Source organism: Methanogenium sp. MK-MG, assembly GCF_009914725.1.
Classification (GTDB): Archaea; Halobacteriota; Methanomicrobia; order Methanomicrobiales; family Methanomicrobiaceae; genus Methanogenium.
This window is the reverse complement of the sequence record NZ_JAAAWJ010000004.1, coordinates 1-53660: the sequence shown is the minus strand read 5'-3', so window position 1 is coordinate 53660 and position 53660 is coordinate 1. Positions and strand designations below refer to the sequence as shown.

Below are 53660 nucleotides of genomic sequence, written 5' to 3'. Positions count from 1 at the left end.
TTATATCTATGCCGGATGAAGGGAACATAAGGGCAGATAATCGCCATTAAATTCGTCATTTTTGGCTGCAAATGGCTTAAATGTTGTATTTACCACGTCATCTCATTTCAGGAGGGTATTATCACGGGATATTGTTCATACTAACTTAAATACAGGGATTTTTTGAAAAAAAACGGAATTATATGGTACAACAGGAAATAGTTCTGATATTTTGTATCTGCTGAATATGATCAGCGGTCAGGTCGCACATAATGGTAGAATTTTACGGAAAACTCCTGTGTGAGAGCACCCATGTCACTATCACTCCAGTAATACTGATAGATGACCGTTTAGAGTCCATGGAATGCCGGTGATCGTATGTGTGCCTAACGGGATGTCAGACCAGCATAACGGTGCATTGGTGTACGATGCCCATCACTGTTTTTCATGACCCTGCTCTTCGGCCAGACGGAATCTCCGGAGACAGTGGTGCAGAACCGTTCATCATCTGAGATGACGCCAGGATTTTAATATGGCCCTGTTTTCCTGACACTCCTGTGCGGGTCATCACCTGCTCAGCCGACTTCACCGGTATTTGAAAGCCGGCGGTTGCATACTCTGCCTCTTCTCAGACAGGGGTATTCAAGCCAGAGGGTTGCCTGCCGTCTTTGATATAACAATCCAGAACCCTTCATCCCCGAGGATGATCTCGTACTTCGGCACGCCTATTTCATCAAGCATGATCTGGAACCGCTCCGCATTCTCAGGTGAGATGTTCTTTCGGTTAAATTCCTTCCAGTCCGGATTCTTTTTGATCATAGTAGCTGAAATCTCATCCCGCAGTTCTTTGTTGCCAAACCCGCCACCGATGTAGGTCATGCCACCGGGTTTTAATACACGATATATCTCCCGGAAGGCAGTGTGGATGTCATTCCAGAAGAACATGGATCCCCGACTGATGATGAGGTCAGCTGAGTCGTCATCAAGGGGCATGGCATGCACATCACCACAAAGGAGACGTATCCGCTCAGAGAGACCTGCTTCTTTGATATTGCGCGATGCTGATTCATGCATATCATCCGAGTAGTCCAGCGCAATGACCGAGAGGTCTGACTGCTGTGCGACAGCAATTGCCAGTGACGCCGGGCCGCTGCCAAGGTCAATACAGGTGCCTTTAGTAATCCCGGACTTCCCGATGATCTTCTCTGCAATGACCGGGTATATCGGGGCAAAGATGGTTTTTGCGATCTCATCCATATTGCGGGCGCCTTTTTTGTCGAATTTTTTCTTTGTGTCTGACATTTGGATGGTTCTTTTTGTGTATGTCCGTTCAGTGTACGAATGGAGACATACAATTTATTTGAGTTAATATTTTGGTTGAGTAAATGATTCTTTGTTGTGTGACCCCCATAAACATGATGATACTGACAGAGAGTATCAATGATGACGAGGAGTTGAGGAAAGAATGTGCAGTGGTTTCCCGTCTCATATACACGGAAATCTCTCCCGGGGACTCTAATGGAAATGTCAGAACACCGGTGTATTATGATACAAATTGCCAGAGCATCTTCTAAAAATGAATGAATCTGACCAGATCACACTTCGTATGCAACCAGTGACATGCCCAGATCTTTTTCAAGGTCTTTGATTCTTTTCAGGTCATCTTCATTCAGGTTGGAGTAGGTTGGAACTTCATAGGCCAGAAGGGTCACGCCCATCTCTTTTTCAATTGCCTTCAGCTTTTCACTGTTTTCACTTGAAATGTTTGCATATCCCATACAGATCATGATTCTCACCGTCCCCTACTGCTGCACCAACATATAAAAAACTATCTGTCGCGGGGAACGGGGTTATATGAATTGGTCTGCTACCCATACAGAACTCGTATTTTTGTATCGCATGGGAGAGACAGGACGTCTGTTCATCTTCCTTCCATATCCCCACATTCTGGATGTGGTTTATGGAACTCTATATCCTGTGGTGCGCCTCTGAGATACCAGCCAGCCTGTCACATACTCCATCATCGGAATGGTCATATACGCGTGCAGAGATGCCAGTATTTGTGTTTCAGAACCCGGAGTCCACCATAAAAACCCGCCATAAATTGTCCTGTATGAGAATCTGTCCGGAATTCTGCCCGCATTTTTTGCCATGATCATGTTCTTTCTGAATTGTCAGGCATGCAGAAACAAGTCCGGGTGGCACAATAATGCACTGATTTGTCCGTTTGTCAGTACATAATTTCACGTGGGACAGCAGGACATAATATAACAGATGAGCGTCAAGATAATATATACTATCTGAGATACAATCCCAGATTGGAGTACTTAAATGGAAAGCAGCAAGTTATACGTTGGCAATCTTACGTATTCAGTTACGGAAGCTCAACTCAAAGAAATATTTGAAGATTTTGGCGATGTTAAGGACGTCCGTGTCATTGAGCGCAAAGGATTTGGGTTCGTTGAGATGGGCACCGTTGAAGAGGCAGAGAAGGCAATGGAAGCTCTCAATGAGACCGACTTCGAAGGCCGCACACTTAGAATCGATGAAGCACGTCCTCAGAGACCGCGCACCGAATACAGAAGATACTAATCTTCTTTTTTTGCCGCTCCGGTATCCGGGACATTAACTATCGCGGATATCATTCGGTGAACATGGCAGAGGCGTTGCAACGTCAGCCGTCTCTTTACAAAAATTGTAAAAATCCCCCCCGGTAATGAGCCGGAGGCTTGTTTTCCTAGTTCACTTTATCTACTCCGTAGGCTACCGGATATTTTGCCCGCAGAGGTCACAGCAGAATAAATCAGATCTGCTCCTTTCTTTTCATTTTATTTCCTGTTGGATTTTGTTCTCGTTCCTGTCTGCGTGTAGATGATGCTTTCAAAAAGATCTGGAAGTAATTGTCACATTGACCGTGATGCACCAGAACATTGTGCATGAAGAAATACAGTATTTAGACTTTAGGTGTATCTCATAGAGAGCTTAAAAAAGAGAATGATTAGTTCTTCTCAACGGATTCCAGTGCCGAACCCAGGTCTTCGGTAAGGTTGACCTGGTAAAAATCACCCTCTGTGGGGAGAACAATGTAAAGATCAGGGGTGATATCGACTTCAATGTCCCCACTTGTCATCCGGAAGTCCAGTACATGCCCACCTGCGGTGCGGTCACCCGTGATGAAGTGAATGTGGTATCCCGGCACATTGAGGCCTCCCACAAATTCAGGTGACCAGAATCCCACGATGGTGCCGGTGGCATTGTAGAATTCAAACTCATTCTGTTCTTTTACCACCTCTGCGAGTTTCGGGTACGGCCGGGATTGTTTTGGCACGCTCCGTGTCATTACATAGTCAAACGTGCCGTCAATGCGGATGGCGTAGACCATATTTGCAGACGGAAGCCCCGATTCCAGCTGGTCTTCAAACTGACTGATATTTGCAATTGTACCAGCAGGGATGGTGATGTCAGAATCAAAGAATGTGGCAGAGACAAACGGGGTGGTTGTGGTGTCTTCAAGCGGATATGCCACACCATCCGAACAGATGACATAATACTCACCGTCCACCCCGATCAACTCCCCGTCAAGGGCATCAATAGTCCCTATGGCAGTGTCGCCGTGTTGTCTGACCTCCCCTATGGGAACAATGCCGTCATATACGCTCTGGAGGAGTGCGTTTATGGTTGATACCTGGTAGAGTGTATCACGGTCGTCTGGTGCACTGGCCTGCGGCGTATCCGTATGCATCAATCCAGGGACATAGATAAGGCAGGCAATGATGGCGATGAGAAGAATAATTATGGCAATAGGAAGTATCTGCGTAGTGCGTGACTTCATGAATATACGTACCTGGCACGTGTTTGGGTTTAATGATATGGAACTTGTCTGACGATAAAAAAAGATGAGAGGTGATGCAGACACATTCCCTGCAAAATCTGGTTTCCCGGGAAATCGTGCTCCCCGGTTGTTTTTTGATTCCGGTTACCTGCGTCCGAATCCACGGCCAAAACCCCGGCCGCAACCCCGGCCACGGCCCATGCCGAATCCTCCTCCCATACCAAACTGGTAGGCAGGTGCAGGAGTTACAGTCTCCTGCTCGCCGGCTGCTGCTCCTTCTTCTGGTGCGACTGTTCCCGCAGGGGGGCAACGCCCCATCCCACGGCCTGTCCGTGCCCCACGTCCGCCGGGCCCGGTTCCATCAAATCCTGGCATTTTTATCACTCCTGTTTTACAGATCATTATTACTCATATGTGCATAATTACTCTTCCGGTTGCGGCAGTGTTTCAGTCTTCAGATCAAAGAGAATGCAGGCATCAGGATCGGTGTGTCCACACTCTGAGATGACAATGACCTTTCCTTCTGAGAGGGCATCGGCCACCTTCCTGCGGGCGGTATGGACGTCCCGCCAGAGTGTTCGCCGGGAGACCTGCATCCGTTCTGCAGCAGATTCCTGGTTCAGACCCTCACTGTCGACCAGCCTGAATGCCTCCAGTTCTTCGGGAAGGAGGGTGACTGTCTCCTGGGGGCGCTGGCCTCTTCCACAGCAGGGGGCATAACACCGCCACATGCCTTCGGTCTCTATCATTCTGGCACGGCGTGGGCGGCCGCGTCGTCGGTTTCCACTTCCGCCACCGCAATTCATTGCGAAATCCCCATCGCAGCAGAGAGGGCCTTCCAAGATTTCTTTAGACTCTCCGCAGCCGGTGTGTCCATGCCTGCGACAGATTCTCCACGCCGTGCGGCCTCAATGACCGCCGGGTCAAAGGGAATGGTTCCGATGATCTCTATTTTTTCATCTGCACAGTATCTCCTGACATACTCTGCGCGTTCCTCGTCAAGGTCTGCTTTATTGAGCACCAAAAACATCTGGACGCCAAACTGTCTGCAGATGGTGACAAGCCGCCTGAGGTCATGGAGGGCTGATATGCCGGGTTCAGTCACAAGGACAACGGCGTCCACACCGCTGATAGCAGAGATCACCGGGCAGCCAATTCCCGGCGGCCCGTCTATCAGAAATGCCGGGACATTTGGTTCATCGTTCAGTGCGTCCTTTTTGACCTCAAAGACCAGCCGGCCGCTGGTACCGGAGCCGGGGAAGAGTTCTGCATGGAAGAGAGGCCCATGCGGGGTGTCAGAACGACAGACCTCTCCGCTTTGCCGTTCGGAAATAACGACTGCACCCTCCCTGCATACAAGGGAGCATACACCGCAGCCCTCACATTTCAGGGGGTTGATGCAAAAGATTCCGTCATCTCCCTGACTGATCGCAGAGAACCGGCAGTAAACCTGACAGATACCACATCCGACACATTTGGTCTGGTCAATGGCTGCACACTCCAGCCCCATGAACGGGCGGCATTCTGTATTTGATGTCTCTAAAAGCAGACTGAGGTTTGCTGCATCGACATCACAGTCTGCAAGAAGCAGCTTTTCATCTGAAAAGACGGAAAATCCAGCGGCGACCATGGTCTTACCGGTGCCACCTTTACCGCTCATCACTGCGATGGTCTTCATAAGATGCCTCCTGCGATAGCAACGGTATCCTCGTACAGCTGGGTAAATGCCTCTATCCACTCTTCCTTTTCGGAGCAGAGGATGGCACCCCTGTTCTGTATGGCAGCAATTTCACGGTCAAAGGGAATGGTTAAGAGAACCGGCAGTCCTTCTTCTGCGCAGAATGCAAGTGTCGATGAGTCCTCATTGTCACTCCGGTTGATGACAACTCCTGCGGGGATGCCAAATGCCTCTGTGAGGCGTGCTGCCCGCCTGAGGTCAGCAAGGCCTGAGGGTGTTGATTCGGTAACAAGAATACAGACATCAGCGCCCTCCATCGTCTCAATAACCGGGCAGGCAGTGCCGGGCGGGCCGTCAAGGACTGATACACCGTCCCATTCTCCAGCCTCTTTTGCTGCCTTAATAACAGCCGGTGCTGCAATCTCACCTTCATCAAGAATGCCTGATATCACCGTGAGGGTGGGTGTGGGCTCGCCTCGTGTGATCATTCCAATCCTGCGGGGAACCTCGGTAATGGCATCCACCGGGCAGGACAGCATGCATCCACCACATGAGTGGCAGAGATGTGCCTGAAACATCACTGATTCTGTGAGGACAGATATTGCTCCATACCGGCAGAATTCGCCGCATGCACCGCAGAGGGTGCATTTTTCGCTGTCAACCTCAGGCACCTTTACGGTTACCGGTCCTTCATCCTTCCCGCCGGGATAGAAGAGATGGACGTTCGGTTCTTCAGCATCACAGTCTATCAGATGTGTTTCCTGTGACTGTGACACTGCCCATGCGAGGTTAACAGAGACCATGGTCTTGCCGGTGCCGCCTTTGCCGCTTGCTACGACTATCTTCATTCCGGTAGTAATGGAATCGTCACTCCTTTTAGACGATACGGGTCAGTGTTCCTGCTTTGTATGCCGCATATGCCTCTGCAACGGTCTTTGCCTCGCCGAATGCATAGGTGGGGATGCCTGCGACTTCAAGGCCCTTGTTGGCATTGCCGCCGACCTGTCCGGTGACAACCACGTTGACGCCCTTTGAGACGAGCATCTGGACAACCTTTGGCCCGACACCACTTGCGTCATTTGCGCTTGTATTATTGATGACCTCGATGATCTCTCCAGTTTCATCGTTGTAGACGACAAAGAACGGGGTCCTTCCGAAGCGGTTTTCCGGAACTGATTCTGGTGAATCACCTTTTGATGTGATACATATTTTCATAACTGATATTCTCCGTCAATGAATTTTACTCATATGGCCATATATCTGTGCATCGAAACATGTCAGGTCTGTCCTCCTGTGCTGCAGTCAACTACACACGACTAAAGTTGTGGGCTTGCCCTTCCAACTCTCCACTTTAATACCAGAGGAGCGGAGTGCAACAGGCTGGTTGACAGCAGCCCTAAAAGAGATGTTTTTTGCCGTGTTGATATCGGCGTTTTCAGAATATCCACATTCCAGACATACAAATTCTGACTGATTTTTCCAGTTCTCTTTGCCGATGAACCCACACTCAGAACACTGCTTTTGTTTGGGGGCGACCATGCATCCGCAGATGCCATGATGCAGCACGTGGTCCAGAACCGTGTCCGTACAGAAGAGATGAACCGCTTGATAGATGAGTGTGGCTGTGACCCGGAGACTGCGGCTATTCTCAGAGAACAGGTGCAGGCGATGGAACAGGAGCAGGCACGCTTTGAAGGGGTGGCAGCTGCAGAAAATGGCAGACGGGGACTCTTCGGGCATCATTCCCGTTTTTTTCAAGTCACTGCTTCCTGGCTGAATAACCTCTGGATAACATGTTTTGCCTGAATCAGTAACCAGGTGCGTAAAGGATGATGACGGGATGTGCCCCATCTCTCCACATTATGTCTGTTTTTTCACCGGGCAGCTATCGTAATGAATGAACGTTCTCCAGGACTGTCCTGAAATAATCCGGTTCAAGTGTCCCTTTTTTATACCGTATGGACCGTTCGCTGATTGTCCCTCGTTTATGGATCAGGATATAGCTGTCTTCAAAGAGGTCGAGGCCGCCTTCCCGGAAATGATGGATGGAGCATTCAAGGGCAGGGCTGTCCGACGGAGGGCGGGATGTTACCGGGCAGACCTGCATATCTCCCTCTTCTGCCACAGAGAGTATCACAAGAGGACGTGGATATGTGCTGTTTCCCAGGCGGAACGGTGCAAGAATAATATCTCCCGGTCTGCAGCCTTTCATTATATCAAATCCGTTTTATGAGATGAAAAAATTCACGCATGGAGTTGGTGATGTCGGCAATGGGGTGGTGAAAACGGGCCCTGTGCCACCCGAAGACAGGCAGCATGATTTCATAAGGCTGAAATGGCTTGTTGGTCCTTATTCTTTTCAGGTATATGGGTATTCTGTGGCTGCGAGAACTGCATGACATACCGGTATCTGATAAAGAGGGTCCGGGATACTATCCGGATAATACGACATGACCAGAAGAGACAGAACCGATGTGCAGATACGCAATGCCACAAAAGACGACGTCCCCGTATTCATTGAATGGGCACGGCGGGAGGGATGGAACCCCGGCATCCACGACGGAGAGTGCCATTATGCAGTGGACCCGGATGGCTGGTTTGTGGCAGAGCAGGCCGGAGAGATTACCGGCACACTGGTGGTGACCAATTATGACTCGTCATTCTCCTTTGGGGGTTTTTATATCATCCGTGAGAGTGCCCGTGGACACGGCGCCGGCTGGAAACTCTGGAATCATGGTATGTGCCATGCAGGAGAGAGAAATTTCGGCGGAGACGGCGTCTTTGAGATGCAGAACAAGTATGCAGAGAATGCCGGCCTCATCTATGCGTACCGGAATATCCGCTGGCAGGGTATTGCAGAAGGGCGTGCACAGCCGGATCTGGTACCTGCAACAGGACTGCCCCTGGATGCACTGTCAGCGTATGACAGGCAGCATTTTCCTGCAGCTCGCAGCAGGTTTGTGGAAAAATGGATCTCACGGGATAAAACACTGGCACTGGCGTTTATTTATCCGGATGAATCCATCGGCGGGTATGGGGTGATTCGCCGCTGTTTTGAGGGATATAAAATCGGCCCGGTCTTTGCCGATACACCCGATATTGCAGAGAGTCTTGTCGATGGTCTCACTGAATCAATTGCAGGAGACGTCTTCTTCTTTGATACACCTGAACCAAACACTGCTGCGGTGGCAATGGCCCGTGAAAGACATATGGAGGAGGTCTTCGGAACCGCAAGAATGTATTCCCGGCACGTACCGGCGCTTCCGCTGCAGGAGATCTTCGGTGTCACTTCATTTGAACTGGGGTGAGAGCAGTGTCTGGTTTTTAGTAATTTTTTGAGGCCACGGTCAAATATTCAGTCAACGGGTCTGTTGTTTCCGGGATAGTGTTTGTATCCTGCAGCTACGCCGGAGGGTGACCCGGCTATCTCACAGGCCTTCTTTCATCAGATAAGTTCATTACCTTTTCAGAAGATGATAAGACTCTGGTTGTTGTAGTATCAGATCAGGGGAGAGGTGAAGATACTGGATAAACGTAGTGTGTATGATGTGTCCGGGGCAGCAGTCAGCCTCGCGGACCTAATTAAAACCGGCAATGAGGGTGAGATCTTTTGTATCGACAGCAACCCTGGATACTGTGCCAGGATATTCCATGAAAACCACCTCACTGCGACACTCTTTCAGAAGATTACGGCAATGGTGGCAAATCCGCCGGACGCGGGTATTATTAATCACAGGGAGAAGCATGGATCTGTTGTGCTGGCATGGCCGGTCTCTGTGCTCTTTGATTCGCCCCTTGGGAGCAGGAATTTTATTGGCTATAGTATGCCTCTTGTTGATACTGGCCTCTTCCGGGAAGCGCACTGCTATTATGATCCGCAGGAGTGTAGCAGGGAGTTTGGCGGTGCCTTTTCCTGGCGGTATCTGCTCACTGCAGTCTACAATATTGCAACCATAACCGATGATATTCACCGGCACGGACACTGTGTGGGTGATTTTTCCGGCAGTAATATTCTCATTGCCCACACAGCCGCGGTCGCTGTCATCGACTGTGAATCATTTCAAATTCGTGACTCCGCCTCAGGCCGGGTATTCCCGTCCGTTGCAGGAACCGGGGAATACCTGCCGCCTGAACTTCAGGGAGTGGATTTTGCAGAGGAGCACCCTGACCGGTATTATAGCGATCGCTTCGGGCTCGCGGTGATGATCTTCAGACTTCTCATGAGAGGCGTCCATCCGTTTCAGGCGGAGGGCGAGGATGTCTCTGCCCTCCCATACATTGAACAGAAGATACAGAACGGGGTGTTTGCCTTTGCCTCACCTGACAACAGTATTCACCCGCCTTCCTTTGCACCGGATTACCATATCATACCTCCGTCTCTCCGGCGTCTCTTTTCACGGTGCTTTGTTGATGGAATAACAGAACCAAACCGTCGTCCTTCTGCCGGGGAGTGGAAGGACTGCCTCCTCTCAGAAATTCTGGCAATGAAACACTGCAGAGTGAACGCAAACCACTGGTTTGGAGGCCATCTTGCGGCATGTCCCTGGTGCAATGGGGGGCAGGAGATCGTTCCGGCCTTATCCTCCGTCTCCCCGCCGTCTCTTTCTTCCCCTCTCTGTGTCCCGGATGAGACATATGATGCAACAGCACATCGCGTGCCGGAATCTGATGTGGGAGTCACGGATACACCGGCCAACCATTCTGCCATTCTGCTTCCCGAACCCCATCTGACCATGCATGATGTGGCCCGTGGAATCACCATCCCCTGCCGTCTGCCGGTGACGGTAACTGGGGATGGTCCGCTCCTGATTCATGTGACCTCTGATGTTCCCTGGATTGAGATTGCGAACGCTGCGGTCCCGGTTGAAGGTGAGGGAGGCGTGCATGTCACCCTCAATACCGGCAATATGAGTAGCAATGGATTCCAGAAGGGACGGGTACTGCTGAGTGCAGGTGACATAAGAGAAGAGATCTTTCTGTTCGTCTCCGTCCTGCCTGAGTTTTGATTTCAGCCGAAGATGAACAGAGTGATGCCGGCGGTTATCGTTCCTGCACAGAACAGGGGTACGGTGTAGTGCATACATACGTCCCGCAGACTATCGCCTGTTGTCCGGCGTATCAGCCAGAAGAAGGGATCTGTTACAAAACTGAACATCATGCATCCTGCTGCTGTCATCAGGACGAGAGGCAGGGCGGGGACGGTGGCCATGATCTCAGTTCCTGCAAGCAGTGATGCGGTGATGACCGCTGATACGACCCTTGAGCCCTGTGCGGCCTGGAAGAGGGCTGCGATGACAAAGGGTATGAGGATTGCCGGAAGGAGGGGAGTGAGTGACGGCAGGGCAGCAGCAATTCCTCCTTCTGCTGCGACCACTGCCCCAAGGCCGCCTGCACCGCAGAGATCAAAGATGATGATGCCGGCATGTTTCGTACCTGATTCCAGTGCCGGAACGCGGGATGCTGCCGGCGAGAGGATAATGGCGCCGCAGAGACCTGCAAATAGTGCGATATTGATGTTTGCGAGAATGGAGAGGGGTGCGATGATGTGGCCGACAGCAAGACAGGCGACCGGCAGAATAACCGGAATCCATGCCTGCCTGCGACTGCCGGGCGCTGTTTCTTTACTATTCGGGCTGCTAATGCTGCATGCATGATTTCGCACGGAGAGGTATGCAACAATGATGAGTGCAATGAGTGAGAGGGGCAGTGCGACCTGCAGGTAACTGCCGGCGACAAAATCCCCCGGCTGCAGACTGTTTGTAATCGCATAAGTGACCGGAAGAGGGTAGATAAAAACAAACGATATGACTGACCCGCATGCGGCTGCATAGTAAAGTGAAGTGGTGCAGTGCAGTCTTCTGCGGATACCCGCAAGCACCGGTGTGAGGACGATAAAGGGTGTGATGCAGCACATCATCGGGACTGAGAGCAGGTAGCCGGAGAGGGCGGCGGCGGAGACCGGCCGGTGGGCAAACCGCCCGATATCCTCCACAATGCGTTCTGCACCGCCGTCTCTGCTCAGGAATTTGGCGATGACGGATCCACAGTATACCGGTATCCCGAGGAGCGCAAAGAGTGCCCCGGCACCGCCCGTAAATGCCAAAACCGCACTCTCGCCCATGCCGGTGAGCAGTGCAAAAAACAGGGCCCCTCCCGTGAGGGTGATAAACGGCGGGATGGCATGCCTGGAGGCCACGACGGCGATTATCGCAATTGTAAGAATGAGTGCGATTATAGGGGCCATCTCATGTTCCCGACATGGCGCGCCTTCGTATCCGTTCCTCTGCACAGTCACAGTATTCCGGGTCTATATCAAATCCGATGTAGTGCACACCGAGGGTGACGCATGCAAGGGCGGTATTACCGATGCCCATGAAGGGGTCACAGACGAGGGTATCAGGGGTATGTCCGTGCAGGCGGATGCACATCTCCGGAAGTTTCTCCGGGAAACTGGCGGGGTGCGGGCGGGATGAACGGATAGTTTTGTAGGGAATAAACCAGACATTGCCCCGGTCACGCAGGTCCTGTGTTGCCTGTTTCCAGCGGCCGATATTGGTCTTGTCCTGATATTTTACCCCGACTGCAAGTTTATCCAGTTTTGTTGTGCCTGCCGGGGTGAAATGGAAGATATGTTCATGGCACTGGCTCAGAAACCGGTCAGAATTTACCGGCTGATAGTGCCCGACTGATATGTCATCCCTGATGGCCCCATAGTTGCCTGCGTCTTCCTTTGCAATGGAGACAGACTTCACCCAGTGTATCACATTCTGGAGGATGTAATCCTCCCTGAATTCCTGCATGACATCATAGGGCACCCATGGTTCACGGGGTTTTCCGCCGACATTCAGAAAAAAAGAGCCGTCATTGCGAAGGATGCGGCGTGATTCATGCGCTATGCGGTGCATCCAGTCCAGATATTCGTCATAGGGCATGGTGTCATCATGGGTTGCATATGGTTTGCCTATATTGTAGGGAGGCGATGTGACAACGATATCCACAGTGCCGCTTTGCATCAGTTTCATGCCCTCAAGGCAGTCCATCCGGTAAATCCGGTCAGTCTCAATGTATGACGGCATATTCATGTACACGCCCGGTTTCTGTCTGGTATATTTTCCACTCATCAGATTTATGAGACATGATCGGTGAATGCCTGCCCACAAAGAAAGGTGGAAGTATTTTCAGAAAGAAACATGTCTCCAGGTGAGAGAATCTCAAAGGCAGTGCTTCATAGACAGCTGAGTGGACTGGAAGAGGAGCGTGAGCTTCTTGAAGAATATCCGATGGGTGAGTATGCTGAGATCGTCCGCGAGACCGGTTTTTCCTGCACATGTTGCGGCCGCTGCTGCACGAAGGCAGTCAATGACCATGTATTTTTACTTGATGAGGATCTGCACCGCATCAGAGAAGCACATCCGGATGTAGTGGTGCCTGCACCGTATTTTGAGGCATGTGACCAGAACGGCCGGTTCTTTGTGTCCGGGTATGCCCTGAAGACAAAGGACGGAAACGTCTGCACGTTTCTTAACGAATCCGGCTGGTGCCGTATCTATGCAGACCGGCCCTTAATCTGCCGGGTATATCCATATATGCTGCATCGGGAGGCGGATGCATCCGGAGACCTGCGCCTGTGCCATATCTCCGGCCTGAACACCCATGGCGAGTACCAGGTGCCCATGACCACTGAAGACGCGTCAGCAGCGGCAGAAGAGACAATACGCTACGAAAAGGAATACCTGGATCATCAGATCCTATTCTTCCGGGCACTCATTGTTCTTTTTGAAGAAGAGGGGCTCCGGTATGTCCGCCGGACATATGATCTTGCGATGCAGAACTTCTGCCACGGTGAAGCAGTGCCGGTCATGGTCTTCTGCAATGGCCGGTTTGAAGAGACGTTTGTCTCCCGTGATATGTATTAACCCGGGATAGCAGCCGGGATATGCATCCTTTTTTATCTGCCTCCCTGATTATGTAGAGATGGGTAAACGTTCACGTCAGGGGAGGATTGGCATCTTTGTAGTGCTTGTTGCGAGTTTCTTTGGCGCACCGAATTACACTGGGGACATTTGGCAGTTTGTGCCGTCCGGGACCGGCGACCAGGACGATGAATATACCAGAACCACCGGTGTATTCCGGTATGGTGAGAGGTTTGGCGTCAGATGTATAGTAGCTCCTGGCTGAAGAATACTTTCACCCTGCCCGGCGGGTGTTTTTGAACAGAACCGGTCAAGTAACAGATGGGGATGAGAACACCCCCATTCAACACCTCCGCATGCGAGGGGAATTCACCGCAAATCAATTCCTCCCGTATGATTTAAGTCTGCTCCAGGCTTCAGATTCACTTATCATTTCTTTTATTTTTTCCCTGGCATCTTTTTGGTATAGGTGCGGGATGATTCCGGATGCATGTATCCGGCAGAAACCCTGGTGTACACAGAAGTGCGCAATATCCCGTAATGGATAGAAACATCTCTGTAATGTGTAATGAACAGTGCAGAAGACGGGTTTGATTAAAAAAACGGTATGTGCAGGAGTGTCCCCTGCAAAAAAATGAGAATACGAGCCATCCCGGCCGTATTTAATTTCTGAACAAAACCTGTATACCACAGGATTCAGCTTCGAAGAAATCTTTACAGAATTCTCCCATGATCTCGGGAGGGTATTCCTTGCAGCTGAAGATATCAAGGTATGCCGCGTTTGTGTCATTGGCAAAGTGGCCTGATATCAGCGAGGTTTCAATCAGCTGGGTCATGGAATATCCGGCAACCCGCTCATTTGGACCGAAATGGACGACCTGTGTTTCACCAAATGGTTTCATGTCAATGAGTTCACACAGCTGTGCTACGAAATCACGAATCTTTTCCGCATCCCGGATTATTTCCGGGTTACATTTCTTAAGGTCGACTGCGGTCGCAAGACCCCAAGCGTCTGACTCTCTGAATTGTCTGATGATCCCCTCATCAGATGTGGATACTACTGCTACCTGTTCCATGTCTGCTCCGACATAATGTTGTATTAATACATCATTTAATTGAAGATTTAATGGTTTGGTTGATTATATTCGTGCAGAAATCTGATTGATCAGATAATTGGCATTTAAATCAGATTCTATCGCCTTAATATCTTTATTTTTTGAATTGATCCAATTAACGCATGTTTTAATTTTCAATTTACATTATGAAATTAACTCAATATATCTAATTTTGCCATAAATGAACCCGTTACGCCCCACAGTGTTTTAAATTGCCGGCGGCAGACAGGGGATATACAGGCGGGTGCCGGGATTCATATGCGCAGATCAGGGTGCATGGTGTGTGCATTCGTGGTTCTGTACGGGGTTTTCAGGAGTGGTTCCGGGAGGTGCCGCACATAAAGAACATATGAGTAATAAATGGATGGGAGGGTAAAATATCAGAAAATATGCACAGACTGTGCCATCACGGTAAGATATACCGTGTCGCCGATCTCTGCACCAAGGGAGTACCATCCCTGCCGGGTAACTGCAGCAATAAAGGGCAGGCCGGTATCTACGGCAATCCGTACCATCGAGCCGTTGTCTGCCACATCGGTGATGGTGCCTGCAAAGGAATTCCGTGCGGTGGACTCAACTCTGGTGCAGGAGACCATGATGTCTTCCGGCCGGATGGTGGCTGTGACATCGGTATTGCCCGCGCAGAGAGACGAACAGATGAGGTGAGGGCCATCTGTTCCTTTCACTGTGATCTCGGAAAGGCCGTCTGTTACCATGCAGGTGCCCCGGAAGATGTTCTGCACACCGACAAACTCTGCAATAAACTCAGAATTAGGGTGCCGGAATACCTCGTCGGATGTCCCGACCTGCATGATTTTTCCCTGGTGCATCACTGCCACCCGTGAGGCAAGGGAAAATACCTCCTCAAAGTTATGCGTGATGTGGATGATTGTTGTTTTATAAGTGGCATGCAGGCGTTTTAATTCAATCCTGAGGCGCTCACGCGTCTGGCCGTCCAGTGCACTCAGGGGTTCGTCCAGCAGCAGGATGGAGGGTTCGAGGACGATTGCCCGTGAGATTGCCGCACGCTGTTGTTCTCCGCCGGAGAGGGTGTTCGGGTAGCGGTGGAGCAGGTGTCCGATGCCAAATATTTCTGCCACATCCCTCACTTTCTGCGCAATCTCGTCCGGCGGAAGTTTCCGGTTCTTCAGGCCAAATCCTATATTCTCCTCAACCGTCAGGTGGGGGAAGAGCATGTAGTCCTGGTAAACCATCGTGATGTTTCGTTCACGGGGAGGCACAAAGGTCACATCGCGGCCATCGAGGACGACGGTGCCTGAGTCAGGGGGGTATACCCCGGCAATGGTCTCCAGAAGAATGGTCTTGCCGGCACCGGTGGGCCCGATGATGACAAAGTACTCTCCGTCTTCGACTCTGAGGGAGACATCGTCAAGGATGAACTCACCTAAATCTTTTGAAATATGTTCTATCGTTAGCATGATGTTCACCGGTTTTAGAATTTCGCCGATCCTCCGAAGTATTCAAAGACATAGAGGGATACCAATGATATCACCATAAGAATGATTGCAGCAGATATGGCCATCTCCAGCTCACCGCAGGACATGTTTAAAAAGAGCGAAATGGGCAGTGTCTCGGTCTTCATCCGCGTTGCACCGGCAATCATCAGGGCGGCACCGAATTCACCGATGCCTTTTGCCCATGTGATAACAGCGCCTGCGAGAAATCCATTGACTGCCATTGGAATGGTCACCCGCCAGATGGCCTGGAGGTTGGTGCACCCGAGTGTACAGGCCACATATTCATACCGGGGGGAGATGTCGGTGAATGTTGAACGCATAATCCGCAGCATAAACGGCATGTTCACGAAGAACTGGGCGATGATAATTCCAAGGGGGGTAAAGACAAAGACAATGCCTATTGATTCAAGGAAATCGCCGATGGGAGTTGTCCCAAAGAAGAGCAACAGTCCCACACCTGCCACAAGCGGGGGCAGGGCGAGAGGAAGATCAAGAATCGTGCTCACGAAACTTTTTCCCCAGAAATCATACCTGGCCAGTGCATAGGCTGCGGGCACTGCGATGAGTACGCACAGAAGAGTGGATATGATGGATGTGACAAGGCTGAGGTAGATTGCAAACTGAATTTCCTTACTCATCAGTGATTCAACCACTGCGGCAGGGTCAGGGTGCGTCACCACAAGGAGCAGAAGGGCGATGATAAAGCCAGTGAGCACAAGGGCCACTGAGATGCTAATGACCTTCACCCAGTTTCGCCGCAGGTCACTTTTCATGCTTAGCCCTCCCCTTGTCCCTGAGTCCTTTCGGGGTGGCATTCCATGCACCAATGTCGTCCATGTGGGTATTGTCCACCCATCCGTTTTCGACCTCCTCTCGGTGGTCAAACTGGTGCACATACGGCTTGATGTCAAGAATCGGTGTCCCATCAAGGATGTCCACCTGCTCTATCTCCAGTATGTTGTCGTGCACGTCCAGAAGTCTCACGATAGATAGTCCAATGGGGTTTGGGCGGTTGAAGTGGCGAATGGCAAAGATGCCGCGTTCTTTCTCACCGTCCAAGAATGGCTTCTGGGTCAGGTTCTTCCCGGTTGCACGGTCAAAGTGATATATTAAGATCAGGTGTGAGAAGGATTCGATGTCACGCAGACCTTCTGCGAATTCCTCAAATACTTCCACCCGGCCCCGTGACGGGTTAAATATCCCCTGAATCGGGGTGTTCTCATGTTCCGTGTGTTCGGAGTGGATAATTCCAATTGGTCTGAATACGATGTCTGTCATACTTATTTGCCTCTCATCTGATTTTTGTTTGATTCAGTTTTAAAAAATGAATATTCAGGCATCCCCGTATTTTGCAGACGGGTATGTCTCAAATCCGTGCTTTACAAAGATGGCCTTGCCTTCGTCTGATGCGATAAAGTCAGCAAATGCCTGTGCTTCTGCCGGTTTGTCGGAGAACGTCAGGGTGCCCACCGGGATGACCTTGACAAACCCTTCCTCATGGGGAATGTCTACCTGTTCGACGTCTGAGTTGCCGAGGAGGTCTTCCCATATGATGGCGGCATCTGCCTGGTCCATGTTCATGTATACAAGAAGTTCGTTAACGGTCCCTGATCGCACAACGATGTTGTCCTGCAGGTCATCCCAGAGGCCTGCCTTCTCATAGATTTTCTGGGTGGCTTTTCCGACAGCATTTCCAGTTGGTTCACCTATGGCAACCGTTACACCATCCTCGGTGAGGTCTTTGAGGCTGGTGATATTCTTCGGGTTGCCGGGTTCTACTGCTATGGCCAGCACGTGATAGACGACATCCTCACTGCTGTTGATAAATCCCTTCTCTGCTGCGGAGTCGATGTATGCCTTTGCACCGGGCATGTAACAGTCCCCTTTCTGTAGAAGTTCCATCTGTGAGAGCAGCTGTGCTGAGCCGCTGTACGTGTATTTAATCTCAGTGCCGGTCTTCTCCTGGTAGACCTGTGCAATCTCGTCCATTGGATCGCGCAGTCCTGCGCCGGAGTAGACAATCAGTGATTTGTCTTCGGTGGTAATCTGTCCTCCATCCGGAGTAAGTGATGCCTCGGATGTGCATCCGCATACCATACAGAGGCAGAAGGCTGCAATGATGGCAGCGAATGCCCAGTATTTTTTACTCATATGTTCATTAACTGGGCAGTGGGTTTTTAAAAGATGGTTGATTTGTGAGTGTGTTAATCATGTAAATTAAATGTATTTATAATGTGTTTTCTGACACCCGGGGTTCATATAATGTCCGAAAACGGACAGGTTCAGACGGATGGAACAATTTTGACCTGTACGAGGAATTGAGGATGGTATCTCTGTCTTATATCAGGGGAGAATGGTATGGTCAAAAAAAATTGAAAAAGAGTTATGCATCCCCGTATTTTGCACAGGGATAGGTTTCGAATCCGTGCTTCACAAAGATGGCCTTGCCTTCGTCAGATGAGACAAAGTCAGCAAATGCCTGTGCACCCTCTGGATTCTCTGAGAATGAGAGCGTGCCGATGGGGATCACTTTGATGAATCCTTCATCAACCGGAATGTCGACTTTGACAAGGTCTGAGTTATCGAGTAAATCTTCCCAGATGATAGCAGCATCTGTCTGATCCATGTTCATGTATACCATGAGTTCATTGACCGTGCCGGACTGTACCACGATGTTGCCCTGTATGTCTTCCCAGTAACCGGCCTTCTCTAGCATCTTCTTTGATGCCTTTCCTACGGCAGGGCCTGTCGGTTCGCCGATTGCGACACGGACGCCGTCTTTTGTCAGGTCATCAAGGGTGGTGATATCCTTCGGGTTGCCGGGTGCCACAGCGATGGCAAGCGCATGGTAGACGGTCTTCTTGCTGGAATTGATGAAACCCTTCTCTGCTGCGGAGTCGATGTATGACTTTGCACCGGGCATGTAACAGTCGCCTTCCTGGAGAAGTTCAATCTGTGAGAGCAGCTGTGCTGATCCACTGTACGTGTATTTAATCTCAGTGCCGGTCTTTTCCTGATAGACCTGTGCAACCTCATCCATTGGTTCACGTAGGCCTGCACCGCAGTAGACGATCAGGGATTCAGCTGATTCAGAGACTCCTGCAACAGGGGTGGTGTCTGCCGGTGTGGCCTCGGATGTGCATCCGCAGGCCATACAACAGGCAAGTGCTACGATTAAGAGCACTGCCGGGAGATATTTACGACTCATATGTTCATATGTTTGATTTCCTGAATAAAAAGGGGGTTGAATGGTTTCAGGGTTAAATAGATGACATTTACCTGAGTTCTCATCCGGAACGATGGTTGCAGGGTAATGATCCGCCGGTGACAGATGTATGAATATCTCTGATTAAGTTCGCATAATTCCCACATCAGTGGGTTTTTCACCCTCCAAAATAGTTGTGTCCTCTTTGTTCGTCCGGATAGTGCACCTGTTGGAAAGGATGTCATCTCCTTTCATGCATTCCCTGCGGGATTTCTATAGGGAGCATATGCAGATCAATACTCCGTGCATCCTGGATGTGAAACAGGTGAATGTATGCCATGCCTGTGGTTCACAGGATTGATTTTTACTGTTTTTTCCTGAGAATAATCATTGATCAGGCTCTGGATGATATGGATGGCCAGTTCCGCGTCGGAGACGCCATGGGTGGGGATCCCGCAGCTCCTGCTGAACTGCATGAGTTTTTCTCTTGATACAATGGCGATGCAGTCAGAGTCTATATCAACACTCTCCAGAGGCATCTGTTGTATTCCCTGGGAGATCTTTTCTTCATTTTCCATGAAATTCCAATGGAGACACTCAATATAGTTCCTGATGTCAAGAGGCGGTATAATTCCTGCATCTGACCAGATCTCATGCGTCCTGTGGTCTGAATAATGGGGAATGGTAATTGTAGTGGGTATGTCTGGTGTGGTCAAATGGACTCTCTCCTCACGGTGGCCATACATACGTTGATGATTGTTTGATATATACTACCTACAACTATGGGAGTTGCAGATGTGGATTCCATTGTCCCGACCCTTCAGTCTCTGGGATTTACCGGGTATCAGGCAAAGGCGTATGTGGCACTTGTGGGATTTGGCATTGCCACAGCACGCGAAATTCATGAGAAAAGTGGCGTCCCTCATGGAAGAATTTATTCTGTTCTGAAAGGTCTGGCAGACAAGGGATATGTGAAGGTGCAGGAAGGCACGCCTGCCTATTATCAGGCGGTTAATCCAGGAGAGGTGATCGGTTCTTTAAAGGGGACATTCAATGAACAGATTGATGCATCCATTGCAACCCTGAGTAAACTGCATTTTGAGACAAAGTTAGAGACACCATTCTGGTCTATTCACAGTGAGTGGGGAGTCAGAAACAGGGTGAAAACCCTCATACTGAATGCAAAAGATGAGATTATCATCTTCGCTGACGATCCTGAATTTCTACGCAAGACTATTCCTGAAATAAAAAAGGTGCACAAACGGGTGAATGTCACCATTCTCTCCGAAAATAAAGAATTTCACCGGAACATACGCCTTCACGTACATGAACCCGGTGAGAGACTGAACGCTTTTTTCGATGAACTTCAGTCTGTGGATTTACCGGGAGATATTTCCATACGAGAACATGAAGATCAGTTTTTCATGATTGTAGATGGGAGAGAGGCGATCTCAGTTTCAACCTCTCCCGGGAAAATCCTCGGAACGGTCATAAAAATGCCGGTTATGTCGTTCATGATGGCAACACTCTTCAAACTTCTCGACCCTGCTATCGGGACCGGGCTTCCCGATTCACTGCGCCAGGATGATCCGGGAAAAAGATGAGAGTAGTATGGATATTGTGATGCAGTATGTGGAAATATTTTGACCGGACTACCATGTGTCTTCTCTCCTGCCCCCATGAATCAAAATGCTGCGATGATCTGATCCACGAATGCATCCACATCCGGGTTCTTATCTTCACAGCCGAAGGGGTCCCTGATCACAATTCTGGATTATTTTAAATATTCCCTAATATTTATGCGACTGCAAATTCAAACTCCACCGATAGGCTCAACGATTTGTTTCATGAATGCAGCCGACCGAATAAATTGCTGAATTACGAATCCGCGCAATGAACAAACAGAGGATACGGAAAAAAAGAATTAGTCACCAATCATACGAATCGCAAATAGAATTCAATAAAGGCATAAATCATCAAAAGAACAACAAAATAGCTTCAATATGCTGATATGGGGATTCGAACCCCAGTCGTCGGCGTGAGAGGCCGACATGATTGGCCGGACTACACTATATCAGCAATGTAGTGGTGCCTACTAAGATAGGTCTGATTCTTACTTAAATATACGCATTTGACATTTGAGTTCTGGTCGATCCGGCCAAACCTGCTGAATCAACCGACCTCCCGATGACAACCCGTTCCTGTCTGTTCCTCCTGAAAAACACCCACCCACTCTCCGCAGGGGCGAAATACTTAATGACTGGCGGGGATATCAACACACAGGAGGGGTTGTGTGCCATTCCAGGAAATAGTCCATATCCAGGAGGCAGAGGCAGCGGCGCTTGCGGTAATCGAACGGGCACGCGCTGAGGCGGATGCCCGCATCAGTCAGGCTCATGCCGATGCCCGGTCGGCTGCAACAGACGCCAGAGAGCGGGCCGGGGCTGAAGTGGCGGCACAGATCACCGCTGTGGAAGAAGAGGCGGCAGCAGAGGCAGCGAGGATTCATGCGGCGGCAGCAGAGGAGATCGCAGTTATCCGGGAAGTGACCGACGCCAGGCTTGATGAGGCCATCACTTTTGTTATTGGGGAGGTGACCGGGTATGCTCAGACCCGCTGAGATGGTCAGGCTCACCGTGGGGGTGCACGCTGCCGGGCGAAATGCGATGGTCGCCGCCATGCACGAGGCAGGGGCCGTTGAACTACGACCTGTCGCTGATGAAGCACAGCTCCGCGAGCTTGTCACTCCGTGCCGGCGGTCACCGGCCATCCCTGACATTGCCGGGGCCCGGTCCCGTCTTGAACGGGCCGTTGAGATCCTTACGGCAATCACCCCGGAGAAAAACCCGGTTGTCGCACTATTTTCCCCTCCGACAGATGAAAAAATATCATTTCCTGTCACCGATGCCGCATCTGCCCTCGAAGAAGCGGTTCGTTTCTCAGAGATAACAGACACCATACTTGCCCTGCATACCCGTGATACTGCCGCAGCAGAACGCCTGACACGGCTGGAAGAGGAAGAGGGAATGCTCCGCCTGCTGCTTCCGTTTGGCATCGAACCCGGCCGGTTTGGCAAAGCGGGCCTTCTGGAGGTACGGGCCGGCATCATCCTGGCCAGTGAATGTGCAGATATTGAGGCACATCTGAGAGAAGGGATGCCCGGGCTTGCTGTGCCATTTCTCCTCTGCGGCGCAGGAGACCGACCGGCCACCGTCGTCACCATCACGCACCCGGATGCGTCAGCAGATGCAGACCGGGTGCTCCGGGCACTTGCATTCCGGGAGTTTGCCCCGGAGACGACTGAAGGCACGGCATCAGCAGGCATCACAGCCATACAAGCCGAACGAAACCGGCTCCAACAGCAACAAAAAGAGATCCACACCTCCCTTGAACATCTGGCACTGACCCATCTTATGCCGCTTGAGGCGATGGCAGAGGAGCTGAGAGTCATGCGGGAGCGTGAGGATGCCTCCCCTCTCTTTGGAAAGACCGGTTCTCTGACGGTCATGCAGGGATGGGCCAAAACACGTGACCTGCCGCGCATACGGGCACTCTGCGACCGTTCAGCAGGCGATCTTTCCTTCTGCACCGCAGCACCTGCAACAGGCACAGTGCCGTCGGCCTTTGACCACCCCCACTGGCTGGCACCGTACGGGTTTCTCACCGCCATGTTCGGGATGCCGGCGTATGGCAAAATAGATCCCACACTCTTCCTTGCGCCGGTACTCGTTCTCACCTTCGGCCTCATGCTCGGCGATGCCGGGTATGGCATCCTTCTCTTCCTCATCGCAGCCCTGCTCCTCCACGGGGCCGGGCATACACAGGGAACCACCCGCGACCTTGCAATTGTACTCTGTGCCTGTGGTGTGGCGGGCACCGTCTCTGGTCTCCTGATGGGAAGTTTCTTCGGCAACCTGCCGGCCTTCTTCGGCATCACACTGCCGTTTACGGTCATCGAACCTCTCAATGATCCTCTTTCTCTTCTCCTTCTGGCGCTTGCCATCGGCATCGCCCACCTCAACCTCGGTTTTGTGATTGCTGCATCAGAACATCTCCGGTGTGGTGAACGCCGACAAATGCTCTATTCTGAATGCACCTGGTTTCTGCTTCAGCCCTGTGCGGCAGTTCTCATTCTCTCGTTCTTTGGGTGGGCCACATTCTCATCCCTCACCACCACACTCGCCTGGGTCGGTGGTGTGGTTGCTATCATTGGTATCCTGAAAGATAACGGTCCGCTCGGTTTTTTCTCTCTCACCGGCTACCTCGGGGACTGGCTCAGCTATACTCGTATCCTTGCACTTGCCCTTGCCACGGGCGGCATTGCAATGATGATCAACATCCTCTCGGGGATGATTATGGGAATCGGCCCGGTCTTTTTTATCGTTGGCATTCTCTTTGCTGTTGCCGGGCATGCGGCAAACCTGGTCCTCCAGTGCCTTGGGGGATTCATCCATGCACTCCGCCTCCAGTATGTAGAGTTTTTCGGGCGGTTCTTTGACGCAGGCGGGAGAGCGTTTTCCCCCTTTGCAGCACAGCGGACACATACGATGCCGCAGGAGGAATGCGATGGTCGTTGATGCAGGTACCATTCTTGCCGTGACCGGAGCCGGTCTTGCCGTCGGTCTCTCCGCCATTGGCTCAGGCATCGGTGTCGGCATCGCCGGTGCCACCGGTGCTGGTGTCATCGCGGTCCGGCCGGAGAAGTTTGGGCGGGCACTGGTCTTCCAGGCCGTGCCTCAGACCCAGGGCATGTACGGTCTCCTTGTCGCGGTTCTCATTCTTCTTTCAACCGGTGTCATCGGCGGCGGGGGCGGGGCTGTGCCCCTTCCCCTCGGCCTTGCCGCAGTTGGTGCGGGCCTTGCGACCGGCATCTCCGGCTTTTCGGCGATTGGGCAGGGCATTGCGGCATCCGCAGGCATTGCCGCCACCGCCGAGCACGACTCTGCAATGGGCAGGAGCCTGATCTTTGCCGTCATCCCGGAGACGCAGGCGATATACGGCCTCCTGGTCGCCATTCTCATCATGGCCTTCAGCGGACTTTTGACCGGGGACGCGGCGGCGACCGAAGCGACCGGCCTTGCCGCCATCGGATGCGGTCTTGCGGTGGGCATCGCCGGACTCTCTGCCATCGGCCAGGGCATCGCCGCTGCGGCAGGGTCTGCTGCCTCCGCCGAGCATGAAGAAAGCTTTGGCAAGAGTCTGGTCTTCTCGGTGATACCGGAGACGCAGGCGATATACGGCCTCCTGGTTGCCATCCTTATCATGGCCTTCACCGGCATGATTGCCGGAGAACCGACCCGAAATCTTGCCCTCGGCTTTGCCGCCATTGGGTGTGGGTTTGCCGTCGGGCTTGCCGGCATATCCGCCATCGGCCAGGGTATTGCCGCTGCGGCGGGCACGGCGACAACCGCCGAGCATGAAGAGAGTTTCGGGAAGAACCTGGTCTTCTCGGTGATACCCGAGACACAGGCGATATACGGCCTTTTGGTTGCCATCCTCATCATGGTCTTCACCGGCATGATCACCCATGACATCACCGCCACTCTTGCCGCAGGGTTTGCCGCCATCGCCTGCGGATTTGCCGTGGGCTTTGCAGGCATATCCGCCATCGGCCAGGGCATTGCGGCATCAGCAGGCATTGCAGCCACCGCAGAGAAAGAGGAGATGTTCGGGAAGGCACTGGTCTTCACCGTCATACCGGAGACGCAGGCAATATACGGCCTTTTGGTTGCCATCCTTGTGATGGCCTTCACTGGCATGATCACCCGTGATGTCACGGCAACGGCTGCAGCAGGCCTTGCCGCCATCGGTGCCGGGTTCGCCGTCGGTCTTGCAGGTCTCTCTGCCATCGGTCAGGGGATGACTGCCGCCTCAGGCATCGGCGCCACTGCACAGCGGCGTGATGCGATGGGGGCAAGCCTCGTCTTTGCCGTAATGGCAGAGACCTTTGCGATATTCGGGCTCTTGATCGCTGTGTTAATCATGTTCGGCATCGGGCTCTTCGGGGGTGCGTGAATGGGTGTGGAAGAGATCATTGCACGGATGAATGCAGATGCAGCCGCAGAAGCCGCCCGGATACTGCATGCGGCAGAAGGTGAGGTGTCCCATATCCAGCGTGAGGGCGAGATCGCAGCAGAGGCGGCATACACCACCATCTCTGCTGACGGCAGACAAGAGGCGGAGAACCGGCGGAGAAAGATTCTCGCACGGGCACAGCTCGCAGCACGGGGCGGAGTGCGGAAGGCACGGGAGGAGGGCATCACCCGGTGCTTTACCGGGGCAAAAGAGCACCTGGCTCTCCTTCCCCACATGCCTGTGTATACTGATGTGCTGCGCCACCTGATCGCAGAAGGGCAGGAGGTCATCGGGCAAGGAAAGCACGAGGTGCTCTTCCGGGAGGAGGATCAGGATGCCGCAGAAGCAGCACTCGTGGCATTCCCGGACGTCACCGCTGCCCTGCTGCGTGAGGAGAGCACAGACCGCAGCGGTGGCGGAATTGTGGTCACCTGCCGGATGCACCGGTGCGACCAGCGTTTCTCTGCCAGATGCGAACGGATGCGGGGGCGCCTGACCCGTGAAACAGCGCATATACTCTTTGGCGGCCATGACTGACATCTCCCTCTCATCCATATTCTCCGGCCTGCTCTCCGGGGACGGTGCAACAGCACTCCTCGTTGCGGCCCTCGCCATATCCATCCTCATTGGCCTGATGCTCGCGGCATCGGCCGGATACTTTCGCATCATCCTGAATATTGCGGTCTTCGCCCGGCCGGATGCACGGGTGCGGGCGATTGGCAATCCGATGGTGGACCCGGTGACGGTTGCAGTCGTGCGTGAGGCACATACCCTCCACGATCTCTTTGACCGCTTCCGGGCCGCCGGCCACACCTTCCCGTCGGCAGGAGAGATGGATATTGACATCGCAGAACAGGCCATCCGCGGGTATTATTACGGGAAGGTGATGAGCCTCAGTGAGAATGTGCCGGACAGTGTGCGCCACTTCTTTGCGACATACGGGGGGATGCTTGTTGCACGGGAAGCCGCATGGATTATTATGGGCAGGGCCGGGAATGTCTCTCCCGGAGACCTTGAGCAACAGACATCTCCCGCAGGGTCGTTAACACCGGAACTGGTCCACAGGGCGGTCCATGCCGCAGGGCCTGAGGATGCGCTCAACAGGTTTGCCCAGACACCCTTCGGACCGGTGCTTACCGCCGCATACCGCACGGCATCAGGTGATCCTGCCCGTTTCTCTGCACTGGTGCAGACCGCCCTGCTGGAGAAGCTCTCTCTTGCGGCCCGGAGTGTGGACATATCCCTCTCACCTCCCGTCACAGAGACTGCCGGCCGGATGATTGATATTGCAAACATCCGGGCATTGATCCGTGCCCTCTCGTTTGATATGGGGCGGGAAGAGACCGGCAGCCATCTCATCCCGAATGGAGGATTTGAACTCACCGGTGACCGGTTTGAGCATGCGAAGCGGGCCGGTTCCCTGCCGGACCTCATACAGGCACTTGCAGGGACACAGTATGAACCTTATCTCTCCCGTCATCCCGAGACTGCCAGGGATGAGAATATACCGGTGCTTGAGGCAGCCCTTGATCAGTGCATGCTTGATTCCGTCCGTGCGGTGTCAAATCAGTATCATCTGGAGAGCGGCCCTTTACTCCGCTATATCGTCGCACTTGGATATGAGGTGCAGAATATGCAGGCGATCGCAGGAGGGGTTGCCGCCTCCCTGCCACCTGAAGAGATTGAACGGCTACTTGTGCTGGAGGAGATGAGAGAATGAATATCATCGCAATCGGTGACCGTATGATGGTGTCCGCCTGCAGGGCGGGAGGTATCTCTGACACCATTCCCTGCCGTGATGCAGAGGAGGCACGCCGCGCCCTCGAAGAGGTGCTGGAGCACCCAGACACCGGTGTCGTCTGTGTGCTAGACCGGTATCTGAAAGAGATTTCAGTCTCTCCCCCGCGGAAGGCATATCCGGTTGTCATCGGCATTCCCGGACCGGAAGGGCCGGTCCATGGCGAGGATGCGGTCTCTGCAGCGGTCAGAAAGGTCGCAGGCAGGCATATGCCGGGGGCGGACCGGTGACCGGGCGCATCATCCGCATCACAGGTCCGGTGGTGGAGGCGGACAGTATGCGTGGGGCACTCATGTATGAGGTGGTCCATGTGGGAGAGGCCGCCCTGATAGGCGAAATAATCGGCCTCTCTGAGGATGTGGCGACCATTCAGGTGTATGAGGATACCACCGGCCTTGCCCCGGGCGAACCGGTGGGACGGACCGGTGCCCCGCTCTCCGTTGAACTGGGTCCCGGCCTTCTGGGTATGGTCTATGACGGCATTCAGCGTCCGCTTGAAGTGATACGTGAAGAGATGGGTGCATTCATCGTCCGCGGCGCCTCGTTCCCTGCCCTTGACCGGAAGTGCACATACCCATTCACCCCGGCGGCAGCACCGGGCACTGCGGCAACACCCGGCACAATTATCGGCACGGTAGAGGAAGGCAGGTTTACGCATTCCATTCTCGTCCCGCATGGCATGGCAGGCACCCTTGCCCGTGTGGCAGGTGCCGGAGAGTATACCGTGACAGCTGATATTGCCACTGTGCTCAGCAGTGACGGAAAAGAGCAGCCGGTTGCCATGCTCCGCCGCTGGCCGGTGCGGGTGGCGCGACCGGTCGCAGAGAAACTGAAACCCGCTGACCCCCTGATAACCGGGCAGCGGGTCATCGATTCCTTCTTCCCCATTGTCAAAGGCGGGACGGCTGCGGTGCCCGGACCGTTCGGGGCCGGAAAGACCGTGGTCCAGCATCAGCTGGCGAAGTGGTCGGATGCTGACATCATCGTCTATGTGGGCTGCGGGGAGCGGGGCAATGAACTCGCAGACGTGCTGCGCCAGTTTCCGGCCCTCACTGACCCGAAGAGCGGGGAGCCGCTGATGGGGAGGACCGTTCTCATCGGCAACACCTCAAATATGCCGGTTGCCGCACGGGAGGCCTCTGTTTATACCGGCATCACCATCGCCGAGTATTACCGTGACATGGGCTATGACGTGGCCCTGATGGCTGACTCCACCTCCCGCTGGGCAGAGGCGATGCGGGAGATATCCGGGCGTCTTGAGGAGATGCCGGGTGAGCACGGATATCCGGCCTATCTCGCCTCCCGGCTTGCGTGCTTCTATGAACGGGCAGGAAACGTTCGTGTGCTGGGTCCGTCCAACAGGACGGGTTCTGTCTCTGTCATCGGTGCCGTCTCGCCACCGGGCGGGGACTTCTCAGAACCGGTCACCCAGAATACCCTCCGGGTCGTCCGGGTATTCTGGGCACTGGACGCAGACCTTGCCCATGAACGCCACTTTCCCGCGGTCAACTGGCTCACATCCTACTCCCTCTATCCGGATGATGTCGAGGCATGGTGGAATGAGCATGCGGGTGACAGATGGGGGGAGATGCGCAGAAGCATGATGGCTACCCTCCAGAAAGAGAGTGAACTCGAGGAGATTGTCCAGCTGGTGGGGCCTGACGTGCTGCCGGAGGACGACAAACTCTCCCTGCATGTCGCGGAGTATATCCGGGAGTCCTTTTTGATCCAGTATGCCTTTGACCCGGCAGATACCTTCTGCGCCCCGGATAAGCAGTATATGATGATGCAGCTCATCACCGATTACGCCCGCTACGGGAAGGCGGCGGTTGCAGGCGGCATGCCGGTCTCTGCGATTGCAGACATGCCGGTAGCAAAACGCCTGCTGCGCCTCGGTGCTGTCCCGGATGCCGACTTCAGGGAGTATTTTGAGGAGACGGAACGCAGGATGAAAGAAGCGTTCCATAACCCTGGCGGAGGGATAACATGACCTCACCTGCACGGGAGTACACCTCGGTTGTCCGGGTGGCAGGCCCCCTGATGGCTGTCTCCGGTGTCGGCGATGCAACATATGGCGAAGTGGTGGAGATCCGTCTGCCTGACGGCGAAAGACGCCTGGGGGAGGTGCTGGAGAGCCGCTCAGATGTCGCCATCATTCAGGTGTTCGGCGGGACACAGGCACTTGACACCGAGATCACATCGGTCCGGTTTACCGGATATCCTATGCGCATGGTCGTCAGTCCCGAGATCATCGGCCGGGTATTTGACGGGTCTGCCGCACCGGCTGACGGCGGCGGGCCGGTTATTCCCGGAAAGGTGCAGGACATCGCCGGGTCAGCGGTCAACCCGACCGCACGTGCCTACCCGGAAGACTGTATCGAGACCGGCATATCGGCAATCGACGGCATGAATACCCTCGTGCGGGGGCAGAAACTGCCGATATTTTCCGGTGCGGGACTGCCGCATTCCATGCTTGCCGCCCAGATTGCCCGGCAGGCCCGTGTCCTGAGGGATCACGAGGAGTTTGCCATCGTCTTTGGCGCGATGGGAATCACAAATGAGGATGCACAGTTCTTTCTGGATGAATTCGAGGATACCGGTGCCCTGGAGCATGCGGTCCTCTTCATCAACCGTGCCGATGACCCCGCAATAGAACGTATCATCACCCCCCGCCTTGCCCTGACCACCGCAGAATATCTCGCCTTTGACCGCGGGATGCACGTCCTTGTCATCCTCCAGGATATCACTGCCTACTGTGAAGCGCTGCGTGAGGTCTCCGCCGCCCGTGACGAGGTTCCTGCCCGCCGGGGGTATCCCGGATATATGTATACGGACCTTGCCTCCATCTTTGAACGGGCCGGGCGTATTCACGATAGGAAGGGGTCGATTACCCAGCTGCCCATCATCTCCATGCCGGATGACGACATCACCCATCCGGTGCCTGATCTGACAGGCTACATCACCGAGGGGCAGATTGTCCTCTCCCGTGACCTCTATCGCAAGGGCATCTACCCGCCCATTGACGTCCTCCCCTCCCTCTCCCGCCTGATGGCAGGGGGTATCGGGAAGGGAAAGACCCGGGAAGATCACGGGGCGGTCTCAGATCAGTTGTATGCCGCCTATGCAAAGGGGAGGCGTCTGGAGAGTCTGGTAACGGTCATCGGTGATGAGGGGCTCAGTGAAACGGACCGGCGGTACCTTACGTTTGCCGCACGGTTTGAACGTGAATTCATCGGGCAGGGGCGTGCCGTGGGGCGCACCATTACGGAGAGTCTTGACACTGCCTGGAAACTCCTCTGCCTCTTCCCGGAGGAAGAACTCAACCGTATCCCGACAGACCTGATTGAGACATATCGTGGCGGTGATGGGCAGTGAGCAGGCAGAAAATCCGTGGTGTCCGGCCCACCCGGATTGAACTCCTGAAGATCAGAAAACGGATCGTGGTGGCGGAGAAGGGGCATGAACTCCTGCAGGAGAAGCTTGATACGATGGTGATGGAGTTCTTCCGTCTCCGGGAGAGACGCGAGGGTCTGCGCAGGGAGACCGAGGCTGCCTTCGCTGTTGCATACCTGCCCCTGCAGCGTGCCGGAATGCTCATGGGCCAGCGCGGGCTGGAAGAAGCCATCTCTCTGACGAAACCTGCAGAGGAGATTGAGATGGGCACCGTCACCGTGATGGGCACCCCGGTTCCCGCCATCGCCCTGCCCGAACCCTTCCGTGATCGCCGTGAACCGGGGTATCCGCTTGCCATGCCGTCCACCCATCTGGATGCGGCATACCGGCAGTGCGAGGAGGCGGTGAAGGCCGCCATCAGCCTTGCAGAACTCGAAGGGTCCCTCGTGCGTCTTGCAGATCAGATCGCCGTGACCCGGCGGAGGGTCAATGCCTTGGCAAACATCCTGATTCCCTCGCTGTATGACACCGCCGCCTACATCGAGGACTATCTTGAAGAGATGGAGCGGGAAGACATCTTCAGGAGAAAACGGGCAAAGATGTCCCGTTCCGGAGGGCTTTTGCTGTGAGTTCCGATGATTATGCCCGTATCTTCTTTCTGCTTCAGCTGGCAGGCGCTGCAGTTCTTGCAATTGGCGGGATGGTATTCCTGCTCGTTCTGGTATGAACCTGCCCTGAGTGCAGCACAGGAGCAGCATTCATCGAATGCACGCGAAAAGTCAGTAATTTCTGTCCGTCACTATCGCATTATCCCTGCTGCCTGCGGGGTATTGTATCTCTTCAAAACCGTATCCAGGTGATGACGGGAAATGATGAGGGGTTTGTATCAGGTCAGGGAGGTCCCGAGCATTACAACCCTAATCTGGGCCTTGTATCCGGAAAAGATCCCATCGTGCGGATTTCTGTGATGGCAGGCGGTCTGTAGAAAAACCGGCAGATACACTACCCATAAGTAGTGTCCCGCCGATATGTATAGCACCACCAATGGCCACAATTGAAGACGAAATCAAAGCAATAGAAGACGAGATTCGCAATACCAAATATAACAAGGCGACCTCCGGGCATATCGGAAAGCTCAAAGGAAAGATTGCCCGTCTCAAAGATGATGCCGTCTCCCGTGCCATGGCCTCCGCCGGCGGTGGTGAAGGATTTTCAGTGAAGAAATCCGGTGACGGGACCGTTGTCCTCGTTGGTTTTCCGTCTGTCGGTAAGTCCACACTCCTGAATAAACTGACCAACACGGAGAGTGCGTCTGCATCATATGCATTCACCACCCTTACGGTTGTGCCCGGTTCCATGGAACACAAAGGTGCAAACATCCAGATTCTGGATATCCCCGGCCTGATTGCAGGAGCTGCAATGGGAAAGGGGCGAGGCAAGGAAGTGATCGGCGTCGTACGTGGTGCTGACCTCATCCTGCTTCTGGGTGATGTCTACAATGAAAAGCACATCAATGTCCTCATCAGGGAACTCTATGATGCCGGCATACGCCTCAATAAAGAAAAACCGGACATCACCATATCGAAGAGGGGGTACGGCGGTCTCCGGTTCAACACGGTCGGAAATACTGGCCTTGATATCGATGATATCCGTCCCCTTCTTGCAGATAACAAGATTGTAAATGCCGATATCCTGATCCGTGGAGAGGTGACCCAGGACGACTTTATTGACGCGATGTTTGGCAACCGTGTCTATGTGCCTGCGTTCTTTGCCGTCAACAAGGTCGACCTGGTCGACAAAGAGACCCTGGCCCAGATCGATATAGATGTAACGGAGCGCTTTGGCCGCCCGCCCATTCTTCTCTCTGCCGTCAGCGGATACAACATTGAAACCCTCAAGGATGAGGTATTTGATCAACTGGGTTTCATCCGCATCTACATGAAGCCGGTGGGCGGCAAGGCGGATCTGGAAGAACCGCTGATCATCCGCGAACCGGCAACCGTGGAGGCGGTCTGCATGAAACTTCACCGTGACTTTGTCGAGAAATTCCGCTACGCAAAAGTGTGGGGCCCGTCAGTGAAGCATGACGCCCAGCGGGTCGGCCTGTCACACAGACTCATTGACGGCGATATCCTGACCATTGTTACTCGCGCGTAGATACCGTATCCCTGAGCACAGACAGGGGTGCATCTGTTTTTATTCCCCGCCCGTCATAATGGGTTCGTGATGCCTGATATCCTGCATCACGGATGGCGGCAATGACTGTCTCCATCGGAGACGGTGAGGTGTGCCAGAGTTTGGCAAGCCGGTGGTAATTGTAGAACGCCGGGGTGGGCAGCTCTTCATCCAGCAGGGTGACCAACCGTGCGAGCACACTATCTCCCTGCCCGTCTGCCTCCAGATCCGCTGCCAGCTGTTCGAGCACCTCATGGTTGTTGATGGGGCCCACCCAGAGGGGGCCAATCCTACTCATTTTGGCACCGCACTCCGGGCATTCCTGCACGGACGGGAGTAAGGCAGTCTCGGCCGTATGCCACGGGCATGCGGGGCACTGGTGGATATACCCCATGTTTTTGAGCGCCTTGTCCCCCCTGCCCGCACCGTTTGTCATACGCAGATGGAGGCGGACGAAGTGCTCCCGTGCAAAGCAGAAGAGCGGTTCAACGCCGCGGTCGTATTTTACGGTCTCGCGCACGACAAATCCCAGAAGCAGGCGCAGACCCACCTCGCTATGGTATTCATTATTCATCGGGCGGGCACCATAGCGGCGTATGCCTGCCTTCAGGTGTGCCCCGCAGAGGGGAGCGGTGTCGGTTGCGGTGACAAAGAGGTAGTGGCGTGCGCTGGTGGCCGCGATATCCACAAAGGGTGCGGGTGTGCCAAACGGATCGAGGTCAACGACATCAAACCGCTGTCTCAGCATCACCGCCCTGCAGTCCTCTTCTGTAACCGTGATACCACTCTCCGGATACAGGGCCGCGTTCTTCCGGATCAGGGCGGCTGCCTCCAGACTGTAGTCATTGATCGTGACCGGGATGCCCCGTTCGTGTGCCACCCTCAGGCCACGGACGCCGGATGCGGCCATGGCGTCAAAGTATGATGACACCTCCAGCTGACGGAGAAGGTAGTTCGTGCTGTCACGGTTCAGCCGCATCCGGTCATTAAAGAAGACCGGCGCACTTCCGGGCGGGAATGAACTGTTCTCGTCCTGTTCGGGTATAAAAAACCGTGTACTCCCTTCCATAACCTCTCTGTCGCTCATCGCATCTGAAACGTGGTGGTTCGGAAATATTATACCTTCTGATGTTGAGTATTATGGGCACAAGTGGGCTTGTGGCCTAGCCTGGATAAGGCGTTAGCCTCCTAAGTTAATGATCAGGGGTTCAAATCCCCTCAAGCCCGTTCTCGATTTTGTTTTTGACAAATTTAATCCGAAATGAACGGCAATACCTCCGTACATGGGTCTTCACGGGTATCTGCAGATCATACGCCCGGTTAATGCACTTGTCGCAGGCATTGCCGTACTGCTTGGAGTGCTTGTCGCAGGAGTGGAGGTGACTCCCGTTATGTTCCTGCTCGTTCTGTCGGTATTCTGCATTACCGGCGCGGGAAATGCAGTCAATGACTATTGTGACCGCGATATTGATGCAATTAACCGCCCTGACCGGCCGATTCCCTCCGGTGCCGTCAGTATGAGAGGTGCGGCAATCTATAGTGCCATCCTCTTCCTCGCAGGTATCGCCTGTGCGGCACTCGTCCACCCGGCCTGTTTTGGCATCGCCTGCCTCAACTCTGTTCTTTTGGTGGCCTATGCGGCCCGGCTGAAGGGTGTGCCGCTGGCAGGAAACCTCGTGGTCTCGTATCTGGCAGGCAGCATCTTCCTCTTTGGCGGTGCCGCCGCGGGCCTGGACGGCCTCCTTTTGAATCTCCCGCTCGCGGGCATCGTCTTCTTACCGATGACGGCACGCGAGATCCTGAAGGATGCAGAGGATATCGAGGGTGACCGGGAAGGAGGGGCCAGCACCCTCCCGATGATCACCGGTGTCCTCGCCTCATGCCGGATAGCAGCAGTCCTTGCGGCAGGGGCGGTGGTTCTCAGTCTTCTGCCCATTGTGCCCTGGTGGGACGGGTGGTATCTTGCCATGATTGCTCTGGCGGATCTGGTCATCCTTTCTGCGGCGGCATCTTCAGTCAGGTGTGCGACATCTGCCTGTGTCAGAGACTCAGGCGCGACAAAACTGCTCAAAACAGGAATGTTTGCTGCACTCGCAATATTTATCTTCCGGGCCCTGATCGGATAAACCTGTAACAGGAGCAGAGAGTATAATTAATAATCTTTGAAATGTGAGTTTTATTCAATGAAAGTTTACCGGCAGGGAGACAATTTTATTGCACCAAAGGGATCCTTCTTTGACGGTAATGTGAAGATATCCGGCAATTTTATTGTAGCTTCTGATACCCACTTCTGGGGGCACCTCGATGTGGACGGCACCCTTGAACTTGGGCCGCGTTCTACGGTGGGAGGAGACATCACCTGTAGGAATGCAGTCATCGGGAATCAGGTGCGCATCAAGGGCCTCCTCAGTGTCGCAGAGAATGTAACAGTCTGTGACGGAGCCCATATCCGGAGTCTGCATGCAGGAGGGGATATCACGCTGCGCCAGGGCGTGCAGGTGGGTGATGTCTCATCTAACGAAACGATATTTGTGTGCGGTAAGATTAAATCCGGAAAACTGACCGGAAGAAACGTAAAAGTGGTTGGAAACGGCCCTTAAGTGGCCTGTTTCTTCTCTTCCGTGCCCAGCAGGGCAACATCATATACATCCGGCCAGTTGACCAGTGTCTCCACACACCCGTCTTTTATGGTGACGACACCCATTGCGACAACGCCTGCCTTGTCACACATATCAATACCCTCCTTGACCTCCATCAGGCATCCGACACCAATGATTGCCTTTGGATCATATTTCTTGAACATCCGTTTGATGAGTGTTGACCCGGGTGCAATCCATACACGATATCCAATCTCTTCGAGACGGTCAATATTCTCACCAACCTCACATCTTCCGCAGCGCCTGCAGACAAGCCCTTCGGGGGTGAGGTGTGCCGGGCAGTCTGCTGCCCTCAGGCATTGCGGAATAAATATCGCCCGTTCTTCAACCGGGACTGCCCCAAACGATGTGGTAGAGAGGGTGTTATGCAGCCGGATAAAAAATGCCGTCAGCTCCTGATCTTCCAGCCCGAAAAACCGGCATATCGCCTTGCTCATTCCTTCCGACATCACCAGTCCCGCCTTAAGGAGCCGGGGGGCATAGAAATGGCGGTTATGGATGGAGAGGAAGATGATGGCCGTCACGATGAGCGGGACGATGATCATCAACAGTAGGACAACAAGGGTTACCTCACCAATGAGGTAGATCAGCTGATCCCACCATGGAGTACCAACAACAGCCATCGGCTCAAGGTATTTTGAGCTCATGTCCGGTCCTTGCTGTACATTCCCGTGAGCTCGCCGTACGGGTACCGGAAGACACCACGGTCAGTGATGATGGCCGTCACCAGGGAGAGCGGGGTGGCGTCAAAGGCGGGATTTACCGTTCCCACCCCATCCGGCATCAGCTGGCGGCCGCCGCAGACCGCCAATTCGTCACGGGCACGTTCCTCAATTGTTACATCCGCTTCAGTCCCGCTGGTGTCAAGAGTGGAGTAGGGGGCTGCCACATAGAAGGGGATGGAGTGGTGGTGCGCACAGATGGCATGCATATAGGTCCCTACCTTATTGAAGACCGCATCCGGAGTTATCCGGTCAGCACCGACCACTACTGCATCAATCATGCCCCTGCGCATCAGGTGCGCTGCTGCAGAGTCGGGAATGGTTTTAACAGGTATACCGTCTGCCTGCAGTTCATATGCCGTGAGGCGCGATCCCTGGTTCAGGGGACGTGTCTCACAGGAGAGCACAGAAACGCGTTTTCCCGCCTCAACAGCAGAGCGGATGACGCCCAGTGCAGTGCCCCATTCGACACAGGCAAGGGCTCCTGCATTGCAGTGGGTCAGAACGGTGCAGGTATCAGGCAGCAGAGCAGCACCGTATTCGCCGATACGGTGGCAAAGGGTGATATCCTCCGCTTCAATGGCCTGTGCCTCCCGCAGCGCCGCGTCACACGCAGCTGCAGGTGTCTCTTCCCGCATGGCAGTCTGCAGCACCCGGTCGATGCCCCAGCCCAGATTGACCGCGGTCGGCCGTGTCGCCCGGAGATATTCCGCATCCATTTCTACCGCATCCCGGAATGCCTGCCCTGCCACTTCCTTCCGGTGCGAAAGACAGGAGAGAACCACCCCGTAGCCCCCGGCGACGCCCAGTGCGGGTGCTCCGCGGACTTCAAGCTGTCGGATACCGTCTGCCAGGCGTGTCACGGAATGCGTCTCCACGGTTGCCCGTTCTGCAGGCAGACGGGTCTGGTTGATATAGATGAGGCCTTGTGCCCCCGTGTCCCATGTGATTGTTCGCATGCCTGCCTCCTTATTCTGCAGCGGCTGCGTCCAGGAATGCCCGCATTGCCGCTGCCTCTCCCTGTGTCACACAATCCGGGATATCCTTTGGCGCAACAGCAGCACCTGCGATGTAGATGCCCGGACGAACAGTTTCGACCGGGGCGCATTTCATCTCTTTTTGCTCAAAGAAACCGTTTTCATCCCGTTCGATACCGAACATTTCTGCAAGTTCTGCCGCCCCGTCTGCCGGTTCAAGGCCCACAGAGAGCACCACCAGTCCGGGTTCCAGTCTCTCCAGCTCTGATCTCTCCGTGTCTTCCACCGGAAGCACCATGCCATCTGTTGTCCGGATAATCTCTCCCGGACGGCCCCTCAGGAAGCGAACCCCCAGTTCCTGTGCCCGTACATAGTATTCCTCGTATCCCTTCCCGTAGGCACGGATATCCATATAGCAGATGGTAACCGTTGTATCCGGGTTCTTTTCTTTGATGAGAATTGCGTTCTTTATGGCATACATGCAGCAGACACCTGAGCAGTACGGCCGCTTTGCAGGGAGGTCACGGGACCCGAAACACTGGATAAAGACGATATGGTCGGGAGATGTTCCGTCAGAGAGGCGCTTTATTTTCCCGCCGGTGGGGCCGCTTGCATTGATCAGCCGCTCAAACTCAAGGCTGGTGATCACATCCGGGTGGCGAAGATACCCGAATGCTGTCTTCTTCTCTGCATCAAAGGTCCGGTAGCCGGTCGCAATGACAACAGAGGCCACATGGAGCGTGACCTCCTGTTCTTCCTCTTCCCGGAGGATGGCGTCCCTGCCGCAGATGTCATAGCAGAGGCCGCAGTCAATGCAGTGCACTGCGTCACGTATGGTGATGTTTGGGACTACCTGCGGATGCGGCTTGTAGATGGCCTTCCTGACGCCCACTCCTGCATCAAATGTATTATAGACCTCCACCGGGCAGATGTCGGTGCAGTCCCCGCAGCCGTTGCAGGTATTCTCATCGACATACCGCGGGTGGCGGACGGCTGTTATTGTGAAACGGCCGACCTCTCCTGTGATACCGGTGACCTCAGTGAGGGTATGGATCACCACATTCGGGTGGCGGGCCACATCCACCATCTTCGGGGAGAGAATACACATCGAACAGTCGTTTGTGGGGAATGTCTTGTCCAGCTGGGCCATATGGCCCCCGATGGACGGTTCGCGTTCAATCAGGTGCACCCTGACACCATGGTCTGCAATGTCGAGGGCTGCCTGTATGCCGGCCACGCCGCCGCCGATGACTGCCACTTCAGACATTGTAAGTCTCCCTCCCGAGTTTGACGTAGGAACGGGCATTCTGCAGGATGTGACTGACTTGTTCCTCCGATACCTCCCGTATGACTTTGCCCGGCACACCCATCACAAGGGACCGAGGGGGTATCTCTTTTCCTTCGGTCACAACAGACCCTGCGGCAATGACACAGTCTTCTCCGATGACTGCGTTATTCATCACGATGGCACCCATACCGACCAGCACCCTGTCCCGTATTGTTGCACCATGAATGATGGCACCATGGCCGACAGATACATCTTTGCCAATGGTAACCGGGCACCCGGTGGTGGTGTGAACAACCGCATTGTCCTGTATATTTGAACCACTGAGGATGGCGATCCGGTCTTTATCGGCCCTGATGACTGCACCGTACCAGATGCTGACATCATCTGCGATGCTGACATCTCCAGTCACAGTTGCATTTCCGGCAATAAATGCAGGTGTTCCGGCAGAAGTATCGCTATTCATAATAAGGTATATGTATAACCTCACGCTCCAATGAAGATTATGGTAGGGGGCACATTCAGCCCACTCCACGACGGCCACAAAAAGCTCATTTCCCGTTCATTTGAGCTTGCCGGGAAAAACGGGCATGTTATCATCGGCCTTTCCACAGATACATTCGCTGGCGGAAAGATTCATCCGATTGCACCGTATGAAGAGCGCAAAGAGGGCCTTATCGCCTTTATCCGGGAGTCCGGGTATTCGGCAACCTGGAATGTCATCTCCCTGAATGACCGGTATGGTGCCACCCTTGACACGGATTTTGATGCTCTCGTCGTCAGTGAGGAGACATTTCCGGTGAGTCTTGAAATAAACCGTCTGAGAAAAGAACGCGGCAGAAAGAAGGTGGACATCCATCAGATCACCTGTGTACTCGCCGATGACGGCAGATGGATATCAAGCACCCGGATACACCGGGGCGAGATCGATGACCACGGGCGGATGATCAGATGATATGGCTTTCGATATCCGTGGTGATGACCGTGTCACAGTAGAGGCAGTGAAGGCCTGCCTCTGTGACTTCAAATGAACTTTTAATAGGTTCATTGGCATTGGTGATGCACCCGGCATTGGTGCAGCGTACAATGCCGGAGAGGTGTTTTGGTATCTCGACCCCTTTCTTCTCCACCACAATATAGTCCCGGATGATGTTGATGGTGGCATGAGGTGATATGAGGGCGATTCTGTCCACCTCTTCTTTCAAGAGTTCCCTCTTGCTCACTTTGACGATATCCTTTCTGCCTTCCTGCCCCCCAGTCATGGAGGTCACATTGGTGGCAATGGAGAGTTCCTCATCCGTCTGACCGGTGATGCCCAGCACCCGCAGTACCGTGAGTGCGGCGCCGGCCCGGATATGGTCAATAACGGTTCCGTCTTTAATGGGGCTTATCAGAAGGCCCTGCGGTTTATCTTTCATTCTCAGAACACCTCTTCAAGCATTGCCATTCTCACGGGCACACCATTGCGTGCCTGTTCAAAGTAGCGCGCACAGGGCATCGCATCGACACGGGGGTCTATCTCCCCTGCCCGCGGCAGGGGGTGAAGGACGATCATACCATCTTTGTGCCCTTCCAGTATCTCAGGCGTGATACGGTAACTTTCCCCTACATTGTAGTAGGATGCCGCGTCCGGGAAGCGTTCCCGCTGAATCCGTGTGGCGTATATCACATCCAGTTCAGGGATGAGACTCGTGATATCTTCATGCTCCTGCACCGTGCATCCGCGTCTGTGCAGTTCAGCCACAAGACTCTCCGGCAGTTCAAGGGTAGGAGGTGCGATGGTGTGCAGTGTGACATCATAATTAGAGAGGGCATAAGCAAGCGAATGAGCGGTCCGGCCGTACCTGAGATCGCCCAGAAGGCCGATATGGATGCCTTCCAGGGGCATGGACTGGCGGATGGTATAGAGGTCCAGCAGGGTCTGAGACGGGTGCTGCCCTGCCCCGTCCCCCGCATTGATCACCGGCACCGATGCAAACTCACTTGCCAGGCGGGCCGCCCCCTCCTTTGGGTGGCGCAGGACAATGGCATCCACATAACTGCTCACCACCCGCACGGTATCAGCCAGTGTCTCACCTTTTGATATTGAACTGCCTTCGACACTGTCGACGGTGATTGTCGTCCCCCCAAGCCGTGAGACCGCAGATGCAAATGACATCCGTGTCCGCGTACTGGGCTCAAAGAAGAGGAGTGCGACTTGTTTTCCGGCTAATGTCTGTCGTATCTGCGGTGCTGCATCAATGGCACCTGCCCGGGCAAGAAGACTGTCAATCTCCTCCCTGCCAAAGTCCTTTATTGATATGATATGTTTCATCAGAGGCCCGCCTCCGGTTGTAGCGGCAAAAAAATAATGAAAAACATACGCAGGGAAATGCACCAGGCATCTCTGTCTGCGATCTCCTCCATAGTCAGTAATGTGTGATTCTGGGTAATAGAAGTATCCTGCAGGAAAGATATATTCAAAACAAAAAAGGCCGGAAAGTACTATTCCTTCCGGGCAACGGTGATATATCCGCTGTGGCTTACGCGCGTTGACGGACGGGTTCCCCGCTTTGTCCGCGTCAGTTCACGCCCGATAAGTTCGTGACAGACGACATCGGTGAAGAGCGGTTCTGCTGTGTCCATCACAATGAACGTCTGTTCAAGAAACGGCGTGTAGGTGACAAGATAACCGCCCGGCCTCAGGAGGGCGTGTGCATGGCGGATATGCGCCTCTGTGATCTGCAGGTCAAGATGGACGACGTCATAGCTGCCTTCTGCATCAAGCATATCGCCTGCAATGACCTCCACGTTCTCAAGGCCTGCCTCCTGGATGTTTTTCCGACATACTTTGGCAAATTCCTCGCGTATCTCATAGGTGGTGACGGTCTTTGCAATACCACCGAAGAAAATTGAGGCAATCCCGCTGCCGGTTCCCGCATCCAGAACATCGTCATCCCTGTTCATGCCGGTCAATGCACAGACCATGCCGATATCCTTCGGAAGCATCGGTGCGCCGGTGCGCCGGGCATGGGAGAAGAAATCAGTCGGCCGGGGAATCCGGATATAAAACGGTATGCCCAGGTGCGTCTCTATGGTCTCGCCCGGCGCTGCATCCAGGAGGGCATTCAGGTCAATGATACCCTTGTCAGTACTCAGGGTCCCTTCGCCTGCACGTACGTAATACTCCTTTCCTTCCCATATGAGAAGAACCCGCTGGCCATTACTGATCATGCGCTGGTGAGCCTGATAATTGCCTCTGCAATCTCGCCCTTTGCCTCTTTGAGTGCGGCACGCGCTTCGTCATGGGAGACCTGCGCCTGTTCTGCAACAAGCTGCACGTCATCATCCGGAATTTCTATTGCTTTCGGGGTGAATACCGGTTCACTGCCCTGCAGCTGGTAGGTCTTTGTGCCCTGCATCGTGGTGACGACGACCTCTGCCGGCTCAAAGACATATTCTCCTTCGGTTGTATGGATGACCACACGTTCGACACCTTCGATGTCCTCCATCTTCATGCCGAGCTGTTTCATCATCTGTTTCATCTTTTTTGGGTTAACTCCGGGCATCATTTAGATCAACCTTCCTGACCGTACCTGTACTGCTCCACCATAATTAAATGCCATCATCTCATCACCCGAGAGAAGCGCATTCCCGGTAGCGATGAGCTGATCATCGCCTGTGACAACGAGGACTTCATCTCCCGCCATAATGCCCGGGTCAGCTGCGGTGACATGTTTTGCCATGGCATTCTTCCCTTTCATCATGAACTCCGCCACCTCTTCGGTGACAGACACCCGGTAGACGGGCGCGGGCAGACAGCGCCAGAGGCGTTCTGCTCCTTCAATGGAAAGGGTAAAACGTCCGTCATGTGCCCGGACTGTTGCGATACGCACCTTGTCCAGCATCACATAGCGTATTCGCTTGGTGGTGGAGAGTCTGAATGTACATTCATCGGAGAAGAGGGCAACTCCTGCCCCTCTCCCGAACTGATAATCCGCGATCGTCCGGACGCGGTTAACTGCGCTGTTCTGCGATAATTCTGTTGACACGTTCTGCAAACCCCTCTTCGGCATTCCGTGGAATATATGCTCCCGCAGCTATCTTATGTCCTCCGCCGCCACCACCGATCTCTTCGGATGCCGCGATGAGTGCGGCCTGCAGGTCAATGCCCCGTTCCACCATGCGAGTATTGGTCCGCATGGAGACCTTGACCAGTTCAGGGTCGTCATTGAGGTAGCAGAGGATCATAATCGGTTTCTCGTAGTCCAGTTTGGAGAGTGCCATACCCGCCCCGATACCGACGATGGTGTCAGGGAACCGGTCGCCGACATGGATGTGCTGCATGTGGCTCAGTACCGTGGTGCCGGTGTCAAGGATGTACTCCATCATCTCCCGGATGATCCTCTTGTGGTGGCGCAGCATCTCCTCTCCTTCACGGTATGCCTGTGCCCGGTCACCGGCACAGACCGCACTCCCCACTCTTGGTTTGGCCCAGCGGCCGCAGGCATTGAGCATGGTCGCATACTCGGATGCATTCCTGAGCGGCGTCCCTCTCTCTTCGTCCGGGAAGATGTAGTGTTCAGAGAGAAGGCGTGAGATGTCCTGCCCGGTTGCAAGCATCTGCTGTGCGAGGCCGTTGATGATGGCAGACTTCTCATCCTGGTTAAGGTCCTCCCATACCCGCTGCCTGCCGCCCGCGGTCCGCTCCTCTATCTCCAGTTTCCTGAGAAATGCCTCCGCTTTCTGCTCGTTATTGGATATGCCCGGTATGAACGGGTCGTCGCTGAACGTGAGGCAGACCCTGAGGGGGCGGGTGGATATGCCGTAGCAGTTCAGTTCCTGCTGCACTATTTTTATTGTGCCTGCCCGCTCCCCGTCTGCCGCAATTTCCCGTGCAGGCCCTGTCAGACCACAGTGCTCCCGTGCCATCATATCGCCAACATTTCCGACGACGGCATTCTGTGCAAGCACGCCAAGATGCGGGTGTCCCGGGTTCATCTCCTTTGCGACGAGATACCCGACACCTGCCGCCGAGAGCTGGGTGTAGCCATAGGGCTGACCGTTTGCCTGCAGGTAGGGAGTGTCCACGTTCTGTGCGACATGATGGTCGATAATGGCCACATCTTCAGTGCCCATGCCCCGTTCCTCCAGCAGGTTCTGCTGCCCCGCCCCGAGGTCGATGAAGACTTTCAGGCTGCTGTCTTCAGGCACATATTTCATGGTCATGGGCTCAAGCTGACGTACGAAGACGCTCTGTACAGGAATGTGTGCATCTTTGCATGCCTGCATCATGATTGCTTCGCTGGTGATGCCGTCTGCATCGATATGGGATATTACGGTGACTGCGTCTGCATCCTGTATCTGCCGGGCGACTGCCCGGACATCATCTTGAAACGTCATTGCTGTGTAGTGGTTGTCATTGCTCTTTGATGAAGGATGCCATCATGATGGAATGTTAATGAGGAAGAACGGCAAAAGAGTCAGATAGGAGTATAGCAGGTGTCATGAAGATGAATCCCTGGCAGTATGCGGTGGAATTCCGTGAATTTCTGGAGACGGGCTGCATCAGCCCGGAGAGGATGCGGGCAGTTGACGCCAATGCACAGGCGCTGGGGGTGTCTGCCGTTCAGCTGATGGAGAGTGCGGGAAAAGGCCTTGCTGACTATGTGAGAGGCATGTCCCCCGGCCATGTGGTGGTGCTCTGCGGGAAAGGCAACAATGGCGGTGACGGGTTTGTGGCGGCCCGCCATCTCTGCCGTGACTGTAATGTTACAGTGATCTCCCTCTCGCGTGATATACGGACAGAGGAAGCAGCCCGGAACTGTCATGCACTCTCTCACTGCGGTGTGTCAGTCATCATCGCTGAGACTCCGGATGCCGTTCGGACATGCAGGGACCGTATCTCTTCAGCAGACGTCATCATCGATGCCATGCTGGGCACCGGCATCACCGGCGGACTCAGGGAGCCATACGCCACCTGTGTGAGGGTCGTGCGTGATGCCGGTGTCCCGGTCGTGGCCGCAGATACCCCGACTCCCGGCCTGCCTGCCTCTGTAGTCTGCTCATTTCACCGTGCAAAGGGAGGAGAGCCCGTGGTAATCGACATCGGCATTCCCGATGAGGCGGAGTGTTTCACGGGTCCTGGCGACCTGCTTTTCCTGCCGGCAAAAGGGCAGGGCAGCCACAAGGGTGCGGGCGGCGAAGTGCTGGTCATCGGCGGCGGCCCGTACCAGGGGGCACCATATCTCGCAGGTATGGCAGCCATCCGGGCGGGGGCGGATATCGTCCGGGTGGCGACCCCGAATATGCTGCCCTGTCCGGACCTCATCGTGGAACAGACCGAAGGGAGAGTGATCCGTGAAGAGGATACCGACCGGCTGGCAGGGCTTGCAACGCGTGCAGATGTCACGGTATGCGGGTGCGGCCTGGGGGTGGAGAGCCATGGCGTCATCACAGACATTGCCGCATACATGGGCCGGGCGGTCTTTGATGCGGATGCCCTCCGGCAGCCCCTGCCGGTTGCAGACATGTCAATATATACACCCCATGCGGGGGAGTTTTTGCGTATGACGGGCTGCCGTCTGCCGGATGACCCTGCCGGACGGGGTCGTATGGTGCGTGATCACGGGCCTGCCGGAGTCACACTCGCCAAAGGGCCGGTTGATGTCATATCTGACACCGGTCGTGTACGCTTCAGCCGCAGCGGCACCCCGCATATGACCGTCGGCGGCACCGGAGATGTCCTTGCAGGCATTGTGGGGGCACTCTTCTGTCATCTCCCCGCATTTGAGGCAGCAGCCCTCGGTGCCTATATCAATGGCTGTGCCGGAGAATTGCTGGTTAATTTGGGCGACGGTCTTGCTGCTACCGATCTTCTCGCACAGATTCCTCCGGTCATATCGGGTGCGAAAGGCGGGCGTAATGATAAGTCAGATCATAACGAAGCATTCTGACAGCATATCCGGCATGTTAATGGCCGGGGCAGGAGCAGTAAAAACAGTATGCCCGAATTTTCTCATATCAATAATGACCGTGCCTATATGGTGGATGTGACGCAGAAGGATGATGTGCATCGCCTCGCACGGGCGGAAGGCCGGATTCACCTCCGTCCTGAGACGCTTGAAGCCATCCGTGCAGGAGAGGCCATCAAGGGGAATGTGCTTGCAACAGCACGAATCGCTGCCATACAGGCGGTAAAACAGACCTCGTCACTGATTCCGATGTGTCATCCTCTGCCGGTTGGCGGTGTCGATGTGGATTTCCATGATGGTGACGGGTTTATCACAGCAGAGGTGGCCGTGCGGACATACGGCCGGACCGGTGTGGAGATGGAAGCCCTGACCGGTGTCAGTGTGGCGCTTCTCACCATATGGGATATGGTCAAATCCGCTGAAAAAGACGAGGACGGGCAGTATCCGGAGACATCTATCGAGGGTATCCGCGTCACCGAGAAGCGAAAGTCCTGAACCTGTATCACCCCAGATCTTTTAATAGCCAAAGATCAAATATATGAGAACCGCCGGGTGTATACCCGCTGGAAAAAGGGATGTGGCCATACATAACGGATGGCTGAACCTTTAGGTGAAAACCAATGTCAAAATCAATGTACTCCTATGTCCGTGAGGCATGGAAAAGACCAGACCAGTCAGAAGTCAAACAGCTTCTGTGGAACCGGATGCAGATCTGGAGACGTGAAGGCAGTGTTGTGCGCATTGAGCGCCCAACCCGTATCGACCGCGCACGCACCCTCGGATACCGTGCAAAGCAGGGTATCATTGTGGCACGTGTCGGCATTCGCCGTGGTGGCCGAAGGAAGTCCCGCTACATCCGTGGACGCCGGACAAACCGCATGGGCATGCGCCGTGCAACCGCAGGAAAGAGTATCCAGCGGATTGCTGAAGAGCGTGCCTGCCGCAGGTTCCGCAACATGGAAGTGCTGAACTCATACTGGGTTGGGCAGGACGGTCGCCAGAAGTGGTATGAAGTTATTCTCGTTGACGGGCACCACCCGGCAATTGTCAATGACCCGCACCTCGGATGGATGGCAGACCCGGTTCACCGTGGCCGTGCCGAGCGCGGACTGACCAGTGCCGGTATGAAAGGACGTGGCATGCGCAAACGCGGAAAGGGAACAGAACACACCCGTCCAAGTATCCGTTCAAACGGAAACAAAGGGAAATAACCCTTTTTCTTTTTCAGCTGTTTTGCCGGGACAAATGCGGCAGTTTCCGGCTGACACGAATGATTTATTTCTGCCGCAGGGGTGTTTTATGATGAAGACTGCTGATGCATGTATCTATCCGTACCCGGTGGGGAATACCACTCTCCGGAGACTCGCAGACGAGCTTGAGCGGCGGGGTTTTAACGGTGCAGTTGCTGTTGGTATTCCTGCGGGCTGCACGGTAGGTAATGTCCGCTTCCTTTCGGGGGCAGAGATCACCGCAAATTCCGTGAAGTCCTGCAGGGATGCACTCCGGAATGCACCAAAGGCCGACATTGTGATGGTTCATGCGGGAGATGCCGCCCTGAACCGGACGATTCTGGGGAATGTCTCCCTGCATATTCTCCGGGGGATTTACCATACGGACAAGCGGGCCTTTGATCATGTCAGTGCACGGATGGCTGCAGACCGGGGTGTTGCCGTGGATATTGACCTCTCGCGTATCATCAGGGAGTCCGGCCCGCGAAGACAGCGGGCACTGGAGCGGTATCGTGAAATCGGGCGTTTGTCCCAAAAATATGAATTTATGCTTACCATCTCCTCCGGCGGGCACTCCCTCACCGACCTGCGGTCTACCCGGGCATTCAGTCTCCTGGGAAAGGTGGCAGGGCTTGATGAGGAACAGGTATGTGAAGCCCTCGCCACCCCGGCAGCACTGATGTCGCCCGCCCGGGCGGCGGAGGTGATCGGATGAGACCCCTGCCACCGACACAGCGGCCAAACTGGCGCTACATTGCAGCAGAGATGGTGCCGCAGTGGTGCCCTGCCTCGGCACGGGATATGCATTATGCGATTCTGGGGTGTGAGGCATCGTTGTTTGGCGACAGCACTGCCGCAGCAATGCGCACCAGTGTCATATCCTGTGACAGGGGCGTTGTTATCATACGCTGTATACGGGGTACCGAACCGGATGTAGAGACAGTCCTTGCAACCGTGACGAATGTGGAGGGCGCCCCAGTTGCGTTGCACCCGTTTGCCACCTCCGGTACCATTCATGGACTGAAGAAAAAGATCACGCCCCGTCCTTTGCCCTCTGATGAGGGCAATTGTGAAATCGGCAACAATACCTACCGGATTCTCGGGATATCAGGTCAAAAGGTTGATTTAGTTCAACAGGGTATTAAACAAACAACAGCACTGTACCTAAATACAGATGATTTGGAGGATTTCTGATGCAGCCAATGCAGGCACAAATGGGATATGACAGGGCTATTACTGTGTTCAGCCCTGACGGCAGACTGTACCAGGTAGAGTATGCCCGTGAAGCAGTAAAGAGGGGGACAACAGCCTTAGGTATAAAATGCAAAGAAGGAGTTGTTCTCATTGTGGATAAGCGGGTCAGCTCCCGTCTCCTTGAACAAACATCAATTGAGAAAATTTTCAAGATTGACGGCCACGTTGCCGTTGCATCCTCGGGTCTTGTCGGAGATGCACGGGCGCTTGTTGACCGGGCCCGTGTGGAATGCCAGGTGAACCGTGTCTCGTATAATGAATCAATAGACATTGAGACGCTCTCAAAGAAACTCTGCGACCATATGCAGACATATACGCAGTTCGGCGGCGCCCGCCCGTATGGCACTGCACTCCTGATTGCAGGTGTAAGCGACGGAGCTCCCCGCCTCTTTGAGACAGACCCGTCCGGCACCCTGCTGGAATACAAGGCAACGGGAATCGGCACCGGCCGTCCTGCTGTTATGAAGGTCTTTGATGAGAAGTACAGCGATGACATGGATTGTGCTGAATCAATCAACCTTGGCCTTGAAGCATTGTATGCTGCAACGGAAGGGAAATTTGACGTGGACAATGTTGAGATTGGCATCATACCTCTCGATACCGGCATGTTCAGGAAGATGACCAAGTCAGAAGTCAGTGAATATACCACCACGTTTGAACCGGAACAGGCTACCGAAGAGTAGGCAGGGGACCTGAGATATGATTCCGCTTGACCAGGCAGTTGTCGCACGGCTTGAGAGCCATGGTGAACGGTTCGAGATACTCGTTGACCCTGACATAGCAGCTGCTATCCGACAGGGTGACGATATTCCGGTAGAGGATGCAGTGGCAGCACTGTATGTCTTTGAAAATTCGTCAAAAGCTGAAAAATCACCTGAGGAGACGCTGAAAAAGGTATTTGATACAGTTGAATTCGAAGCGATTGCCGAGCGTATTATCAGGAAAGGGGAGATTCACCTGACCGCAGAACAGCGGAAACGGATGACTGAGGACAAGCGGAATCAGATTGTGACATTCATCTCCCGGAATGCGATCAATCCCCAGACAAAACTTCCCCATCCGCGCCAGCGTATTGAGATGGCGATGGAGCAGGCGAAGGTCAGTGTGGACCCGTTCAAACATGTTGATGAGCAGGTAAAGAATGTCGTAAAGGCATTACGGCCGTTAATCCCGATTAAGTTTGCTGAGATGAAATTTGCAGTGAAGATTCCTGCTGATTATGCGCCGAAGGCGTATGGTGAACTTCGCACAGCAACAACCATCGAGCAGGATCAGTGGCAGAATGACGGGTCATGGATCTGTGTTGTGCGCATCCCCGCGGGCATACAGGAGGAATTCTACTCCCTCATCAACCGTCTCACAAAAGGGGACGCTGAACTGAAGATTCTTGATCAGGATTAATAAAGGTTGAGAGTAAATATATACAGACATATCAGGGGCAATATTACATGGCTAAAAAGAGAAACCAGAGAGCAAAAGGACGTATTACAGGAAGTGCAGGCAGATTCGGACCACGCTATGGCCGATTCCTTAGAAAGCGTGTCAACGAAATTGAGACAGTTTCACGCGCGAAACATGTCTGTCCGCGCTGTGACACACAGGCGGTTGCCCGCAAGGGAACCGGTATCTGGGAATGCCGCAAGTGCGGTTTCAAGTTTGCTGGTGGTGCATATGCGCCGCAGACACCAAATCTGAAGGTTGCACTTCGTACCATCGAACGCTCACTGATCAAGGAGTAGTGACTCCGTCGTGTCTGGATACAAGTGTGCCCGGTGCAAGCAGAAGGTCGAGGTGGACGTCAATGTCCGTTGCCCTTACTGTGGTCACCGAATTCTCTTTAAAGAGCGCGGGGCAGGGATAAAATCCCTCAAGGCCCGATGAAGCTTGTTACAACATCACGGAAACCGGCTCCGGAACTGAGGACTCTGGGAAAGGACCTTGCATTTGCACTGGGGGGAAAATATTCCCCCCGTGGGAAGGCAGGGGTTGATGAAGTATTATCCTGGGGAGATCCCGTTTTGGTCGTCTCACGAAGGGGGAGAAAAACTCTGATTGAGACGTATGTTTCCGGCGATTCGGTATCCGGGATATTTCTATCGGGATTTACCGTGTCCCGCCGGGACGTGCCTCTTGAAAAGGGACTTCGCACAGGCAGCGAGAAGATGTATCATGAACTGGCGGAGTGCCTTGATATCTCTCTTACGGATGCCGGTGTGAATGAGATCCTGTTCCATGGAGCACAGGCAAAAGGATATGTCCTCAGAATCGCAGAAAAACCACAGGGAACACAGGGCAGCGTTTCACATCAGGACAAGCAGTCCTGACGTGGTATATGCGGCTGCACTTCCGGAGATGGGAGACATGGGGCGTTCATCTGCCTCACTCTCCCAAGAGACGGACGGGAGACTTTTTCTGTCTGTGGAAGGGGAGGACATCTCCGCACTCAGGGCGGCAGTGAATTCATATCTCCGGATAATTATGATTGCAGAAGAGATGCAGGAAGTATTGAAATGAATGGCGTTTCACCTAAAATACAGAATCAGATTGCAATGATCCAGCAGGTTCAGCAGCAGCTTGGAACCATTATTCAGCAGAAATCACAATTTGAGATGATGGCAAAAGAGGCCCGCAAGGCAGAAACCGAGCTTGGAGGCACCTCTGAGGACTCGGATGTCTATGTCACCATCGGAACCGTGATGATGAAGCAGGATCGCAAGAAGGTCATCGCCGACCTGACAGATAAGGTCGAGACATTTGAACTCAGAATTAAATCACTTGAAAAGCAGGAAAAAGCGCTCACCACAAAGTTTGAGCAGCTCCAGGCCCAGATAAAGGGTGCGCTTGAGGGTGCCAATGCACCCTCAATAAACTGATTATTCTCCTTTTTTCAGCCTGTAGACAAGGTTCAGTGCATTAATCATCGCCTCTGCTGATGCAAGGACGATATCGTCTGATGAGGCCCCGGCATCATAGATTCTGCCTTTGGCATCCTCGACAGCAATGGATACATGGCCAATGGCATCACTCCCCCCCGACATGGCGGATACTGAAAACTCCTTTAACACGAGCACTTCCGGGACGATGCCAATGACCGCCTTCATGGCAGCATCGACCGGCCCGTTCCCGATTCTGCAGCACACCGTCTCTTTTCCATCCACACTCGCCCTGACGGTGGCGGTTGCCATGATGTGATTTCCGTTTATAACTGCGATGTCATTGAGGACGATGATCTTTTCGACACCTGCCCCGCCGATGACCGTATCTGCGATCCCATAGAGATCGTTCTCCGTCACTTTTCTGCCGCGGTTTGAGATCTCTTTAACCTGTGCCACAATCTCATCCAGTTCACTCTCTTTTGCGACGATATGCGCATCAGAGAGCATGCGTGCGACGGCATGACGGCCGACATGTTTGCCCAGTTTCAGTCTCCTGCGGTGCCCGACCATCTCCGGCGTCATGATGCCGGGTTCAAAGGTGCTCGCTTCTGCGAGCACCCCCTGTGCGTGTATGCCACTTTCATGGGCAAACGCATTATCCCCTACGACCGGTTGTGTGGGGCCAACAGAGATGCCTGAGAAGTGTGAAACCATCCGTGACGTCTCAACCAGTCGTTCGGTGCTGATTCCTGTCCTGATGCCATATATGGACTCCAGTGCCATCACCGTCTGCGCGATGTCAGCGTTGCCGGCCCGTTCGCCCATTCCGTTGACCGTCACCTGCACTTGGGAGGCACCCCCCTCCACAGCCGAGATGGTGTTTGCAACTGCCATACCGAAGTCATTGTGGCAGTGCACATCAATCGGGCAGGCAATACTTTCTGCAAGGCTGGATACGAGTGCTCTCATGGATGACGGGGATGCCACCCCCACGGTGTCGGGCACATTGATAATTGTCGCCCCCGCGTCTACTGCCACCCGGTATACTTCAGTAAGTTCAGCCATTCCGGTGCGTGTGGCATCCATCGCCGAAAACATCACCTGGTCTGCACGGTCGCGGGCAAAGCGGACGACTGACCTTGTGATGTCAACGACCTCTTCGTGAGTTTTTCTAATGGTATGCACCCGCTGCACCTCTGAAGTCGGGATGAAGACATGAATCATATCCACACCGCAGTCTGCGCAGGCCTCTACGTCCGCCCTTGTTGCCCGCGCGAGGCCGCAGATACTGCTCTTTAGTCCTTCTGAGGCGATCTGTTTTACAAACTCTTTCTCATCTGCAGACGATGCGGGGAATCCGGCTTCAATGACATGAACACCAATCTCTGAAAGCTGATGTGCGATGCTAATCTTTTCATCACGGGTAAATGACACGCCTGGTGTCTGTTCGCCATCCCTGAGGGTGGTGTCAAAAACAGTTACTCTATTCTGAATACGTTTCGAGTCGCCGAAGAAAGCGACCTGCCGCATCTCCTGCGACTGTCCCGGTCTCGTATTGTTTTTGAGACATGATTCCTCTATATGTCTGGCGCGAATATAATGATTGGGTCGGATGAAATGGTGGCATTCCCGGTTCAAAACACAAACTATAAGGCAAGATGTGTCGTATATTGTAGAGCACCACGGCGCAATGCCCGCCTTAACTCAGACTGGTAGAGTGCGCGGCTGTAGTATAGTGTACCGGATGACGGTAACTGCGCGGCTACCGCGATGTCCCCGGTTCGATTCCGGGAGGCGGGACTTGTCAAAAGCGTGCGTGCGAATTGCCCAGGTAGTGTAGGGGCCTATCATGCAGCCCTGTCACGGCTGCGACACGGATTCGAATTCCGTCCTGGGCGTAACTCCTTTTTAGAACCGGTTTTCTGAATGCGACAACAACTGACAGGTTATCTGATCGGTCCGGACGTATTATCCTGATTATTTTTGTGAGAATCATTGTTGATATTCACGAACGCCTGTCACTTCTGCATGCAGCCCGATCATGATTATGCATTAAAATGATACTACAGACAACATATGAGTATGATCTACCAGACACTGATCATCTCTTCAGTGGCCATTGCCCTGACCCTGCTCTACGCATCGGTTCTGGATCTGCGGGAACGCAGGGTTCCGTTTAAGACATGGTATCCCATGCTTGTTATTGCACTTCCGATGGCGGTGCTCACGTATGCAGGATTATTCGGCGATTCCCCGCGGTTTGCACTGGGCCTGTTATTTTTGTCAGCGATGCTCTGTGCATTTTATTATGTGGCCTCGGCCTACCTGCATCTCTTTGGAGGTGCAGATGCATGGGCGATGATCTTCATTACTACATGTATACCTGTCTTCCCCGTTGAACCGTATGCAGGTTACCCGATCATCGCGTTCTTCCCCCTGTCTGTAATGATGAATGCAGTTCTTCTCAACCTTGTGACGCCTCTGGGTATATTTGCCATTAACTGCCTCCGGAAAAATCATGGCCCCCTTCGCTACATGTTTGTGGGTTTTCCGGTTGCCGGAAATACCATTCAGGATGAATTCGGTTTTGTAATGGAGGAGTTCACTGAAGAGGAAGATGGTGCGGTGACGCGCCGCTACCTTTCATTCACAGAAGCGATTCGGAGAATGATCCGTGGAGAGCGAAGACTGTATACCAGAGATTTTAAACGAAATCCTGAGGAATACAAAGAGGAGCTGAGACTCTACAGGAAAGCAGGAACCGTCTGGATCTCCTATGGCGTCCCGTTCATCCTCCCCATTTGCGCAGGATTTCTATCTGCAATATTTATTGGTGATATTATGACAATAATAATACAGGCACTATCGGGAGTTGTCTGATAGATGGATATTAATTACAATAATTCAGGACTTGTTCCTGTGATTGCACAGGATGCAGAGACCGGGCGTGTACTGATGCTTGCATATGCAAATGCTGAAGCCCTTTCTCTGTCCCGGTCCACAGGATATGCACATTATTTTTCCCGCAGCAGAGACCGCATCTGGAAAAAAGGTGAAGAATCGGGA

The 53660-nt window shown here is 53.7% G+C and carries 65 protein-coding genes and 4 tRNA genes; 37 read left to right on the top strand and 32 right to left on the bottom strand.

The features are described 5' to 3' along the window. Positions 1 to 621: 621 nt before the first annotated feature. Both MKMG_RS01350 and MKMG_RS01345 read right to left on the bottom strand, forming a co-directional pair. Positions 622 to 1236 carry a class I SAM-dependent methyltransferase gene (locus MKMG_RS01350; protein WP_254059036.1) on the bottom strand — a complete coding sequence of 205 codons (615 nt, stop codon included), beginning with the start codon at positions 1234 to 1236 and terminating at the stop codon, positions 622 to 624. 338 nt (positions 1237 to 1574) lie between these two features. After that, positions 1575 to 1775: a hypothetical protein gene (locus MKMG_RS01345; RefSeq protein ID WP_165074672.1), complete on the bottom strand. Its 201-nt coding sequence runs from the start codon at positions 1773 to 1775 to the stop codon at positions 1575 to 1577. A 535-nt stretch (positions 1776 to 2310) separates the two neighbouring features. Here MKMG_RS01345 and MKMG_RS01340 point away from each other — a divergent pair. Then, on the top strand, positions 2311 to 2571 hold the full coding sequence (locus MKMG_RS01340) for an RNA-binding protein (RefSeq protein ID WP_165074670.1): 261 nt from the start codon (positions 2311 to 2313) through the stop codon (positions 2569 to 2571). A gap of 406 nt (positions 2572 to 2977) precedes the next feature. Here MKMG_RS01340 and budA read toward each other — a convergent pair whose 3' ends face one another. From budA to MKMG_RS11720, 7 genes are all read right to left on the bottom strand, one after another. Continuing rightward, entirely contained in the window at positions 2978 to 3811 is an 834-nt protein-coding gene (gene budA, locus MKMG_RS01335; protein ID WP_165074668.1) for an acetolactate decarboxylase, read from the bottom strand. A 144-nt stretch (positions 3812 to 3955) separates the two neighbouring features. Then, the gene (locus MKMG_RS01330; protein ID WP_165074666.1) at positions 3956 to 4186 is read right to left on the bottom strand and encodes a hypothetical protein; all 231 of its coding nucleotides are present in this window, start codon (positions 4184 to 4186) and stop codon (positions 3956 to 3958) included. A gap of 47 nt (positions 4187 to 4233) precedes the next feature. Then, on the bottom strand, positions 4234 to 4617 hold the full coding sequence (locus MKMG_RS01325) for a DUF134 domain-containing protein (RefSeq protein ID WP_165074664.1): 384 nt from the start codon (positions 4615 to 4617) through the stop codon (positions 4234 to 4236). Continuing rightward, positions 4614 to 5489 carry a 4Fe-4S binding protein gene (locus tag MKMG_RS01320; protein ID WP_165074662.1) on the bottom strand — a complete coding sequence of 292 codons (876 nt, stop codon included), beginning with the start codon at positions 5487 to 5489 and terminating at the stop codon, positions 4614 to 4616. The genes MKMG_RS01325 and MKMG_RS01320 overlap by 4 nt, the downstream gene beginning before the upstream one ends. After that, positions 5486 to 6337 carry a P-loop NTPase gene (locus MKMG_RS01315; RefSeq protein ID WP_165074660.1) on the bottom strand — a complete coding sequence of 284 codons (852 nt, stop codon included), beginning with the start codon at positions 6335 to 6337 and terminating at the stop codon, positions 5486 to 5488. The genes MKMG_RS01320 and MKMG_RS01315 overlap by 4 nt, the downstream gene beginning before the upstream one ends. A 28-nt stretch (positions 6338 to 6365) precedes the next feature. Then, complete coding sequence (locus MKMG_RS01310) at positions 6366 to 6704, bottom strand: NifB/NifX family molybdenum-iron cluster-binding protein (protein WP_165074658.1); 339 nt, start codon at positions 6702 to 6704, stop codon at positions 6366 to 6368. A gap of 87 nt (positions 6705 to 6791) precedes the next feature. Beyond that, positions 6792 to 7028 carry a zinc ribbon domain-containing protein gene (locus MKMG_RS11720; protein WP_165074656.1) on the bottom strand — a complete coding sequence of 79 codons (237 nt, stop codon included), beginning with the start codon at positions 7026 to 7028 and terminating at the stop codon, positions 6792 to 6794. Between MKMG_RS11720 and MKMG_RS01300 the strand changes: the two genes are divergently transcribed. Further along, the gene (locus MKMG_RS01300) at positions 7011 to 7295 is read left to right on the top strand and encodes a hypothetical protein (RefSeq protein WP_165074549.1); all 285 of its coding nucleotides are present in this window, start codon (positions 7011 to 7013) and stop codon (positions 7293 to 7295) included. The two genes, MKMG_RS11720 and MKMG_RS01300, sit on opposite strands and share 18 nt — an antisense overlap. A 79-nt stretch (positions 7296 to 7374) precedes the next feature. On the opposite strand, the gene MKMG_RS01295 is transcribed toward MKMG_RS01300, so the two are convergent. Beyond that, positions 7375 to 7701: a type II toxin-antitoxin system PemK/MazF family toxin gene (locus tag MKMG_RS01295; protein ID WP_165074654.1), complete on the bottom strand. Its 327-nt coding sequence runs from the start codon at positions 7699 to 7701 to the stop codon at positions 7375 to 7377. Between the two features lie 238 nt (positions 7702 to 7939). Between MKMG_RS01295 and MKMG_RS01290 the strand changes: the two genes are divergently transcribed. Both MKMG_RS01290 and MKMG_RS01285 read left to right on the top strand, forming a co-directional pair. Further along, positions 7940 to 8797 carry a GNAT family N-acetyltransferase gene (locus MKMG_RS01290; RefSeq protein WP_165074652.1) on the top strand — a complete coding sequence of 286 codons (858 nt, stop codon included), beginning with the start codon at positions 7940 to 7942 and terminating at the stop codon, positions 8795 to 8797. A 207-nt stretch (positions 8798 to 9004) separates the two neighbouring features. Then, positions 9005 to 10495 (top strand): hypothetical protein, encoded by a 1491-nt coding sequence (locus MKMG_RS01285; RefSeq protein WP_165074650.1) that lies wholly within the window; start codon positions 9005 to 9007, stop codon positions 10493 to 10495. A gap of 2 nt (positions 10496 to 10497) precedes the next feature. Here the strand turns inward: MKMG_RS01285 and MKMG_RS01280 are convergent, their stop codons facing one another. Beyond that, entirely contained in the window at positions 10498 to 11733 is a 1236-nt protein-coding gene (locus tag MKMG_RS01280; protein WP_165074648.1) for a GntP family permease, read from the bottom strand. A gap of 1 nt (position 11734) precedes the next feature. Next, positions 11735 to 12571, bottom strand: coding sequence for a site-specific DNA-methyltransferase (locus MKMG_RS01275; RefSeq protein WP_165074646.1), 837 nt, complete (start codon positions 12569 to 12571; stop codon positions 11735 to 11737). Positions 12572 to 12679: 108 nt separating this feature from the next. On the opposite strand from MKMG_RS01275, the gene MKMG_RS01270 reads away from it, so the two are divergent. Next, positions 12680 to 13405, top strand: coding sequence for a YkgJ family cysteine cluster protein (locus MKMG_RS01270; protein ID WP_165074643.1), 726 nt, complete (start codon positions 12680 to 12682; stop codon positions 13403 to 13405). Between the two features lie 58 nt (positions 13406 to 13463). Beyond that, on the top strand, positions 13464 to 13667 hold the full coding sequence (locus tag MKMG_RS01265; RefSeq protein WP_165074641.1) for a hypothetical protein: 204 nt from the start codon (positions 13464 to 13466) through the stop codon (positions 13665 to 13667). A gap of 397 nt (positions 13668 to 14064) precedes the next feature. On the opposite strand, the gene speD is transcribed toward MKMG_RS01265, so the two are convergent. From speD to MKMG_RS01230, 7 genes are all read right to left on the bottom strand, one after another. Continuing rightward, positions 14065 to 14478, bottom strand: coding sequence for an S-adenosylmethionine decarboxylase (gene speD, locus MKMG_RS01260; RefSeq protein ID WP_165074639.1), 414 nt, complete (start codon positions 14476 to 14478; stop codon positions 14065 to 14067). A gap of 419 nt (positions 14479 to 14897) precedes the next feature. After that, on the bottom strand, positions 14898 to 15956 hold the full coding sequence (wtpC, locus tag MKMG_RS01255) for a tungstate ABC transporter ATP-binding protein WtpC (protein WP_165074637.1): 1059 nt from the start codon (positions 15954 to 15956) through the stop codon (positions 14898 to 14900). Between the two features lie 14 nt (positions 15957 to 15970). After that, positions 15971 to 16768: an ABC transporter permease gene (locus MKMG_RS01250; RefSeq protein ID WP_165074635.1), complete on the bottom strand. Its 798-nt coding sequence runs from the start codon at positions 16766 to 16768 to the stop codon at positions 15971 to 15973. Beyond that, positions 16758 to 17273 carry a tRNA (N6-threonylcarbamoyladenosine(37)-N6)-methyltransferase TrmO gene (gene tsaA / locus MKMG_RS01245; RefSeq protein ID WP_165074633.1) on the bottom strand — a complete coding sequence of 172 codons (516 nt, stop codon included), beginning with the start codon at positions 17271 to 17273 and terminating at the stop codon, positions 16758 to 16760. Before tsaA ends, MKMG_RS01250 begins: the two co-directional genes overlap by 11 nt. Before the next feature lie 54 nt (positions 17274 to 17327). Further along, positions 17328 to 18146, bottom strand: coding sequence for a molybdate ABC transporter substrate-binding protein (gene modA, locus MKMG_RS01240; RefSeq protein ID WP_165074631.1), 819 nt, complete (start codon positions 18144 to 18146; stop codon positions 17328 to 17330). A gap of 232 nt (positions 18147 to 18378) precedes the next feature. Continuing rightward, a complete protein-coding gene (gene modA, locus MKMG_RS01235) occupies positions 18379 to 19203 on the bottom strand; it encodes a molybdate ABC transporter substrate-binding protein (protein WP_165074629.1) in 825 nt (274 codons plus the stop codon). 290 nt (positions 19204 to 19493) lie between these two features. Beyond that, complete coding sequence (locus MKMG_RS01230; protein WP_165074627.1) at positions 19494 to 19916, bottom strand: hypothetical protein; 423 nt, start codon at positions 19914 to 19916, stop codon at positions 19494 to 19496. Between the two features lie 66 nt (positions 19917 to 19982). On the opposite strand from MKMG_RS01230, the gene MKMG_RS01225 reads away from it, so the two are divergent. Next, entirely contained in the window at positions 19983 to 20804 is an 822-nt protein-coding gene (locus MKMG_RS01225; protein ID WP_165074625.1) for a TrmB family transcriptional regulator, read from the top strand. 400 nt (positions 20805 to 21204) lie between these two features. Here the strand turns inward: MKMG_RS01225 and MKMG_RS01220 are convergent. Further along, a tRNA-Glu gene (locus MKMG_RS01220) sits at positions 21205 to 21279 on the bottom strand. A 214-nt stretch (positions 21280 to 21493) separates the two neighbouring features. Here MKMG_RS01220 and MKMG_RS01215 point away from each other — a divergent pair. The 10 genes from MKMG_RS01215 to MKMG_RS01170 all read left to right on the top strand — a co-directional run bounded on the left by MKMG_RS01215 (position 21494) and on the right by MKMG_RS01170 (position 32623). After that, positions 21494 to 21820 carry a hypothetical protein gene (locus MKMG_RS01215; RefSeq protein WP_165074623.1) on the top strand — a complete coding sequence of 109 codons (327 nt, stop codon included), beginning with the start codon at positions 21494 to 21496 and terminating at the stop codon, positions 21818 to 21820. Further along, positions 21804 to 23777: a V-type ATP synthase subunit I gene (locus MKMG_RS01210; RefSeq protein ID WP_165074621.1), complete on the top strand. Its 1974-nt coding sequence runs from the start codon at positions 21804 to 21806 to the stop codon at positions 23775 to 23777. The genes MKMG_RS01215 and MKMG_RS01210 overlap by 17 nt, the downstream gene beginning before the upstream one ends. Beyond that, on the top strand, positions 23767 to 25215 hold the full coding sequence (locus tag MKMG_RS01205; RefSeq protein ID WP_165074619.1) for a V-type ATP synthase subunit K: 1449 nt from the start codon (positions 23767 to 23769) through the stop codon (positions 25213 to 25215). The genes MKMG_RS01210 and MKMG_RS01205 overlap by 11 nt, the downstream gene beginning before the upstream one ends. Then, on the top strand, positions 25216 to 25812 hold the full coding sequence (locus MKMG_RS01200) for a V-type ATP synthase subunit E (protein ID WP_165074617.1): 597 nt from the start codon (positions 25216 to 25218) through the stop codon (positions 25810 to 25812). Then, positions 25775 to 26995 (top strand): V-type ATPase subunit, encoded by a 1221-nt coding sequence (locus tag MKMG_RS01195; protein WP_165074615.1) that lies wholly within the window; start codon positions 25775 to 25777, stop codon positions 26993 to 26995. Before MKMG_RS01200 ends, MKMG_RS01195 begins: the two co-directional genes overlap by 38 nt. Further along, on the top strand, positions 26992 to 27303 hold the full coding sequence (locus tag MKMG_RS01190) for a V-type ATP synthase subunit F (RefSeq protein WP_165074613.1): 312 nt from the start codon (positions 26992 to 26994) through the stop codon (positions 27301 to 27303). Before MKMG_RS01195 ends, MKMG_RS01190 begins: the two co-directional genes overlap by 4 nt. Further along, the gene (locus MKMG_RS01185; RefSeq protein WP_165074611.1) at positions 27300 to 29063 is read left to right on the top strand and encodes a V-type ATP synthase subunit A; all 1764 of its coding nucleotides are present in this window, start codon (positions 27300 to 27302) and stop codon (positions 29061 to 29063) included. Before MKMG_RS01190 ends, MKMG_RS01185 begins: the two co-directional genes overlap by 4 nt. Continuing rightward, on the top strand, positions 29060 to 30448 hold the full coding sequence (locus tag MKMG_RS01180) for a V-type ATP synthase subunit B (protein WP_165074609.1): 1389 nt from the start codon (positions 29060 to 29062) through the stop codon (positions 30446 to 30448). Before MKMG_RS01185 ends, MKMG_RS01180 begins: the two co-directional genes overlap by 4 nt. Next, positions 30445 to 31095, top strand: a complete 651-nt coding sequence (locus tag MKMG_RS01175; RefSeq protein ID WP_165074607.1) for a V-type ATP synthase subunit D — start codon at positions 30445 to 30447, stop codon at positions 31093 to 31095. The genes MKMG_RS01180 and MKMG_RS01175 overlap by 4 nt, the downstream gene beginning before the upstream one ends. 415 nt (positions 31096 to 31510) lie before the next feature. Beyond that, positions 31511 to 32623, top strand: a complete 1113-nt coding sequence (locus MKMG_RS01170) for a GTP-binding protein (protein ID WP_165074605.1) — start codon at positions 31511 to 31513, stop codon at positions 32621 to 32623. On the opposite strand, the gene MKMG_RS01165 is transcribed toward MKMG_RS01170, so the two are convergent. Further along, positions 32610 to 33728, bottom strand: a complete 1119-nt coding sequence (locus MKMG_RS01165) for a tRNA (guanine(10)-N(2))-dimethyltransferase (RefSeq protein WP_165074603.1) — start codon at positions 33726 to 33728, stop codon at positions 32610 to 32612. The two genes, MKMG_RS01170 and MKMG_RS01165, sit on opposite strands and share 14 nt — an antisense overlap. 65 nt (positions 33729 to 33793) lie before the next feature. Between MKMG_RS01165 and MKMG_RS01160 the strand changes: the two genes are divergently transcribed. From MKMG_RS01160 to MKMG_RS01150, 3 genes are all read left to right on the top strand, one after another. After that, a tRNA-Arg gene (locus MKMG_RS01160) sits at positions 33794 to 33868 on the top strand. 56 nt (positions 33869 to 33924) lie between these two features. Beyond that, positions 33925 to 34767, top strand: coding sequence for a geranylgeranylglycerol-phosphate geranylgeranyltransferase (locus MKMG_RS01155; protein WP_165074601.1), 843 nt, complete (start codon positions 33925 to 33927; stop codon positions 34765 to 34767). Positions 34768 to 34824: 57 nt separating this feature from the next. Further along, complete coding sequence (locus MKMG_RS01150; protein WP_165074599.1) at positions 34825 to 35241, top strand: polymer-forming cytoskeletal protein; 417 nt, start codon at positions 34825 to 34827, stop codon at positions 35239 to 35241. Here MKMG_RS01150 and MKMG_RS01145 read toward each other — a convergent pair. From MKMG_RS01145 to MKMG_RS01130, 4 genes are read right to left on the bottom strand one after another with little or no spacing between them, the layout of a single operon-like run. Next, positions 35238 to 35945: a DUF116 domain-containing protein gene (locus MKMG_RS01145; RefSeq protein ID WP_254059034.1), complete on the bottom strand. Its 708-nt coding sequence runs from the start codon at positions 35943 to 35945 to the stop codon at positions 35238 to 35240. The genes MKMG_RS01150 and MKMG_RS01145 overlap by 4 nt on opposite strands. Then, positions 35942 to 36979, bottom strand: coding sequence for an S-methyl-5-thioribose-1-phosphate isomerase (mtnA, locus tag MKMG_RS01140; RefSeq protein ID WP_165074597.1), 1038 nt, complete (start codon positions 36977 to 36979; stop codon positions 35942 to 35944). The genes MKMG_RS01145 and mtnA overlap by 4 nt, the downstream gene beginning before the upstream one ends. Positions 36980 to 36989: 10 nt before the next feature. Beyond that, positions 36990 to 38264, bottom strand: a complete 1275-nt coding sequence (locus MKMG_RS01135; protein ID WP_165074595.1) for a CoB--CoM heterodisulfide reductase iron-sulfur subunit A family protein — start codon at positions 38262 to 38264, stop codon at positions 36990 to 36992. Next, positions 38257 to 38748 (bottom strand): gamma carbonic anhydrase family protein, encoded by a 492-nt coding sequence (locus tag MKMG_RS01130; RefSeq protein ID WP_165074593.1) that lies wholly within the window; start codon positions 38746 to 38748, stop codon positions 38257 to 38259. Before MKMG_RS01130 ends, MKMG_RS01135 begins: the two co-directional genes overlap by 8 nt. A gap of 30 nt (positions 38749 to 38778) precedes the next feature. On the opposite strand from MKMG_RS01130, the gene MKMG_RS01125 reads away from it, so the two are divergent. Further along, complete coding sequence (locus tag MKMG_RS01125) at positions 38779 to 39237, top strand: phosphopantetheine adenylyltransferase (protein ID WP_165074591.1); 459 nt, start codon at positions 38779 to 38781, stop codon at positions 39235 to 39237. Here the strand turns inward: MKMG_RS01125 and pyrI are convergent. The 6 genes from pyrI to MKMG_RS01095 all read right to left on the bottom strand — a co-directional run bounded on the left by pyrI (position 39230) and on the right by MKMG_RS01095 (position 43664). Beyond that, on the bottom strand, positions 39230 to 39700 hold the full coding sequence (gene pyrI / locus MKMG_RS01120) for an aspartate carbamoyltransferase regulatory subunit (protein WP_165074589.1): 471 nt from the start codon (positions 39698 to 39700) through the stop codon (positions 39230 to 39232). The two genes, MKMG_RS01125 and pyrI, sit on opposite strands and share 8 nt — an antisense overlap. Before the next feature lie 2 nt (positions 39701 to 39702). After that, entirely contained in the window at positions 39703 to 40596 is an 894-nt protein-coding gene (gene pyrB / locus MKMG_RS01115; RefSeq protein ID WP_165074585.1) for an aspartate carbamoyltransferase, read from the bottom strand. 170 nt (positions 40597 to 40766) lie between these two features. Continuing rightward, positions 40767 to 41495: a methyltransferase domain-containing protein gene (locus MKMG_RS01110; RefSeq protein ID WP_165074583.1), complete on the bottom strand. Its 729-nt coding sequence runs from the start codon at positions 41493 to 41495 to the stop codon at positions 40767 to 40769. Next, entirely contained in the window at positions 41492 to 41806 is a 315-nt protein-coding gene (locus MKMG_RS01105) for a nascent polypeptide-associated complex protein (protein WP_371415183.1), read from the bottom strand. The genes MKMG_RS01110 and MKMG_RS01105 overlap by 4 nt, the downstream gene beginning before the upstream one ends. A 27-nt stretch (positions 41807 to 41833) precedes the next feature. After that, complete coding sequence (locus tag MKMG_RS01100) at positions 41834 to 42313, bottom strand: PUA domain-containing protein (protein WP_165074579.1); 480 nt, start codon at positions 42311 to 42313, stop codon at positions 41834 to 41836. Further along, positions 42279 to 43664 (bottom strand): DHH family phosphoesterase, encoded by a 1386-nt coding sequence (locus tag MKMG_RS01095; RefSeq protein ID WP_165074577.1) that lies wholly within the window; start codon positions 43662 to 43664, stop codon positions 42279 to 42281. Before MKMG_RS01095 ends, MKMG_RS01100 begins: the two co-directional genes overlap by 35 nt. Positions 43665 to 43774: 110 nt before the next feature. On the opposite strand from MKMG_RS01095, the gene MKMG_RS01090 reads away from it, so the two are divergent. From MKMG_RS01090 to MKMG_RS01035, 12 genes are all read left to right on the top strand, one after another. Beyond that, positions 43775 to 45217 carry an NAD(P)H-hydrate dehydratase gene (locus MKMG_RS01090; protein ID WP_254059033.1) on the top strand — a complete coding sequence of 481 codons (1443 nt, stop codon included), beginning with the start codon at positions 43775 to 43777 and terminating at the stop codon, positions 45215 to 45217. 48 nt (positions 45218 to 45265) lie between these two features. Beyond that, complete coding sequence (gene moaC, locus MKMG_RS01085) at positions 45266 to 45730, top strand: cyclic pyranopterin monophosphate synthase MoaC (protein WP_165074575.1); 465 nt, start codon at positions 45266 to 45268, stop codon at positions 45728 to 45730. Between the two features lie 125 nt (positions 45731 to 45855). Continuing rightward, positions 45856 to 46446 carry a 50S ribosomal protein L15e gene (locus tag MKMG_RS01080; protein WP_165074573.1) on the top strand — a complete coding sequence of 197 codons (591 nt, stop codon included), beginning with the start codon at positions 45856 to 45858 and terminating at the stop codon, positions 46444 to 46446. A gap of 88 nt (positions 46447 to 46534) precedes the next feature. Beyond that, positions 46535 to 47179, top strand: coding sequence for an RNase P subunit p30 family protein (locus MKMG_RS01075; protein WP_165074571.1), 645 nt, complete (start codon positions 46535 to 46537; stop codon positions 47177 to 47179). Continuing rightward, positions 47176 to 47658, top strand: coding sequence for an Rpp14/Pop5 family protein (locus MKMG_RS01070; RefSeq protein ID WP_165074569.1), 483 nt, complete (start codon positions 47176 to 47178; stop codon positions 47656 to 47658). The genes MKMG_RS01075 and MKMG_RS01070 overlap by 4 nt, the downstream gene beginning before the upstream one ends. Further along, a complete protein-coding gene (psmA, locus tag MKMG_RS01065; protein WP_165074567.1) occupies positions 47658 to 48401 on the top strand; it encodes an archaeal proteasome endopeptidase complex subunit alpha in 744 nt (247 codons plus the stop codon). The genes MKMG_RS01070 and psmA overlap by 1 nt, the downstream gene beginning before the upstream one ends. 16 nt (positions 48402 to 48417) lie before the next feature. After that, on the top strand, positions 48418 to 49119 hold the full coding sequence (locus MKMG_RS01060; protein ID WP_165074565.1) for a ribosome assembly factor SBDS: 702 nt from the start codon (positions 48418 to 48420) through the stop codon (positions 49117 to 49119). Positions 49120 to 49166: 47 nt separating this feature from the next. Next, a complete protein-coding gene (locus MKMG_RS01055; protein WP_165074563.1) occupies positions 49167 to 49457 on the top strand; it encodes a 50S ribosomal protein L37ae in 291 nt (96 codons plus the stop codon). A gap of 10 nt (positions 49458 to 49467) precedes the next feature. Next, positions 49468 to 49599 carry a DNA-directed RNA polymerase subunit P gene (locus MKMG_RS01050; RefSeq protein WP_165074561.1) on the top strand — a complete coding sequence of 44 codons (132 nt, stop codon included), beginning with the start codon at positions 49468 to 49470 and terminating at the stop codon, positions 49597 to 49599. Further along, positions 49596 to 50042: a hypothetical protein gene (locus tag MKMG_RS01045; RefSeq protein WP_165074559.1), complete on the top strand. Its 447-nt coding sequence runs from the start codon at positions 49596 to 49598 to the stop codon at positions 50040 to 50042. Before MKMG_RS01050 ends, MKMG_RS01045 begins: the two co-directional genes overlap by 4 nt. Before the next feature lies 1 nt (position 50043). After that, entirely contained in the window at positions 50044 to 50232 is a 189-nt protein-coding gene (locus tag MKMG_RS01040) for a KEOPS complex subunit Pcc1 (protein WP_165074557.1), read from the top strand. Further along, positions 50229 to 50591 carry a prefoldin subunit beta gene (locus tag MKMG_RS01035; RefSeq protein ID WP_165074555.1) on the top strand — a complete coding sequence of 121 codons (363 nt, stop codon included), beginning with the start codon at positions 50229 to 50231 and terminating at the stop codon, positions 50589 to 50591. Before MKMG_RS01040 ends, MKMG_RS01035 begins: the two co-directional genes overlap by 4 nt. Here MKMG_RS01035 and MKMG_RS01030 read toward each other — a convergent pair whose 3' ends face one another. Further along, positions 50592 to 52124: a 2-isopropylmalate synthase gene (locus tag MKMG_RS01030; RefSeq protein WP_165074553.1), complete on the bottom strand. Its 1533-nt coding sequence runs from the start codon at positions 52122 to 52124 to the stop codon at positions 50592 to 50594. Between the two features lie 163 nt (positions 52125 to 52287). Here MKMG_RS01030 and MKMG_RS01025 point away from each other — a divergent pair. The 4 genes from MKMG_RS01025 to MKMG_RS01010 form a co-directional block, all read left to right on the top strand. Beyond that, positions 52288 to 52394, top strand: a tRNA-Tyr gene (locus MKMG_RS01025). A 25-nt stretch (positions 52395 to 52419) separates the two neighbouring features. Continuing rightward, a tRNA-Asp gene (locus MKMG_RS01020) sits at positions 52420 to 52492 on the top strand. Positions 52493 to 52676: 184 nt separating this feature from the next. Further along, positions 52677 to 53474, top strand: a complete 798-nt coding sequence (locus MKMG_RS01015; RefSeq protein WP_165074551.1) for an A24 family peptidase C-terminal domain-containing protein — start codon at positions 52677 to 52679, stop codon at positions 53472 to 53474. Between the two features lie 3 nt (positions 53475 to 53477). Further along, on the top strand, positions 53478 to 53660 hold a 183-nt coding region (locus tag MKMG_RS01010; RefSeq protein WP_305847392.1), incomplete at its 3' end, for a phosphoribosyl-AMP cyclohydrolase.

Coding starts and splice junctions, on each gene's coding strand:
- MKMG_RS01105 (WP_371415183.1), bottom strand. CDS start 41,806: ATGAAACAGATGATGAAACAGCTCGGCATGAAGATGGAGGACATCGAA.
- budA (WP_165074668.1), bottom strand. CDS start 3,811: ATGAAGTCACGCACTACGCAGATACTTCCTATTGCCATAATTATTCTT.
- speD (WP_165074639.1), bottom strand. CDS start 14,478: ATGGAACAGGTAGCAGTAGTATCCACATCTGATGAGGGGATCATCAGA.
- MKMG_RS01225 (WP_165074625.1), top strand. CDS start 19,983: ATGGGAGTTGCAGATGTGGATTCCATTGTCCCGACCCTTCAGTCTCTG.
- MKMG_RS01280 (WP_165074648.1), bottom strand. CDS start 11,733: ATGGCCCCTATAATCGCACTCATTCTTACAATTGCGATAATCGCCGTC.
- MKMG_RS01200 (WP_165074617.1), top strand. CDS start 25,216: ATGGGTGTGGAAGAGATCATTGCACGGATGAATGCAGATGCAGCCGCA.
- MKMG_RS01130 (WP_165074593.1), bottom strand. CDS start 38,748: ATGAATAGCGATACTTCTGCCGGAACACCTGCATTTATTGCCGGAAAT.
- MKMG_RS01110 (WP_165074583.1), bottom strand. CDS start 41,495: ATGATCAGTAATGGCCAGCGGGTTCTTCTCATATGGGAAGGAAAGGAG.
- pyrI (WP_165074589.1), bottom strand. CDS start 39,700: ATGAAAGATAAACCGCAGGGCCTTCTGATAAGCCCCATTAAAGACGGA.
- tsaA (WP_165074633.1), bottom strand. CDS start 17,273: ATGACAGACATCGTATTCAGACCAATTGGAATTATCCACTCCGAACAC.
- modA (WP_165074629.1), bottom strand. CDS start 19,203: ATGAGTCGTAAATATCTCCCGGCAGTGCTCTTAATCGTAGCACTTGCC.
- MKMG_RS01205 (WP_165074619.1), top strand. CDS start 23,767: ATGGTCGTTGATGCAGGTACCATTCTTGCCGTGACCGGAGCCGGTCTT.
- MKMG_RS01190 (WP_165074613.1), top strand. CDS start 26,992: ATGAATATCATCGCAATCGGTGACCGTATGATGGTGTCCGCCTGCAGG.
- MKMG_RS01035 (WP_165074555.1), top strand. CDS start 50,229: ATGAATGGCGTTTCACCTAAAATACAGAATCAGATTGCAATGATCCAG.
- MKMG_RS01150 (WP_165074599.1), top strand. CDS start 34,825: ATGAAAGTTTACCGGCAGGGAGACAATTTTATTGCACCAAAGGGATCC.
- psmA (WP_165074567.1), top strand. CDS start 47,658: ATGCAGCCAATGCAGGCACAAATGGGATATGACAGGGCTATTACTGTG.
- MKMG_RS01135 (WP_165074595.1), bottom strand. CDS start 38,264: ATGTCTGAAGTGGCAGTCATCGGCGGCGGCGTGGCCGGCATACAGGCA.
- mtnA (WP_165074597.1), bottom strand. CDS start 36,979: ATGCGAACAATCACATGGGACACGGGGGCACAAGGCCTCATCTATATC.
- MKMG_RS01250 (WP_165074635.1), bottom strand. CDS start 16,768: ATGAAAAGTGACCTGCGGCGAAACTGGGTGAAGGTCATTAGCATCTCA.
- MKMG_RS01080 (WP_165074573.1), top strand. CDS start 45,856: ATGTCAAAATCAATGTACTCCTATGTCCGTGAGGCATGGAAAAGACCA.
- wtpC (WP_165074637.1), bottom strand. CDS start 15,956: ATGCTAACGATAGAACATATTTCAAAAGATTTAGGTGAGTTCATCCTT.
- MKMG_RS01180 (WP_165074609.1), top strand. CDS start 29,060: ATGACCTCACCTGCACGGGAGTACACCTCGGTTGTCCGGGTGGCAGGC.
- MKMG_RS01090 (WP_254059033.1), top strand. CDS start 43,775: ATGAATCCCTGGCAGTATGCGGTGGAATTCCGTGAATTTCTGGAGACG.
- MKMG_RS01275 (WP_165074646.1), bottom strand. CDS start 12,571: ATGAATATGCCGTCATACATTGAGACTGACCGGATTTACCGGATGGAC.
- MKMG_RS01340 (WP_165074670.1), top strand. CDS start 2,311: ATGGAAAGCAGCAAGTTATACGTTGGCAATCTTACGTATTCAGTTACG.
- MKMG_RS01155 (WP_165074601.1), top strand. CDS start 33,925: ATGGGTCTTCACGGGTATCTGCAGATCATACGCCCGGTTAATGCACTT.
- MKMG_RS01030 (WP_165074553.1), bottom strand. CDS start 52,124: ATGCGGCAGGTCGCTTTCTTCGGCGACTCGAAACGTATTCAGAATAGA.
- MKMG_RS01170 (WP_165074605.1), top strand. CDS start 31,511: ATGGCCACAATTGAAGACGAAATCAAAGCAATAGAAGACGAGATTCGC.
- MKMG_RS01070 (WP_165074569.1), top strand. CDS start 47,176: ATGAGACCCCTGCCACCGACACAGCGGCCAAACTGGCGCTACATTGCA.
- MKMG_RS01055 (WP_165074563.1), top strand. CDS start 49,167: ATGGCTAAAAAGAGAAACCAGAGAGCAAAAGGACGTATTACAGGAAGT.
- MKMG_RS11720 (WP_165074656.1), bottom strand. CDS start 7,028: ATGGTCGCCCCCAAACAAAAGCAGTGTTCTGAGTGTGGGTTCATCGGC.
- MKMG_RS01165 (WP_165074603.1), bottom strand. CDS start 33,728: ATGAGCGACAGAGAGGTTATGGAAGGGAGTACACGGTTTTTTATACCC.
- MKMG_RS01015 (WP_165074551.1), top strand. CDS start 52,677: ATGATCTACCAGACACTGATCATCTCTTCAGTGGCCATTGCCCTGACC.
- MKMG_RS01095 (WP_165074577.1), bottom strand. CDS start 43,664: ATGACGTTTCAAGATGATGTCCGGGCAGTCGCCCGGCAGATACAGGAT.
- MKMG_RS01060 (WP_165074565.1), top strand. CDS start 48,418: ATGATTCCGCTTGACCAGGCAGTTGTCGCACGGCTTGAGAGCCATGGT.
- MKMG_RS01325 (WP_165074664.1), bottom strand. CDS start 4,617: ATGAATTGCGGTGGCGGAAGTGGAAACCGACGACGCGGCCGCCCACGC.
- modA (WP_165074631.1), bottom strand. CDS start 18,146: ATGAGTAAAAAATACTGGGCATTCGCTGCCATCATTGCAGCCTTCTGC.
- MKMG_RS01330 (WP_165074666.1), bottom strand. CDS start 4,186: ATGCCAGGATTTGATGGAACCGGGCCCGGCGGACGTGGGGCACGGACA.
- MKMG_RS01350 (WP_254059036.1), bottom strand. CDS start 1,236: ATGGATGAGATCGCAAAAACCATCTTTGCCCCGATATACCCGGTCATT.
- MKMG_RS01125 (WP_165074591.1), top strand. CDS start 38,779: ATGAAGATTATGGTAGGGGGCACATTCAGCCCACTCCACGACGGCCAC.
- MKMG_RS01045 (WP_165074559.1), top strand. CDS start 49,596: ATGAAGCTTGTTACAACATCACGGAAACCGGCTCCGGAACTGAGGACT.
- MKMG_RS01295 (WP_165074654.1), bottom strand. CDS start 7,701: ATGAAAGGCTGCAGACCGGGAGATATTATTCTTGCACCGTTCCGCCTG.
- MKMG_RS01210 (WP_165074621.1), top strand. CDS start 21,804: ATGCTCAGACCCGCTGAGATGGTCAGGCTCACCGTGGGGGTGCACGCT.
- MKMG_RS01290 (WP_165074652.1), top strand. CDS start 7,940: ATGACCAGAAGAGACAGAACCGATGTGCAGATACGCAATGCCACAAAA.
- MKMG_RS01315 (WP_165074660.1), bottom strand. CDS start 6,337: ATGAAGATAGTCGTAGCAAGCGGCAAAGGCGGCACCGGCAAGACCATG.
- moaC (WP_165074575.1), top strand. CDS start 45,266: ATGCCCGAATTTTCTCATATCAATAATGACCGTGCCTATATGGTGGAT.
- MKMG_RS01320 (WP_165074662.1), bottom strand. CDS start 5,489: ATGAAGACCATCGCAGTGATGAGCGGTAAAGGTGGCACCGGTAAGACC.
- pyrB (WP_165074585.1), bottom strand. CDS start 40,596: ATGAAACATATCATATCAATAAAGGACTTTGGCAGGGAGGAGATTGAC.
- MKMG_RS01310 (WP_165074658.1), bottom strand. CDS start 6,704: ATGAAAATATGTATCACATCAAAAGGTGATTCACCAGAATCAGTTCCG.
- MKMG_RS01145 (WP_254059034.1), bottom strand. CDS start 35,945: ATGAGCTCAAAATACCTTGAGCCGATGGCTGTTGTTGGTACTCCATGG.
- MKMG_RS01270 (WP_165074643.1), top strand. CDS start 12,680: ATGTCTCCAGGTGAGAGAATCTCAAAGGCAGTGCTTCATAGACAGCTG.
- MKMG_RS01075 (WP_165074571.1), top strand. CDS start 46,535: ATGATGAAGACTGCTGATGCATGTATCTATCCGTACCCGGTGGGGAAT.
- MKMG_RS01265 (WP_165074641.1), top strand. CDS start 13,464: ATGGGTAAACGTTCACGTCAGGGGAGGATTGGCATCTTTGTAGTGCTT.